Source organism: Achromobacter insolitus, assembly GCF_002209555.1.
Classification (GTDB): Bacteria; Pseudomonadota; Gammaproteobacteria; order Burkholderiales; family Burkholderiaceae_B; genus Achromobacter; species Achromobacter insolitus.
The window spans coordinates 113,759-169,699 of sequence record NZ_NJIF01000003.1 but is presented as its reverse complement, the minus strand read 5'-3'; the positions used below and the strand labels follow the sequence as shown (position 1 = coordinate 169,699).

Annotated in this window: 52 protein-coding genes (2 of these 52 only partly in view); 18 read left to right on the top strand and 34 right to left on the bottom strand. The window is 64.9% G+C overall.

From position 1 onward, the window contains the following. Positions 1–1,893: the 3' portion of a RelA/SpoT family protein gene (locus tag CEY08_RS11085; RefSeq protein WP_063959721.1), read on the top strand. It extends 402 nt beyond the left edge of the window; the window shows 1,893 of its 2,295 coding nt (coding positions 403–2,295); its start codon lies off the left edge, out of view; its stop codon occupies positions 1,891–1,893. A 47-nt stretch (positions 1,894–1,940) separates the two neighbouring features. Here CEY08_RS11085 and glnQ read toward each other — a convergent pair whose 3' ends face one another. From glnQ to glnH, 3 genes are all read right to left on the bottom strand, one after another. Further along, positions 1,941–2,669 carry a glutamine ABC transporter ATP-binding protein GlnQ gene (gene glnQ / locus CEY08_RS11080; protein WP_042793692.1) on the bottom strand — a complete coding sequence of 243 codons (729 nt, stop codon included), beginning with the start codon at positions 2,667–2,669 and terminating at the stop codon, positions 1,941–1,943. Next, on the bottom strand, positions 2,666–3,322 hold the full coding sequence (gene glnP, locus CEY08_RS11075; RefSeq protein ID WP_042793693.1) for a glutamine ABC transporter permease GlnP: 657 nt from the start codon (positions 3,320–3,322) through the stop codon (positions 2,666–2,668). Before glnP ends, glnQ begins: the two co-directional genes overlap by 4 nt. A 143-nt stretch (positions 3,323–3,465) precedes the next feature. Continuing rightward, complete coding sequence (glnH, locus tag CEY08_RS11070) at positions 3,466–4,218, bottom strand: glutamine ABC transporter substrate-binding protein GlnH (protein ID WP_042793694.1); 753 nt, start codon at positions 4,216–4,218, stop codon at positions 3,466–3,468. A gap of 167 nt (positions 4,219–4,385) precedes the next feature. On the opposite strand from glnH, the gene CEY08_RS11065 reads away from it, so the two are divergent. After that, on the top strand, positions 4,386–5,420 hold the full coding sequence (locus CEY08_RS11065) for a C45 family autoproteolytic acyltransferase/hydrolase (protein WP_063640521.1): 1,035 nt from the start codon (positions 4,386–4,388) through the stop codon (positions 5,418–5,420). Between the two features lie 78 nt (positions 5,421–5,498). Here the strand turns inward: CEY08_RS11065 and CEY08_RS11060 are convergent, their stop codons facing one another. The 3 genes from CEY08_RS11060 to nudC form a co-directional block, all read right to left on the bottom strand. Then, the gene (locus CEY08_RS11060) at positions 5,499–9,122 is read right to left on the bottom strand and encodes a hydantoinase B/oxoprolinase family protein (protein ID WP_063640520.1); all 3,624 of its coding nucleotides are present in this window, start codon (positions 9,120–9,122) and stop codon (positions 5,499–5,501) included. 60 nt (positions 9,123–9,182) lie between these two features. Continuing rightward, positions 9,183–9,692, bottom strand: a complete 510-nt coding sequence (locus tag CEY08_RS11055) for a winged helix DNA-binding protein (RefSeq protein WP_042793695.1) — start codon at positions 9,690–9,692, stop codon at positions 9,183–9,185. Positions 9,693–9,828: 136 nt separating this feature from the next. After that, entirely contained in the window at positions 9,829–10,599 is a 771-nt protein-coding gene (nudC, locus tag CEY08_RS11050; protein WP_042793696.1) for an NAD(+) diphosphatase, read from the bottom strand. 281 nt (positions 10,600–10,880) lie between these two features. Between nudC and CEY08_RS11045 the strand changes: the two genes are divergently transcribed. From CEY08_RS11045 to CEY08_RS11030, 4 genes are all read left to right on the top strand, one after another. Further along, a complete protein-coding gene (locus CEY08_RS11045; protein ID WP_042793697.1) occupies positions 10,881–11,855 on the top strand; it encodes a TRAP transporter substrate-binding protein in 975 nt (324 codons plus the stop codon). A 7-nt stretch (positions 11,856–11,862) separates the two neighbouring features. After that, a complete protein-coding gene (locus CEY08_RS11040) occupies positions 11,863–12,363 on the top strand; it encodes a TRAP transporter small permease (protein WP_042793698.1) in 501 nt (166 codons plus the stop codon). Next, complete coding sequence (locus CEY08_RS11035) at positions 12,356–13,657, top strand: TRAP transporter large permease (protein WP_063640519.1); 1,302 nt, start codon at positions 12,356–12,358, stop codon at positions 13,655–13,657. Before CEY08_RS11040 ends, CEY08_RS11035 begins: the two co-directional genes overlap by 8 nt. A 332-nt stretch (positions 13,658–13,989) precedes the next feature. Further along, the gene (locus CEY08_RS11030; protein ID WP_076813706.1) at positions 13,990–15,060 is read left to right on the top strand and encodes a porin; all 1,071 of its coding nucleotides are present in this window, start codon (positions 13,990–13,992) and stop codon (positions 15,058–15,060) included. 46 nt (positions 15,061–15,106) lie between these two features. On the opposite strand, the gene CEY08_RS11025 is transcribed toward CEY08_RS11030, so the two are convergent. The 13 genes from CEY08_RS11025 to CEY08_RS10965 all read right to left on the bottom strand — a co-directional run bounded on the left by CEY08_RS11025 (position 15,107) and on the right by CEY08_RS10965 (position 28,596). Further along, the gene (locus CEY08_RS11025; protein ID WP_063640518.1) at positions 15,107–15,814 is read right to left on the bottom strand and encodes an ABC transporter ATP-binding protein; all 708 of its coding nucleotides are present in this window, start codon (positions 15,812–15,814) and stop codon (positions 15,107–15,109) included. A gap of 4 nt (positions 15,815–15,818) precedes the next feature. Then, on the bottom strand, positions 15,819–16,541 hold the full coding sequence (locus CEY08_RS11020) for an ABC transporter ATP-binding protein (RefSeq protein ID WP_076813708.1): 723 nt from the start codon (positions 16,539–16,541) through the stop codon (positions 15,819–15,821). Next, the gene (locus tag CEY08_RS11015) at positions 16,522–17,511 is read right to left on the bottom strand and encodes a branched-chain amino acid ABC transporter permease (protein ID WP_076813711.1); all 990 of its coding nucleotides are present in this window, start codon (positions 17,509–17,511) and stop codon (positions 16,522–16,524) included. Before CEY08_RS11015 ends, CEY08_RS11020 begins: the two co-directional genes overlap by 20 nt. Position 17,512: 1 nt before the next feature. Next, entirely contained in the window at positions 17,513–18,364 is an 852-nt protein-coding gene (locus CEY08_RS11010) for a branched-chain amino acid ABC transporter permease (protein ID WP_042793703.1), read from the bottom strand. A 48-nt stretch (positions 18,365–18,412) separates the two neighbouring features. Continuing rightward, positions 18,413–19,660, bottom strand: coding sequence for an ABC transporter substrate-binding protein (locus CEY08_RS11005; RefSeq protein WP_063640517.1), 1,248 nt, complete (start codon positions 19,658–19,660; stop codon positions 18,413–18,415). Between the two features lie 206 nt (positions 19,661–19,866). After that, on the bottom strand, positions 19,867–20,673 hold the full coding sequence (locus CEY08_RS11000) for a putative hydro-lyase (RefSeq protein ID WP_063959725.1): 807 nt from the start codon (positions 20,671–20,673) through the stop codon (positions 19,867–19,869). A 106-nt stretch (positions 20,674–20,779) separates the two neighbouring features. Then, a complete protein-coding gene (locus CEY08_RS10995) occupies positions 20,780–21,685 on the bottom strand; it encodes a LysR family transcriptional regulator (RefSeq protein ID WP_042793706.1) in 906 nt (301 codons plus the stop codon). Between the two features lie 77 nt (positions 21,686–21,762). Beyond that, positions 21,763–23,112: an amidase gene (locus CEY08_RS10990; protein ID WP_042793707.1), complete on the bottom strand. Its 1,350-nt coding sequence runs from the start codon at positions 23,110–23,112 to the stop codon at positions 21,763–21,765. A gap of 84 nt (positions 23,113–23,196) precedes the next feature. Continuing rightward, positions 23,197–23,880 carry a DUF2848 domain-containing protein gene (locus CEY08_RS10985; protein WP_042793708.1) on the bottom strand — a complete coding sequence of 228 codons (684 nt, stop codon included), beginning with the start codon at positions 23,878–23,880 and terminating at the stop codon, positions 23,197–23,199. A 73-nt stretch (positions 23,881–23,953) separates the two neighbouring features. Further along, positions 23,954–25,237, bottom strand: coding sequence for a TRAP transporter large permease (locus tag CEY08_RS10980; protein ID WP_063640513.1), 1,284 nt, complete (start codon positions 25,235–25,237; stop codon positions 23,954–23,956). Continuing rightward, complete coding sequence (locus CEY08_RS10975; RefSeq protein WP_042793709.1) at positions 25,234–25,854, bottom strand: TRAP transporter small permease subunit; 621 nt, start codon at positions 25,852–25,854, stop codon at positions 25,234–25,236. The genes CEY08_RS10980 and CEY08_RS10975 overlap by 4 nt, the downstream gene beginning before the upstream one ends. Before the next feature lie 365 nt (positions 25,855–26,219). Continuing rightward, a complete protein-coding gene (locus tag CEY08_RS10970; protein ID WP_042793710.1) occupies positions 26,220–27,266 on the bottom strand; it encodes a TRAP transporter substrate-binding protein in 1,047 nt (348 codons plus the stop codon). A 424-nt stretch (positions 27,267–27,690) separates the two neighbouring features. Then, a complete protein-coding gene (locus CEY08_RS10965; RefSeq protein WP_063640510.1) occupies positions 27,691–28,596 on the bottom strand; it encodes a LysR family transcriptional regulator in 906 nt (301 codons plus the stop codon). A 90-nt stretch (positions 28,597–28,686) separates the two neighbouring features. Between CEY08_RS10965 and CEY08_RS10960 the strand changes: the two genes are divergently transcribed. Together CEY08_RS10960 and fabV are read left to right on the top strand one after the other, a co-directional pair. Next, positions 28,687–29,646 carry a DMT family transporter gene (locus CEY08_RS10960; protein ID WP_063640509.1) on the top strand — a complete coding sequence of 320 codons (960 nt, stop codon included), beginning with the start codon at positions 28,687–28,689 and terminating at the stop codon, positions 29,644–29,646. 97 nt (positions 29,647–29,743) lie between these two features. Further along, positions 29,744–30,934, top strand: coding sequence for an enoyl-ACP reductase FabV (gene fabV / locus CEY08_RS10955; RefSeq protein ID WP_042793712.1), 1,191 nt, complete (start codon positions 29,744–29,746; stop codon positions 30,932–30,934). Positions 30,935–30,943: 9 nt separating this feature from the next. Here fabV and serB read toward each other — a convergent pair whose 3' ends face one another. Further along, positions 30,944–31,657 carry a phosphoserine phosphatase SerB gene (gene serB / locus CEY08_RS10950; RefSeq protein ID WP_042793713.1) on the bottom strand — a complete coding sequence of 238 codons (714 nt, stop codon included), beginning with the start codon at positions 31,655–31,657 and terminating at the stop codon, positions 30,944–30,946. 13 nt (positions 31,658–31,670) lie between these two features. After that, positions 31,671–32,603: a LysR substrate-binding domain-containing protein gene (locus CEY08_RS10945; RefSeq protein WP_063959729.1), complete on the bottom strand. Its 933-nt coding sequence runs from the start codon at positions 32,601–32,603 to the stop codon at positions 31,671–31,673. 243 nt (positions 32,604–32,846) lie between these two features. Between CEY08_RS10945 and CEY08_RS10940 the strand changes: the two genes are divergently transcribed. The 3 genes from CEY08_RS10940 to CEY08_RS10930 are packed head-to-tail and all read left to right on the top strand — an operon-like array spanning position 32,847 to position 36,589. Next, entirely contained in the window at positions 32,847–33,923 is a 1,077-nt protein-coding gene (locus CEY08_RS10940; RefSeq protein ID WP_076813713.1) for an ABC transporter ATP-binding protein, read from the top strand. Between the two features lie 13 nt (positions 33,924–33,936). After that, positions 33,937–35,583 carry an ABC transporter permease gene (locus CEY08_RS10935; protein ID WP_042793716.1) on the top strand — a complete coding sequence of 549 codons (1,647 nt, stop codon included), beginning with the start codon at positions 33,937–33,939 and terminating at the stop codon, positions 35,581–35,583. A 22-nt stretch (positions 35,584–35,605) separates the two neighbouring features. Further along, positions 35,606–36,589 (top strand): ABC transporter substrate-binding protein, encoded by a 984-nt coding sequence (locus CEY08_RS10930; protein WP_076813715.1) that lies wholly within the window; start codon positions 35,606–35,608, stop codon positions 36,587–36,589. Positions 36,590–36,682: 93 nt separating this feature from the next. Here CEY08_RS10930 and CEY08_RS10925 read toward each other — a convergent pair whose 3' ends face one another. After that, positions 36,683–37,360 carry an ABC transporter ATP-binding protein gene (locus tag CEY08_RS10925; protein ID WP_063960905.1) on the bottom strand — a complete coding sequence of 226 codons (678 nt, stop codon included), beginning with the start codon at positions 37,358–37,360 and terminating at the stop codon, positions 36,683–36,685. On the opposite strand from CEY08_RS10925, the gene CEY08_RS10920 reads away from it, so the two are divergent. Continuing rightward, positions 37,359–38,006 carry an arylesterase gene (locus CEY08_RS10920; protein WP_042793718.1) on the top strand — a complete coding sequence of 216 codons (648 nt, stop codon included), beginning with the start codon at positions 37,359–37,361 and terminating at the stop codon, positions 38,004–38,006. The genes CEY08_RS10925 and CEY08_RS10920 overlap by 2 nt on opposite strands. A gap of 11 nt (positions 38,007–38,017) precedes the next feature. Here the strand turns inward: CEY08_RS10920 and CEY08_RS10915 are convergent, their stop codons facing one another. Further along, on the bottom strand, positions 38,018–39,979 hold the full coding sequence (locus CEY08_RS10915; RefSeq protein ID WP_042793719.1) for a SurA N-terminal domain-containing protein: 1,962 nt from the start codon (positions 39,977–39,979) through the stop codon (positions 38,018–38,020). A gap of 344 nt (positions 39,980–40,323) precedes the next feature. Between CEY08_RS10915 and CEY08_RS10910 the strand changes: the two genes are divergently transcribed. The 3 genes from CEY08_RS10910 to CEY08_RS10900 all read left to right on the top strand — a co-directional run bounded on the left by CEY08_RS10910 (position 40,324) and on the right by CEY08_RS10900 (position 43,378). After that, positions 40,324–41,616 (top strand): M20/M25/M40 family metallo-hydrolase, encoded by a 1,293-nt coding sequence (locus CEY08_RS10910; protein WP_076813718.1) that lies wholly within the window; start codon positions 40,324–40,326, stop codon positions 41,614–41,616. Between the two features lie 109 nt (positions 41,617–41,725). Beyond that, positions 41,726–42,475: a glycerophosphodiester phosphodiesterase gene (gene ugpQ, locus CEY08_RS10905; protein ID WP_042793721.1), complete on the top strand. Its 750-nt coding sequence runs from the start codon at positions 41,726–41,728 to the stop codon at positions 42,473–42,475. Between the two features lie 12 nt (positions 42,476–42,487). After that, the gene (locus CEY08_RS10900; protein ID WP_063640131.1) at positions 42,488–43,378 is read left to right on the top strand and encodes a 23S rRNA (adenine(2030)-N(6))-methyltransferase RlmJ; all 891 of its coding nucleotides are present in this window, start codon (positions 42,488–42,490) and stop codon (positions 43,376–43,378) included. A gap of 103 nt (positions 43,379–43,481) precedes the next feature. Here CEY08_RS10900 and CEY08_RS10895 read toward each other — a convergent pair whose 3' ends face one another. The 3 genes from CEY08_RS10895 to CEY08_RS10885 form a co-directional block, all read right to left on the bottom strand. Next, the gene (locus CEY08_RS10895) at positions 43,482–44,918 is read right to left on the bottom strand and encodes a dihydrolipoyl dehydrogenase (protein ID WP_076813721.1); all 1,437 of its coding nucleotides are present in this window, start codon (positions 44,916–44,918) and stop codon (positions 43,482–43,484) included. 218 nt (positions 44,919–45,136) lie between these two features. Then, positions 45,137–45,865 (bottom strand): glutathione peroxidase, encoded by a 729-nt coding sequence (locus CEY08_RS10890; protein WP_076813723.1) that lies wholly within the window; start codon positions 45,863–45,865, stop codon positions 45,137–45,139. Positions 45,866–46,040: 175 nt separating this feature from the next. Beyond that, on the bottom strand, positions 46,041–46,241 hold the full coding sequence (locus tag CEY08_RS10885) for a heavy-metal-associated domain-containing protein (RefSeq protein ID WP_042793725.1): 201 nt from the start codon (positions 46,239–46,241) through the stop codon (positions 46,041–46,043). Positions 46,242–46,365: 124 nt separating this feature from the next. On the opposite strand from CEY08_RS10885, the gene cueR reads away from it, so the two are divergent. Then, on the top strand, positions 46,366–46,758 hold the full coding sequence (gene cueR / locus CEY08_RS10880) for a Cu(I)-responsive transcriptional regulator (RefSeq protein WP_042793726.1): 393 nt from the start codon (positions 46,366–46,368) through the stop codon (positions 46,756–46,758). Between the two features lie 22 nt (positions 46,759–46,780). On the opposite strand, the gene rlmD is transcribed toward cueR, so the two are convergent. The 7 genes from rlmD to surE all read right to left on the bottom strand — a co-directional run bounded on the left by rlmD (position 46,781) and on the right by surE (position 53,558). Continuing rightward, positions 46,781–48,268: a 23S rRNA (uracil(1939)-C(5))-methyltransferase RlmD gene (gene rlmD, locus CEY08_RS10875; RefSeq protein WP_042793727.1), complete on the bottom strand. Its 1,488-nt coding sequence runs from the start codon at positions 48,266–48,268 to the stop codon at positions 46,781–46,783. A gap of 180 nt (positions 48,269–48,448) precedes the next feature. Continuing rightward, positions 48,449–49,201, bottom strand: a complete 753-nt coding sequence (locus CEY08_RS10870; protein ID WP_042793728.1) for a TorF family putative porin — start codon at positions 49,199–49,201, stop codon at positions 48,449–48,451. Between the two features lie 356 nt (positions 49,202–49,557). Beyond that, the gene (locus tag CEY08_RS10865) at positions 49,558–50,163 is read right to left on the bottom strand and encodes a hypothetical protein (RefSeq protein ID WP_042793729.1); all 606 of its coding nucleotides are present in this window, start codon (positions 50,161–50,163) and stop codon (positions 49,558–49,560) included. A 179-nt stretch (positions 50,164–50,342) separates the two neighbouring features. Further along, positions 50,343–51,122, bottom strand: coding sequence for a 3'-5' exonuclease (locus tag CEY08_RS10860; RefSeq protein WP_063640127.1), 780 nt, complete (start codon positions 51,120–51,122; stop codon positions 50,343–50,345). Further along, positions 51,119–51,973 carry a peptidoglycan DD-metalloendopeptidase family protein gene (locus CEY08_RS10855; protein WP_042793730.1) on the bottom strand — a complete coding sequence of 285 codons (855 nt, stop codon included), beginning with the start codon at positions 51,971–51,973 and terminating at the stop codon, positions 51,119–51,121. Before CEY08_RS10855 ends, CEY08_RS10860 begins: the two co-directional genes overlap by 4 nt. A 17-nt stretch (positions 51,974–51,990) precedes the next feature. Beyond that, positions 51,991–52,815 (bottom strand): protein-L-isoaspartate(D-aspartate) O-methyltransferase, encoded by an 825-nt coding sequence (locus tag CEY08_RS10850; RefSeq protein WP_063960907.1) that lies wholly within the window; start codon positions 52,813–52,815, stop codon positions 51,991–51,993. Continuing rightward, positions 52,800–53,558: a 5'/3'-nucleotidase SurE gene (gene surE / locus CEY08_RS10845; RefSeq protein ID WP_063640125.1), complete on the bottom strand. Its 759-nt coding sequence runs from the start codon at positions 53,556–53,558 to the stop codon at positions 52,800–52,802. The genes CEY08_RS10850 and surE overlap by 16 nt, the downstream gene beginning before the upstream one ends. A 188-nt stretch (positions 53,559–53,746) precedes the next feature. Here surE and plsY point away from each other — a divergent pair, with 188 nt between their 5' ends. Then, positions 53,747–54,388 carry a glycerol-3-phosphate 1-O-acyltransferase PlsY gene (gene plsY, locus CEY08_RS10840; protein ID WP_042793733.1) on the top strand — a complete coding sequence of 214 codons (642 nt, stop codon included), beginning with the start codon at positions 53,747–53,749 and terminating at the stop codon, positions 54,386–54,388. 50 nt (positions 54,389–54,438) lie between these two features. Here the strand turns inward: plsY and tsaD are convergent, their stop codons facing one another. Beyond that, on the bottom strand, positions 54,439–55,470 hold the full coding sequence (gene tsaD / locus CEY08_RS10835; RefSeq protein ID WP_042793734.1) for a tRNA (adenosine(37)-N6)-threonylcarbamoyltransferase complex transferase subunit TsaD: 1,032 nt from the start codon (positions 55,468–55,470) through the stop codon (positions 54,439–54,441). A 108-nt stretch (positions 55,471–55,578) separates the two neighbouring features. On the opposite strand from tsaD, the gene CEY08_RS10830 reads away from it, so the two are divergent. After that, positions 55,579–55,941, top strand: partial view of an NCS2 family permease gene (locus tag CEY08_RS10830; protein ID WP_042793735.1) — the start only. It continues 930 nt past the right edge of the window; 363 of the gene's 1,293 nt are visible here — the first part of the coding sequence; its start codon is at positions 55,579–55,581; the stop codon falls past the right edge of the window.

The following is a 55,941-nucleotide window of genomic DNA, read 5'->3' as shown; positions in this document are numbered from 1 at the left end:
CACGAGCTGGCCGAGAAATTCGGCCCTGAAGTCGCCGAACTGGTCGATGGCCTGTCCAAGCTGGATCGCCTGGACTTCGCCACCAAGGCCGAACAGCAGGCCGAGAGCTTCCGCAAGATGCTGCTGGCAATGGCGCGCGACGTGCGCGTCATCCTCATCAAGCTGGCCGACCGCCTGCACAACATGCGCACGCTGGACGCGGTCAATCCCGAAAAGCGCCGCCGCATCGCGCGCGAAACGCTGGACATCTACGCGCCCATCGCCCATCGCCTGGGCCTGAACCTGCTGTTCCGCGAACTACAGGACCTGTGCTTCGCGGCAATGTATCCCAACCGCTACCAGGTGCTGTACAAGGCGGTGCTGGCCGCGCGCGGCAACCGCCGCGAAGTGATCACCAAGATCGCCGATTCCGTGCGGGCTTCGTTGCCCGCCGCTGGCATCGAAGCCGAAGTCACCGGCCGCGAGAAGACGCTCTACGGCATCTACCGCAAGATGGTGGACCAGAAGAAGTCGTTTTCCGACGTACTGGACATCTACGGTTTTCGCGTCATCGTGCATACCTTGCCCGAGTGCTACCTGGCTTTGGGCACGCTGCATCAGCTCTACCGGCCCGTGCCCGGCAAGTTCAAGGACTACATCGCCATTCCCAAGGTGAACGGCTACCAGTCCCTGCACACGACCCTGGTCGGCCCCTATGGCACGCCCGTGGAATTCCAGTTCCGCACCCGCGACATGCACCACGTCGCGGAAGAAGGCGTGGCGTCGCACTGGCTCTACAAGGGCGCGGACCTGACGCTGAACGACCTGCAAAAGCGCACCCACCAGTGGCTGCAGTCGCTACTGGACATCCAGAGCCAGACCGGGGACTCCGGCGAGTTCCTGGAGCACGTCAAGGTCGACCTGTTCCCGGACGCGGTCTACGTTTTCACGCCCCGCGGCAAGATCATCTCCCTGCCTCGCGGCGCGACGCCCGTGGACTTCGCTTACGCGATCCACACCGATATCGGCAACCAGGCGGTGGCGGCCAAGGTCAATGGCGAGTTCGTGCCCCTGCGCACCGAACTGAACAGCGGCGACACAGTGGAAATCGTCACCTCCCCTGCCTCGCGTCCGAATGCGCAATGGCTCAACTACGTGCGCACCGGACGTGCGCGCTCCGAGATCCGCCATTACCTGCGCACGGTCAAGTACGAAGAATCGGTCGCGTTCGGTGAGCGCCTGCTGGGCCAGGCGCTGCAGGAACTGCACATGCCGCTACCCGCCACCGATGATCCGGCCTGGCAAAAGCTGGCGCGCAGCACGGGCGCCAGCTCGCGCGAGGAAATCCTGGCTGACATCGGGCTGGGCAAGCGCCTGGCCGCCGTCGTGGCGCGCCGCTTTGCGCCCGAACACCAACTGGTGGCGACCACGGCAGCCGCCGTGGACGAACTGACCTCCGCGCGCAGCGCCCCCATCCTGATCCAGGGCAACGAAGGCCAGGCCGTGCAGTTGGCGCCTTGCTGCGGCCCGCTGCCGGGCGACCCCATCATCGCCGGCATGCGCATGGGACACGGACTGGTGGTGCATACCGCCGACTGCCCGGTGGCCATGCGCCAGCGCCTGCGCGAGCCGGAACGCTGGATCAACGTCGCCTGGGACGCCCACACCGCCAAGCACCTGGCCACGCGCCTGGACATCGTCACGCGCAACGAGCGCGGCGTGCTGGGACGACTGGCCGCGGAAGTCACGGCGGCGGACGCCAACATCGTGCATGTCACCATGCACGATGACGCGGTCGCCACGGTGTCCTTGCATCTGACCATACAGGTCGATAGCCGCAAGCATCTGGCGCAGGTCATCCGCGCCATCCGCCATGTGCCGCAAGTGCAGAAGATCGTGCGCGTGAAGGGCTGAACGCAAGGTTGGCGTGCGGGGCTGTCCCCAGCCCCGCACGCCACTTTTCAGGTCACGTGTTGCAGAAAGTCCTTGAGCCGCTGGCTGGGGGGATTGCTGAGCAATTCGCCCGGCGGACCATCATGGGCGATCTTGCCCGCGTCGATGAAGATCAGACGGCTGCCCACCTTGCGCGCGAATTCCATTTCATGCGTGACCACCACCATGGTCATGCCCTCCTCGGCCAGGTCGCGCATGACCTTGAGGACTTCGTGGCGCAGTTCCGGATCCAGCGCTGAAGTAGGCTCGTCGAACAGCATCAGCTTGGGCTTGATTGCCAGCGCGCGGGCAATTGCCACGCGCTGCTGCTGCCCGCCTGACAGTTCGGATGGATAGTGGTTCATGCGCTCGGCCAGGCCGACCTTGGCCAGCAGGGTTTCGGCCAGTTCGCGCGCTTCGGCGCGGCTCTGTCCGCGAGTGTGCACGGGACCGAACATTACATTTTCCAGCGCCGTCATTTGCGGGAACAGATTGAACTGCTGGAACACCATGCCGGCTTCGCGCCTGATCTCGCGCACTTGCGCGGCCCCTCCCTTCACGCTCAGGCCATCGACCAGCAAGTCGCCGTCGTTGATGGTTTCCAGCACGTTGATGCAGCGCAGGAACGTGGATTTGCCGGAGCCCGACGGCCCGACCACCACCACGACCTCGCCCGCGTCGATGTTCAGCGAGATCCCGTTGAGCACCACGGACTCGCCGAAGGTCTTGGTGACATTGTGGAATTCAACCATGCTCATAATATGCGCATCCTTCTTTCAACCAGATGCAGGGCCAGCGCCATCAGGCCGGTCAGGATCAGGTAAACGATCGCGACTGCCGACCAGATCTCGACTGCACGAAAGTTGCTGGCCATGATTTCCTGGCCTTGCCGGGTCAGTTCGGCCACCCCGATCACGATGAAGAGCGACGAGTCCTTGAGACTGATGATGCACTGGTTGCCCAGCGGCGGAATCATGCGGCGAAACGCCACCGGTCCGATGATGTGAAAAAGGATCTTGTGAAACGGCAGCCCCATGGCCTGTCCGGCTTCCTTCAGGCCCTTGTGCACGGACAGCAGCGCGCCGCGCACGATCTCGGAAATGTAGGCCCCTGAATTGATGATGAGCGTGGCGATGGCCGCCCACTCCGCGTCCACCCTGATGTTCGCCAGCAAGGGCAAGGCGAAATAGATGAACATCACCTGCACCACGATGGGCGTGCCGCGGATGACCGCGACGTAGACCTGCGCGATGGCCGACAGGATGGGATGGCCATAGGCCCGCGTAACGCCGGACAGCGCACCCAGCAAGAAACCGCCGAACAACCCCCAGAACGTGATCTTGATGGTCATCAGCGTCCCCTCGAGCAGATTGGGTAGCGCGTCCCTGATTACAGTCCAGTCAAACTCCACGATATTCCCCCTAAGGCGCGGCGCCGCGTCATAGCGCGGCGGAAGCGGCGCGAGACCGCCGGCCGGACTGCGGCTTGGCAGCCGGCATCAGCCGGCGCAGGCCGATGCCGGACGGTCCCGGAATGCAACGCGAACCCGCAGGCTCAAGGCTTCTTGCCGAACCACTTGGTGTAGATGGCGTCGTACTGGCCGTTGGCCTTCAGCGTGGCCAGCGCCTTGTTTACCTGCGGCACCAGATCGCTGCCCTTGGGGAAGGCGATGCCATAGAAGTCGCCGCTCTTGACCGAGCCCACCACCTTCACGCGCCCCTTGCCGGCCGTGTTGGCGTAGTACTGGACGTTGGGCGTGTCGTGCACCGCCGCATCCACCCGGCCCGTGGCAAGCTCCAGATAGGCGTTGTCGATGTTCGGGAACAGCTTGAGCTTGGCGTCCGGCACCTGGGCTTTCAGGAAGTCCACGGTGGCGGTTCCAGTCTTGACCGCGACGGTCTTGCCGGCCAGGGACTTGGCGTCCTTGATGTCGGTGTTCTTTTCGCCGACCAGAATGGCCAGGCCGCTTTCGTAATAGGGATCGGAGAAATCGATGACCTTCTTGCGGTCATCGCGGATCGTGATGCCGGCAAGCGCCGCATCGATGTTCTTGGTCTGCAGGCCCGGGATGATGCCGGCGAAATCCATCGGCTGCAGTTTGTACTTGAGGTTGAGTTCCTTGGCGATGGCAGCCCAGAGATCCACGTCAAAGCCCACATAGGTATTACCCTGCTTGAACTCGAACGGCACGAAAGCGGTATCGGTGGCAACCACCAATTCCTTGCCTTGGGCATACGCGCCAGAAGCAGCGCCGAACATGGCCACGGACAGGCCGACCAGTGCGGCGGCGACTTTGCGTTTGATCATGAAACTCTCCTCTTGGGGACCAGTCGGCACCCCGGGGTTGTTGTAGGGGCATGATTCCTGGGCCATGCCGGGGTTTGCGGCGCGGCTTACCGACGATCTTAACGCATACGTCCCCACCCGGCAGCGGCTGGAAAATTTACAATCCGCATGACACCCGGAGGATTTCCATGGCCTACAAATATGTGCGCATTGCCGGAAACCGGCGTCAGACCGGCTTGGCGCTGGGCAAGCTGGCGCGCCCCCTGATGGCGACCTACCTGGACCAGAGCCGCACCTGGGAGGCGTTGCGCCCATGGCGCGGCCACGCCTTCCTGGATACGTTGGCGCAGCAAGCGAAAGCGGCGTTGCCGGCGATCTGGGAAGAACTGGAAGGCCTGGCCGAAGGCCTGCATATGCCGGTCGAAGACGTCCTGCTGTGGAACTGCCGCGGCGACTTGCTGCACAGCACCACCGACGGCTGCACGTCGGTCGCGCTGAAGGCGGCGGACGGCTCTCGCTGGATCGCGCACAACGAGGACGGCGATCCCTATCTGCACGGGCGTTGCCATCTGGTCGACGTGGCGCTGGAAGACGCGCCCGGCTATGTCAGCTTCTACTATCCCGGCTCCCTGCCCGGCCACACTTTCGGTGCCAACCGCGCCGGACTGGTACAGACGATCAACAACCTACGCCTGCGGCAACGGCATCCGGGCGTGCCGCGCATGCTGATGGCGCGCGCCATTCTGGATTGCGCCACGCTGGACGAGGCGCTGACGCTGCTGCGGGAAATGCCGCATTCCGGCGGCTTTCATCACACCCTGGGAGCTGCTGGCGACCCGCGCCTCGTCAGCGCAGAGGTCACGCCGGGCGCGGTCTCCGTCCTGGAGATCGGCACACGCTACGGCCACGCCAATCACATCGTGCATGCGGACATGGGCGGCGTGGCCCAGATCATCACGGATTCGTCGCGGGCGAGGCAGAATCGCATCGAGGGCATCGTGGACGGTTGGTCCGGCGATACCGGCCGCGACGACCTGCTTGCCGCCTTGCACGATACGCAGGGCGAATTGCCGATCCTGCGCACCGCGCCGGACGATCCCGACGACGAAAACACCTTGGCGACCGCGGTCTTCGAAATCCAGGAAAACGAAGTGACCTTGCGGGTCTACGACCGGAAGGCCAAAGCCGACATCGTGTTGGACGTAATGTCGGACACCGAGTAAAGCGCGCGCCTCACCCACCAGCACAAAGGCCGCGTCATTCCTGACGCGGCCTTCGCGCGGTACCGGCGCTGCCCTGCCCTAGGCGTGGCCGTAGCCGCCGCCTCCCGGGGTTTCAATGACAAAAATGTCACCCGGATGCAGTTGCGCGCTATCCTGCGGCCCCAGTTCCTGGATGGAACCGTCGGCGCGCTCGATCGAGTTGCGACCCATGGCGCCGGGCTGCCCGCCCGCCAGGCCGAACGGCGCGTACAGGCGGTTGTTCGACAGGATGGCCGCGGTCATGTCCTCCAGGAAGCGGATGCGGCGCACACCGCCGTCACCGCCCGGATAGCGGCCAGCCCCGCCCGAACCCTTGCGAATTTCGTAGGATTCCAGGCGCACAGGGAAACGGAACTCCAGCACTTCAGGGTCCGTCAGCCGCGAGTTGGTCATGTGGGCCTGCACCAGCGACGTGCCCGCGAATCCCTCGTCGTCAGGTCCAGCCGCATCGATGCGCACCGGACCGGCGCCCGTGCCGCCGGAGATCGTCTCGTAATACTGGTGGCGGGCATTGCCGAAGGTGAAGTTGTTCATCGTGCCCTGGCTCGCGGCCAGCACGCCCAGCGCGCCATACAGCGCGTTGACGATGCACATCGACGTCTCCACGTTGCCCGCCACCACCGAGGCCGGAGGATTGGGGCGCAGCATCGAGCCTTCGGGAAGGATGATGGACAGCGGCACGAGGCAGCCGTCGTTCAGCGGGATGTCGTCGTTGACCAGCGTGCGGAACACATACAGCACCGCAGCCACGGCGATGGCGCCCGGTGCGTTGAAGTTGTTGTCCAGCTGGTTGGACGTGCCGGTGAAGTCCACCACGGCGCTACGCGCCTCGGTATCGACCTTGACGGCCACACGGATCACCGCGCCGTTGTCCAGCGGGTACTCGTAGCTGCCGTCCTTCAGCACCGAAATCACGCGGCGCACCGCTTCCTCGGCATTGTCCTGCACGTGTCCCATGTAGGCACGAACCACGTCCAGGCCGAAGTGGTCGCACATGCGCAGCAACTCCTGCACGCCCTTTTCGTTGGCGGCGATCTGCGCGTGCATGTCGGCGATGTTCTGGTCAGGGTTGCGCGCCGGCCAGCGGCCCGAACTCAGGATGCCGCGGGCAGCGGCCTCGCGGAACTCGCCGTCCTTCACCAGCTGGAAGTTGGTGAACAGCACGCCCTCGTCTTCCACCGTCTTTGAATCCGGCGGCATCGACCCCGGCGTGGTGCCGCCGATATCGGCATGGTGGCCGCGAGATCCCACGTAGAACAGGATCTCCTTGCCCTCGCGATCGAACACCGGAGTGATGACGGTGACGTCGGGCAAGTGCGTGCCGCCATGGTAAGGATCGTTCACCACATAGGCGTCGCCTGGCCGCATGTTGCCGGCATTGGCGCGCATGACCGTGCGCACGGATTCGCCCATGGATCCCAGGTGCACCGGCATATGCGGCGCGTTGGCGATCAAGCGCGCCCGGGCATCGAAAATCGCGCAGGAGAAGTCCAGGCGCTCCTTGATGTTGACCGAATAAGCGGTGTTCTGCAGCCGGTAGCCCATCTGCTCGGCAATCGACATGAAGAGGTTGTTGAACACCTCCAGCATGACCGGATCGGCCTGCGTACCGATGGCGCGACGCTCTGGACGGGCTTCGACGCGGCGAATCACGAAGTGGTCCTGCGCCGTCAGTTCCGCCTGCCAACCGGCCTCGACAACCGTGGTCTGGTTGGGCTCGGAAATGATGGCGGGCCCGGCCACCACGTCCCCGCCCGCCATGTCCTCGCGCACATACAACGGGGTATCGCGCCACGCGCCGCCGCTGTACATGCTGACGACGCGGCTGGGGACCAGCGCGCCTGCGCGCGCGCGCGGGGTTGATGCCTCGCTGACACGCTCGCCGCCGCCCGTGGCCTCGACCGAAATGGTTTCCACCACCAGCTCGCGGTTGGGCATCAGGAAGGAATAGCGTTGACGGTAGGCCGCCTCGAAGTCTTTGCGCGCCTGCTCCAGGTCCGTGTAGGCCACTTCCAGCGCAGTGTCGGTGCCGCGGTACTTCAAGTGCAGGCGGCGCTGCACGCTGATGTCGCTTTCGGCCACGTGCTGGCGGCGCAGTTCACCCGCAGCCTGGCCGGCCAACTCGTCGAGTTCGCCTTTCAGCGCCTGCATCAGGTCTGCATCCAGAACCTTCTCGACCGTCTTCTGGCGCATGTCGGTCTGATCTGCCAGGCCCATGCCATAGGCGGACAGCACACCGCCCAGGGGATGCGCGAACACCGTCGTCATGCCCAGCGCGTCGGCGACCAGGCACGCATGCTGGCCGCCCGCGCCGCCGAAGACGGTCAACGCGTACTCGGTCACGTCATGGCCTCGCTGCACAGAGATGCGCTTGATCGCCTCGGCCATATTGCCGACCGCGATTTCGAGGAAACCCTCGGCCAGTTGCTCCGGGCTCATCTCGCGGCCGGTGGCGGCGCGCACTTCGTCCGACATGGCTTTGAAGCGCGCCACGACCGCATCGCGATCCAGGGGCTCATTGGCGTCGGGGCCGAAGACCTTGGGGAAGAAGTCGGGCTGGATCTTGCCCAACAGCACGTTGCAGTCCGTCACCGCCAGCGGGCCGCCGCGGCGATAGCAGGCGGGGCCAGGATTGGCGCCGGCCGAATCCGGCCCCACGCGCAGGCGCGCACCGTCGAAATGCAGGATCGAACCGCCGCCCGCCGCCACCGTATGAATGCTCATCATGGGCGCGCGCATGCGCACGCCCGCGACCTGGGTTTCGAACTCGCGCTCGAATTCACCCGCGTAATGGGACACATCGGTGGAAGTGCCCCCCATGTCGAAGCCGATGACCTTGGGAAAGCCCGCGATCTCGCTGGTGCGCACCATGCCGACGATGCCGCCGGCCGGCCCGGACAGAATGGCGTCCTTCCCGCGGAAGCGGTGCGCGTCCGTCAGGCCGCCGCTGGATTGCATGAACATGAGGCGGATGCCCGGCAGTTCGCCGGCCACCTGATCCACATAGCGCTTCAGGATCGGCGACAGATAAGCATCCACCACCGTGGTGTCGCCACGCGACACGAACTTGATCAGCGGGCTGACCTCGTGCGAGGCCGACACCTGCGGGAAGCCCACTTCACGCGCAATGCGCGCGGCGATGCGCTCGTGCTCGGGCGCGTGCCAGGCGTGCATGAAGACGATGGCCACGGCGCGGATACCGCTGTCGTAGGCCGCCTGCATGGCGGCGCGCAGGGCTTGCTGGTCCAGCTCGCGGATCACGGCGCCGTCGGCCGCCACGCGCTCATCAGCCTCCACCACCGATTCGTAGAGCATCTCCGGCAGCAGGACGTTGCGGTCGAAGAGGCGTGGACGGTTCTGGTAAGCAATGCGCAGGCCGTCTCGAAAACCCCGTGTCGTCACCAGCAAGGTGCGCTCGCCCTTGCGTTCCAGCAAGGCGTTGGTGGCCACCGTGGTGCCCATCTTCACGCATTCGACCTGATCGGCAGGCACGGGCTGGCCGGGCGCGATGCCCAGCAGTTTGCGGATGCCGGCCACCGCCGCGTCGCGATACTGCTCGGGATTTTCCGAAAGCATCTTGGCAGTGGTGGTGGTGCCGTCGGGGCGCCGGGCCACGATGTCGGTAAAGGTGCCCCCACGATCAATCCAGAATTGCCACTTCATAGGTGTCCTTGCAAACAAAGGGTCGCCGCGGCGCCTGCGGCCGCGCGCGGGTAAACGGAATCAGAGAGAGGTCGCCGCGCGAGCGGCCTGGTCGTACAGGCCGGACAGCGCGCGCAGTGTGTGGGCCAATTGGCGGCTGTAGTCCAGCCCGCCCCCACCCGGCGCGTCCAGGCCGGAGGTCAGGCATTGCTCACGGATCTCGGCATAGCGCTTCAGGATGGCCGCGCCTTCCGCCGTGACGCTGTAGAAGACTTCCTTGCTGCTGCGTTCGCCCTTGACCACCCCCAGGCGGTCCAGCTTCTTGAGCGCATAGCTGACGATGTGGGTGTCCTCGACGTTCAGGGTGAAGCAGATGTCCGCGAGCTTCTTTGGCCGCTCGCGGTGATAGACATGATGAAAGACCATCACATCCGTAGGCGTCAGGTCGGGCAGCCCTGCCGCGGCCATGCAGCGCACGGTCCAGCGGTCGAAGGCGTGGCTGGCGATCATCAGGCCGAATTCCACTTCGGAGAGGTCGGGCGCGCTGCCGCCAGCCAGATGGGCTGACGAGGCAATCAAAGCAGGTGTCATGGGAGACGCTAGCCGAGTTTATGTGAGCGAAATACTAATAATTTATCTATATTTCATCAATAAAAAATACGGTAGCGGCGGCCGGAATCCCCTCTTTCGAGGGAATACCCCTATAAGACTGCAAGAAAAAGGACGGCTACGGCGCCGACCAGCCCATGGGCAGATTGGCCCGGATCAATGAGCCGGCGATGGAAATCCGCGGCGCGATGTCTGGCATCGCGTCACCCGGACCGAACCAGCGCGCATCGGCGATCTCGTCCTCCTGGACACGGATGTCGCCGGACACGTAGTCCGCCGTGAACGCCACCATGAGTGAGTGCGGAAATGGCCAGGATTGGCTGCCGAAGTACTGGAGGTTGCCGACCTTCAGGCCAACTTCCTCGTGGACTTCGCGGTGGATGGTCTGCTCGATGCTTTCCCCGGGCTCGACGAACCCGGCAAGCGCGGTATAGCGCGACGTAGCGGTGGTGGTGTGGCGCGCCAGCAGGATGCTGTCGCCCTTGCGGATCAGCACCATCATGGCGGGCGATATGCGGGGATAGGCCGAGAAACCGCAAGACGGGCAGCGCAGGCAGAACTCGGTGGGCACGCGTTCCGACGGCGTGCCGCAGACGCCACAGAACCTGTGCGTGCGCGCCCATTCGGCGATCTGGTAGGCGCGGCCCGCCAGCGCCATGCGCTCGTCGTCGAGTACGCCGAACAACGAGCGCAGCTTACGGAATGCATAGCCTTGCGGGGGCTCCACGCCGGGCTCGACGTGCACGGTGCGGTACGGCGAACCGGGCAACGTCCAGATCGGCTGCAAAGCCGCGGCCGCCACTCCTATCCGCACGCATACGGCGGTGTCCGGCAATACGGCGGACGTCTCTTCAACCAGCAATTCATCACGACGGAAAACGAAGTTCACACACGCCTCGGCACCATGCTTTCGATATCGCAATGTTAGAAGAAAACAGCGGCGCGCAGGCGCCGCCCACGTCGCATTGCGCAAAGATTGAACCCTCAAGCATCCCGGCGGGCGCAGCGCTTAGGAATAACCCGTAAAGAGGCGATTTCACGCGCCTCGTCGCCGCAGAGCAACATAGAATGGCACGGTTTTTCAGCTGCGCGTCATTGCCGCAGCGCTCTCTTTTTCGCAATGCCTATCGGGCACAACCCGGCTTCACCATTCGCAAAGAAGGACCACCCATGCACAAGAAAATCTCCCTGCTCGCCGGCAGCATCGTCCTGGCGTTCAGCGCGGGCGCGCAAGCGCAAACGAAATGGGATCTGCCCACCGCCTACCCGGCCAGCAACTTCCACGTCGAAAACCTGACCACCTTCGTCAAGGACGTGGACACGCTGTCGGAAGGCAAGCTGAAGATCACGCTGCACAACAACGCGTCGCTCTACAAGGCGCCCGAGATCAAGCGCGCGGTGCAAGGCAACCAGGCGCAGATCGGTGAAATCCTGCTGACGAACTTCGCCAACGAAGATCCGATCTACGAACTGGACGGCCTGCCCTTCCTGGCCACCGGCTATGACGCGTCCTTCAAGCTCTATCAGGCGCAGAAGCCCTTCCTTGAGAAGAAGCTGAACGCGCACGGCATGACCCTGCTGTATGCCGTGGCCTGGCCGCCCCAGGGCATCTTCGCCAACAAGGAGATCAAGCAGATCACCGACATGAAGGGCCTGAAGTGGCGCGCCTACAGCCCGGTGACGGCCAAGATCGCCGAACTGGTCGGCGCGCAACCGGTCACGGTGCAGCAAGCCGAACTGGCGCAGGCCATGGCTACCGGGGTGATCGATTCTTATATGTCCTCGGCGTCCACGGGCTATGACACCAAGACCTACGAGTACATCAAGAAGTTCTACGACACGCAGGCCTGGCTGCCGAAGAACGCCATCATCGTCAACAAGAAGGCATTCGACGCGCTCGACCCCGCCACGCAGGCCGCCCTGAAGAAGGCCGGCGCGCAGGCCGAGGAACGCGGCTGGAAGCTGTCGCAGGAAAAGAACAAGTGGTACCAGGCCGAGCTGGCCAAGAACGGCATGGAAACCATTCAGCCCACGGTCGAGCTGAAGGAAGGCCTGTCCGTGATCGGCAAGCGCATGCTGGACGACTGGCTCAAGAAGGCCGGCGCCGACGGCCAAGCGATGATCGACGCCTACAAGAAGCAGTGATATCCCCATGCGCCGCTTTCTAGATGGTCTTTACGGCGCGGCCGGCCTCCTGGCCGGCCTGTGCACGATCGGCGTCCTAGTGTCGGTGCTGGCGGCGATCATCGCGCGCCAGCTCAGCATGAACATACCCGGCACGGACGCCTATGCCGGGTATTTCATGGCCGCCGCCGGTTTTCTCGCCCTTGCCAGCACCTTCAAGCACGGCGAACACATCCGCGTGACGCTGCTGCTCAATTCGCTCAAACCCGCCGCGGGTCGCAAGCTGGATATCTTCGCCCTGGCGGTCGGCTGCCTGCTGGCCTCCGCTTTTGCGTTCTTCAGCATCAAACTGACCTACGACTCCTGGCAATTCAACGACATCTCCACTTCCAACGACGCCACGCCGCTCTGGATTCCCCAGCTCAGCATGGCCGTGGGCACGGTGCTGTTCCTGGTTGCCCTGATCGACGAGCTCATCCGACGCTCACGCGGCCTGGCCGCCGCCACTTCGCAGCAAACCCATGAATGAACTTCTCGTCATTACCTTATTGGTCGTCTCGATCTTCGCGCTGCTGGGTTGCGGCGTCTGGGTTGGCCTGACCCTGGCGGGAACCGCCTGGATCGGCATGGAAATCTTCTCCAGCCGGCCCGCGGGCGACGCCATGGCAGTCACCATCTGGGGCGCGTCCTCCAGCTGGACGCTGACCGCCCTGCCGCTCTTCCTGTGGATGGGCGAAATCCTGTTCCGCACGCGTTTGTCGGAAGACCTGTTCAAAGGGCTCGCTCCCTGGCTCAATCGCCTTCCGGGACGGTTGCTGCACACCAACGTGATCGGTTGCGCCATCTTCGCGGCGGTCTCTGGCTCCTCCGCGGCGACCTGCGCCACGGTGGGCAAGATGACCATCCCCGAACTGACGCGCCGCGGCTATCCCGAGGACAAGATCCTGGGCACGCTATCGGGCGCCGGCACGCTGGGCCTGCTGATACCGCCGTCCATCATCATGATCGTGTATGGCGTGGCAGCGGATGTGTCCATCGCCAAGCTTTTCATCGCCGGCATCGTGCCGGGCATCCTGCTGGCCCTGCTGTTCATGGGCTATATCGCGTGGTGGGCAATCCGTAACCCCGGCCAGGTGCCGGCGGCCGACCCTGGCCTGTCGCTGATGGAAAAGCTGTCGCGCTCGCGCCATCTGATCCCGGTGATGCTGCTGATCGGCGCGGTGCTGGGCTCCATCTACACCGGTATCGCCACCGCGACGGAAGCCGCGGCGGTGGGCGTTGTGGGCGCCTTGATCCTGTCGGCGCTGCAAGGGTCGCTGAACCGCTCCACCTTCATGCAATCGCTGCTGGGCGCCACCCGGCTGTACTGCATGATCGCGCTGATCCTGGCGGGCGCGCAGTTCCTGACCCTGGCGATGGGTTATATCGGCCTGCCGCGGGCGCTGGCGGAATGGATTGGCGGCCTCGGCCTGTCGCAGTTCGGGCTGATCATGGCGCTGATGGTGTTCTTCATCGTCCTGGGCTGCTTCCTGGATGGCATTTCGATCGTCGTGCTGACCATGGGCGTGCTGCTGCCCACGGTGCAAGCTGCCGGCATCGACCTGATCTGGTTCGGCATCTTTATTGTGTTCGTTGTTGAAATGGCACAAATCACGCCCCCGGTCGGGTTCAACCTGTTCGTGCTGTCCGGCATGAGCGGACGGGAACTGCCCTACATCGCGCGCGCTTCGCTGCCGATGTTCTTTCTCATGATCCTGGCCGTGCTGCTGCTGTATGCCGTGCCTGGCATAGCGACGTGGCTACCGCTGCACATGACGCTGTAGCTCGGCGCCTGACCCAAAACCCCGTTCCTGTAACGGGGTTTTTTTCGCCCTGGCGCATGCTTCACACGGGCGCCTCCTGTTTTGCCGTCCTGTAAACCAGGGAAAACGCCACAAAACTGCGGGTGTCGCTCGGGTCCCATCTTTTCTAGAATTCCGAGGCGCCGATACGTTGCAACATTACGGCGTATATGTGCATATGCGGCCGTCGCCCGGACCCGCGCTTACCCAAAGCGTCGGAGCGATGGCCCAGCGCCTGACGATCCGCCAGGCGTATCCAGCCGGGCCAAAAGCCCGGCGCCACTAAAAATAGCTTTACCAGGAGGAGCCCCCGCATGAAACGCATCACCCTTACCCTGGCCCTGGCAGGCCTGGGCATGACCGCCGGCACGGCCCAGGCAGAAACCAGCGTCACCCTTTACGGCATCGCCGACGTCAGCATCCGCTACCTCAGCACCAGCGCGGGCAGCGTCGGAGAAGACGGCAGCCGCGTGTCCATGGAGAACGGCGCCATTTCCAACAGCCGCTGGGGCCTGCGCGGCTCGGAAGATCTCGGCAACGGCAACCGCGCCTTCTTCCGCCTTGAAAACGGCTTCAACATGCAGAACGGCCGGGGCTCGGATCCGGCCAAGACCTTCAGCCGCCTGGCCTACATCGGCCTGGACGGCGGCAACATCGGCGCGCTGACCCTCGGCCTGCAAAATACCCCGATGTTCGACCTGCTGGCCGATTACTTCGACCCCCTGACCGTGGGCAACTACGACCAGAACGCCTGGCTGCCCGCCGCCATGTCGCGCGTGCGCACCAACAACATGACCAAGTACTCCAACACCGTTGGGGACCTGGCTTTCGTGCTGTCGTGGGCCAATGGCGAAGACTGGAGCGACCATAAGGCCGGCCAGCAGTACGGAGCCAGCCTGCGCTACACCGTCGGCCAACTCGGCCTGGGCGCGGCCTATCAGCAGACCTACGAGGGCACGGATTCCGATCTGCGCCAGCGCGTCTGGAACCTGAACGCTTCCTATCAATTCGAAGGCGCAAAGGTGTTCGCCGGCTATTACAACGGCCGCGATGAAACCGGCTGGGTCAATGCCGTCATGGGCGGCACGCCCAACCCTGGCCTGGATCGCAAGGACAACGGCTACTTTGCCGGCGTTACCTGGCAAGCCACGCCGCGCTGGGCCATTACGGGCGCCGCCTACTACGACCAGAGCAAGAACGTGGTCGAAGACGGCGACAAGGGCAAGCGCTACGCGCTGGTCGCCGTGGCCGAGTACTCGCTGTCCAAGCGCTCGCAGGTTTACGGCACCGTGGACTGGAACAAAGTCAGCGACGCCGCCAGCGGCGAAATCGCCGGCAAGAGCAATCAGCTCGGCGCCGCAGTGGGCTTCCGCCACATCTTCTGATGACCCCGCCGTGCCGGACGTGCTTCGCGTCCGGCACGGCGTATCCTCACATACCCAGGTAGGCCTTGCGCACCTCGTCCGAGGCGGCCAGTTCCGCGGCTTCTCCCGACAGCGCCACCCTGCCGCTTTGCATCACATAAGCGCGCGCCGCGACCTCCAGCGCCTGCGCCATATTCTGCTCCACCAGCAAGACCGACAGGCCATCGTCGCGATTCAACGCCGCCAAGGCATCGAAAACCTGCTCCACCAGCAAAGGCGACAGGCCCAGGCTGGGCTCGTCGATCAGCAGCAGACGAGGTCCGCTCATCAGCGCCCGGCCGATGGCCAGCATCTGACGCTCGCCGCCGGACATCGTGCCTGCCAGTTGCGCACGACGCTCCTTCAGACGCGGGAACAAGGTATATACGCGCTCCAGGCGTTCGCCGTAGACACGCTCGTCGCGCACGGTGTAGGCGCCCAGCCGCAGGTTCTGCTCCACCGGTTGACGGGCGAACACCCGGGCGCCTTCCGGAATCATGGAGATGCCCTGGGTCACGAGCTTGTCCGGCGGCGTGCCAGTAATGTCCCGGCCTTCAAACACCACCCGCCCCCCCTTGGGCTTGACCGACCCCACGATGGCCATCAAGGTGCTGGACTTGCCAGCGCCATTGGCGCCCAGCAAGGCCGCGATTTCGCCCGGCCTGACTTCCAGCGATACGCCCCGCACCGCCTGCACGCCTCCATAGGCCACGCTCAGCTCTTCCACTTTCAGCATCGCATCAGGCACGGTGTTTTCTCCCCAGATAGGCTTCGATCACGGCGGGATCGCGCACAATCTCCTGCGGCGCGCCCTCCGCGATCATCTGGCCGAAATTCAGCACCAATACCCGCTGCGCCAACCGCATGACCACCTCCAGCACGTGCTCCACGATGATGAGCGTGACGCCAGACGCATGGATGCCCCGCAGGATTCCGGCCAGGGCAATGGCCTCGGCGGGGTTCAGCCCGCCCGCCACTTCGTCCAGCAGCAGCATGCGCGGTTCGGTCGCCAGCGCCCGGGCCAGCTCGACCCGCTTCTGTCCGGCCACATTGAGTTCGGCCGCCCTCACGTCCGCGCGTTCGGCGAGCCCCACGAGTTCCAACACCCGCGCAGACTCCCGGCGCGCGTCCTGAAGGCGCGGATGGCGCAGCAGCGCGCCGACCATGGCGTTCTCCAGCACCGTCATCTGGCCGAAGCTGCGCGGGATCTGATAGGTGCGCACCAAGCCCATGGCGGCAACTTGCTCGGGCCTGCGTCCTATCATGGACTGGCCGTCGAAGGTCACGGATCCGGAAGTGGGCTCATGATGGCCCACCAGGCCGTTGAACAAGGTGCTCTTGCCCGCGCCGTTGGGACCGATGATGGCGACGATTTCGCCCGCTTCGACCGACAGGGAGATATCCTTGTTTGCCACCAGGCCGCCAAATTGCTTGGTCAGGTTCTTAACGTCCAGCAGAGCCACGGCGCCTCCTCAATGTCACCAGCCCACCCGGCAGGAACAGCGTGACCAGCAGGATGGCCAGGCCGAAGACCAGCAGGTCCAGGCCCATGCCCGAACTGCCCCACAACACACGCGTGCCCTCGGACAGCGGCAGCAGCACCGCCGCGCCCAGCCACGGGCCGATCAGCGTGCCCACGCCGCCCAGGATGGTCACCAGCACGACTTGCACCGACATCGTCAGGTTGAACATGGACTCCGGATCGATGAAACCGACATACATGGCGAAGAAGCCGCCCCACACCCCCGTCATGCCCGCCGACATCACGAACGCCAGCATCTTGTAGCGGTCCGCGGGTACCCCCAGGCTGCGCGAAGCAGCCTCGTCGCCGTTGATCGCACGCCAGTAGAAGCCGGTCTTGGAATGCACCAGGAAGAACGTTGCGCAAAAGGTCAGGAAGGCCAGGCCCACGGCGATCCAGTAGTAAGGCACCTTGCTGCGGAACAGCAGCATCCAGGCGGCATCGCCAATCGGTGCCTCCAGCCCGACCGCGCCGCCCGCCCATTCCCAGTTGATCATCAGCAAGAGGCCGATCTGCAGCAGCGCAATGGTGGCCATCGCGAAATAATGGCCGGAGAGCCGCAGCGTGGGGCCGCCGACCAGCCATGCCAGCCCAGCGCTGATCAGCCCGCCCAGCGGAATACCCAGAAGCGGCGTGAGCTTCAGATGATGCAGCAACAGCAGGGTCGTATAGCCCCCTACCCCCACGAACACGCTGTGCCCGAAGGAGATCCGCCCCAGGAAGCCGCCGACAAGGTTCCAGCACGCGCCCAGCGCGCCGAACATGATCGCCAGCAACAGCACCTGCAAGGTGAATGCGTCCTTCACCACCAGCGGCACCCGGGCCATTAGGATGGCGGCCACCGCTGCCGCCGCGACCGGCCACTTAGGCACGCCGGCCGATGCGGCGTCGAGTTTGCGAGTCGTGTTCATCTCACCACCGCCCGAACAGGCCACGCGGCCGATACCAGAGAACCAGGATGAACAGGATGAAAACGCTCACCGTCTTCAATGCCGGCGCAACGAAGTAGCCCGTCATCGCCTCGATGATGCCAATCAGGATCCCCGCGATGAAGGCGCCTGGCAAGGAACCGAAGCCGCCCATGCATACCGCCACGAAAGCCAATAGGCCGAACACCGTTCCCACCGACGGGAACACATAGAAAAACGTGGTGAGCAAGGCTCCGGCCAATCCCACCGCCGCGCTGCCCAGCATCCAGACCTGCGCATTCACACGGTCGGGCGAAATACCTACCAGTGCCGCCACCTGGCGGTCTTCCGCCACGGCCTGCAGGGCGTGGCCCCAGCGGGTGCGATACACCAGCACGAATAGCGCCACCACGACCACCAGCGCGATCAGGCCGGTCACCACCTGGGGCCTGCCCAGCGAAATACCGGCCAAGGTAACGCTGCCTGACACCAGGGTGTCGGGCAGGCTGCGGTAGTCGGGGCTGAAGGCGATGAAGGCGATCTGGCGCAGCACCAGGCCCAGGCCGAAGGTGGCCAGGATGACCGCCATGGCCGGCCCTTTCTGCAAGCGGCGGATAATGAGCGCGTAGGTAAGAAAGCCGACGAAGGCGAGCGCGACGGCCACCAGCGGCGCCGACAACGTGGGGTCGATATGACCCAGCGTGTAGAGCCAGTACGCGGCATACATGCCCAGCATCAGGAATTCGCCATGGGCGAAATTGATGACGTCCGTAATGCCCCAGATCAGCGCCAGCCCCACCGCTACCGCGGCATAGATCAGGCCGTTGAACAGGCCTGCCGAGAGTGCTTCAAACATGGAATGCTCCTCGCGGCGGACCCCGCGGCCCGCCGCGTCAGACTGGGGTTACTTCCAGGTGAATGGCAGCGTGGGCAGGCTCTTGTCAGCGCGGTACTTCTCTGGCCACACCGTCTGGTAGGCTGAACCTTTCAGTTCCAGGATCAGCCCGGAACCCTTGGTGTTCTGACCTTTGGCGTCGAACTGCACGCCGGCCCAGGGCATGGCGACCTGCGCTTCGCCCAGGTCCGTTGCGACCAGCGCCTTGCGGATGGCCTCGGGGTCGGTCGATCCGGCGCGATTGATCGCGTCGGCCAGTACGAGCACCCCTTGCATGGAGCGGGCGTTGTTGCCGTTCAGGTCCTTGCCGGTCTTGGCTTTGTACATGTCGTTGATTTTCTTCAGCCCGGCCTTGGACGCCGCGACGTCATTGCCCCAGACGTCGCGCGTCAGCACGCCCTGGACCTGCGGCCCCACCTCCTGCACAAAGCGTGAATCGATGAAGCCGGCATCGTTGGCCAGCAGTACCGGCGGAGCGTACTTGCTTTCCCGCATGGTACGCACGAACAGCATGGCGTCCGAGGTATAGCTGGCGAAGATCGCCACGTCGGGCTTGGCGGCGGCCAGCTTCTGCACTTCCGCGGTGACCGAGGCCGAGCCGGCGCTGTAGGCGATGTTCGCGACCAGCTGGCGCTTGTACTGCTTGGCGAACTTCTCGACGGCCTTGTACGTGTTCACGCCGAAGTCCGTGTTCTCGTACACAACGGCAATCTTGGCGGTCGGCACGGCCTTCACGCCGTCCAGGAACTGCATCATGTTCTCGACAAAGGTATCGTCGTTGGGCGAAGTGCGGAAGAACCACTTGTAGCCGCGTTCGGTCAGGTCCGGGCTGCTGGATTCGCCGTTCACGTAGGGAATTCCGCGTTGCTCGGCAATGCGGCTGGCGGTCTTGGTCACGGCCGACTGATAGGCGCCGGTCAGGGCGACCACCTTTTCCTGGTCGATCAGGCGCTGGGCGTCCGCCAGGCCCACCTCGGGCTTGCCCTGCGAATCGCCGAACACCACTTCGATCTTGGCGCCACCCAGCGCCGGCAAGCCGCTGCCCGCGGCCAGCGGTATGCCTTCGAGTTCGGGATGCGGATTGTTGATGATGTCGACCGCCAGCTCGACGGCCGCCTTGATTTCCGACCCGGTGGACGCCAAGGCGCCCGACAAGGGATAGATCGCGCCTATGCGCACGGCCTGTTGGGCTTGCGCAGGCACGGCGCTCATGAGCGCCAGACTCGCGGCGACACCCGCGATGAGCTTCATCTTCATAACTGGACTCCTGGGTTGAACAGGCTAGGTGTGAAAACAATGCAGCACGAAACCCTCCGGCAAGCCGGACGGCCCCAGATTCAAAGCGGTTGTCGCCATTTCCCCTTGTCCTTTGATGGATCGTTTTGGTGGCACAACTGTTACAGCAGCGCAAATACGATTCGGGTCCGCTTCCGCCGTGCGCTACGGGGAAAGCGTGAGGATGGTCAGAACACGGCCATCCGGCTATTGATGAGATCCGTGACCAGCATGTGCCCCGGTGCATGCGTAATGCAGAATTCCGGCCTGACCGCTGCGACCACCGACTGCGGCGTCACCCCACAAGCCCAGAACACCGGCATTTCGCCTTCGCGTATTTCCACCGGATCACCATAGTCCGGGCGGTTGATGTCGGCAATACCGATCAACGCGGGGTCGCCGAGGTGCACCGGCGCGCCATGGACCGAGGGAAAACGCGAAGTCACCTGGATGGCGCGGATGGCGTCCGCCGCCTTCAAGGGACGCATGGACACGACGAGCGGACCGCCGAATACGCCTGCGGCATGGGTCGGAATGCTGGTGCGGTACATAGGCACATTGCAGCCCTGTTCGATGTGACGCACAGGCAAACCGTTGTCCAGCATCGCTTCCTCGAAAGAAAACGAACAGCCGATCAGGAACGACACCAGATCATCGCGCCAGATGTCGCGCACGTCGGCAGGCTCGGCGACCAGCTCACCGTTCTGCCATACGCGATAGCGCGGAATGTCGGTACGTATGTCGATGTCGTATCCCAGTTCCGGCAAGGCCGGGTCACCCGGCTCGGACATGGCCAGCAAGGGACAAGGCTTGGGATTGCGCTGGCAGAAATGCAGGAAATCCGCTGCCAGCGCGCGCGGCAGGATAGCGAGGTTGGCCTGAACGTGGCCCGGCGCGAGGTTCGCCGTGGGGCCGGTCAGCTTGCCGCTGCGCGCGTCCATACGCGCCTGCCGGGCCAATTCGACGCTGGCGCGCGCCGCGGGTTTCGTTTGCATGCTATCCCCTTGATGATGATGCAGGTATGGGGACATTGCACAGGAACCTCAGGCCAGCGTCCAATCACAAGTTGCGATAGACCCCGATCAAAATTCCTTATCAGGGTTATGCCGGATGGCGCAATGCCTCTTCACGCGCAATTTGCTGGGCGGCCTCGGCCACCGCGCGCGGGATCTGGCTGTCCGGCCCCTGCATCCAGCAGGCGGTGTAATGCAGTGGCGGCAAGGCCGGGGCCTTGACGTCCAGGATGCGCAGCTCGCCCTGCGCGAGTTCCTTGTGCAGGATTACCGGCGCGATGACTGCGGTGCCGATGCCGTCGCGCGCCATCCGCACGATGACGCTTAACGCGGAACTGCCGTACATGCGCGGCGCTTCCACGCCAGCCTGTTGCAACAGCTGGCGCACCGCGCGATGCGGATCGGTCGTGGACGGATAGGTGATGACGGGCCATTCGGCCAGGCGCTTCAGCGGGATCGGCTGCCGCCCGACCTTGAGCTTGGGGCTTGCCACCCAGGACAAAGGGTAGTTGCAAAGATAGAGGTTCTCGATGCGGGGCTCTTCCATCGGCCCAAGCAGAAAGGCCAGATCGATCTGGCGCGAGGCAAGCTGCGTCTTCAGCACCGTGGTCGTATCCACCTGGATCTCCACCATCAGCGCCGGATAGGCATCGTGCAGGTATTCCATCAACGTCGGCAGCCAGGTATGGACGATGGTTTCCGATACCCCCAGCCTGAGCATGCCGCTCATGACGCTTTTGGCCCGCGCGGCCTCTTGCATGTCTCGCCGCATCTGCAGCATGCGCTCGGCGTGCGACAGCAGTTCGCGCCCCTTGCCGGTCAGTTTGATGCCGCGCGTGTCGCGGTCGAACAGGCGCACGCCCAAGTCGGATTCCAGCGAGGCGATGCGCTGCGAAATGGCGGGCTGGGTCGCGTTAAGCTTTTCGGCGGCCGCCCGGAACCCGCCCAGGGTGGCGACCCAGAAGAACGTCTCGATGTTGCGCAGATCGATCATGGCGGCGGCATCCGGCTATGCAGCCGCCATCTTAGCGCCCGGGACGGTCCGGCGGCTGCGGACCGCCCCGCCTCGGATCACTGGCCAGCGTACAACGCTTCCACCGCCAGCCCGATGCCCAGGATGCGGCGGTCCGTGCCATTGCTGCCCGCGATCATCAGGCCCACCGGCGCCGTGCCCGGCGCGTGGCAAGGCAGCGACAGCGCGCAGCCATCCAGGAAATTGATCAGCGTGGGATTGCGCAGGATGAGCCCGTTGGCTGCGTAATAGGCGTCGTCCGAAGCCTGCAGGTCAGCGACCGCCGGCGCCACGATCGGCGTGGTGGGCATGATCAGGGCATCGTAGCCTGCGATGCGGCGGTCCACCGCCGCGACCCAGGCTTCGCGCGCGTCCAGCAGATCCAGGTAGTCGGCCGCGCTCATGTCCTTGCCGCGCATGATCCGCGACACCACGCGCGGGTCGTAGCGCTTGCCCGCGCGGGCGATCAGGTCGCGATGCCAGGCCCAGGCCTCGGCAGCGGTGAAACCGCCCTTGGCGTTGATTGCCGCGAGTTCCGCGAACTCCGGAATCGGAATCTCGTCGATCTGCGCGCCGGCAGTCTTCAGGCGCGCCACCGCAGCCGCGAAGCTGTCCGCGACGTGCTTGTCCATGGCGTCCAGCGCCAGCGTGGTCGGGATGGCCAGGCGCAGCCCACGCAGGACGGCAGCTTCCGGAACCGGGCCGCCATCCCCCGAGAGGATCGCGTCCAGTTCGGCGCAACAACGCACACTGGCGGCAATGGGGCCGATGGAATCCAGATTGGCCGACAGCGGCAGCACCCCTTCCATGGAGACGCGCCAGGCGCTGGGCTTGAAGCCGGTCAGGCCGCACAGCGCGGCCGGAATGCGCACCGAGCCGCCGGTATCCGAGCCGATGGCCGCGACGGCCATGCCGTCGGAAACCGACACGGCGGCGCCCGAGGATGAACCGCCAGGAATGCGGCCAGTGGCGCGGTCGTAGGGGTTCAGAGGCGTGCCGTAGTGCGGATTGATGCCCAGGCCGGAATACGCGAATTCGGTCATATTGGTGCGGCCGATGATGACCGCGCCCGCCGCCACCAGACGACGCACAACTTCGGCGTCGGCATCCGCCGCCGGCTCGCCTTCTCGCGCCACCGAGCCCGCCATCGTGGTCTCGCCTTCGACGTCGAACAGGTCCTTGATGCTGATGGGCAATCCGTCGATGGCCGAGCGGACGATGCCCGCCGCCCGCAGCGTGTCCGAGGCCTGTGCCTGCGCCAGCGCCGATTCGGCATACAGCCGCGTGAACGCGCGGGCGCCCTCGCCCGCATCGTCCTGGGCGCGGGCCAGCGCCGCCTGCGTCAGTTCCACGGAGCTGCTGCGGCCCTCTTGCAGGGCCAGGGTCAGATCATTCAGAGTCGAAACCATAGTCATCCTAGTGCCGCCTTGCGGCATGAGTGCAAACGGGCGCGCCCGCGGGCGCGCCTGGCGATCGGCGCCGGGGAGCCGGAATCAGGCCACCACGGGCAGCGTCTCGACATGATAGCGGTGCCGCAGGGTGCGCTGACGCCGCGGGTCGTGCAGTTCCATCGTGAAGTCGACGGAAGGACGGATACCGCCAATCGCCCCCACGGTGCCGCAGGTCATGCCGGCGCCCGCCGGCAGCACCGCCGCGCCGCCGGTATAGCCGGCAACCAGATCCTGCGGGGTGCGCAACGACGCCAGCGGGCCCTCTTGGTACAGCACTTCCACGCCATTCTCGACAATATAGGAACGGATGATGAGCTCGTCCCAGTAATCGGCCACGTCGGCCAGGCGCCAGGCGCTGCCCGCCAGCGGCTTGACGCAGACTTGCTTGGACATCGCGACGCTGTAGGTCTCCAGCTTGCGATCGGTATGGTCGGAGGCGATGCTGACGTACATCTCGCCATCCACCGAGAACACAAAGGTTTCGACTTCGCCCGACGATTCCTCGCCCAGGGCCTGCACGGTTTCTTTCTGGGTCAGTTGGTTATCGGCGATGCGGTAGTACAGCGGCACGCTGCTGGGGCGCGGCACGCCGATGGCGGCCAGTTCTTCAATGTGATGTTCGATCGCGGCGATGTCGCGTCCGGCCCAGCCGGCAACGATAAGGGTGTCGAACTCGACTTCCACCTGGCGCGGTTGCGAGTCTTCGATCTGGAATACGGCTTTCATATCTGTCCTGCGGAAACAAGGAAAGGAAAGGCGCGGCGGATTTCCGCGCCCCGGAATCTCTGGAAAATGAAAATCAACCGAACACGCGTGGCAGCCACAGCGCCACGTCCGGCCAGAACGCCAGCAACGCCAGCATCACGAACATGGCCGCCACGAACGGCAGGCTGCCGACAATGACCGCGCTCATGGAGCCGCTCTTGCGCAGGCTCTGGACGACGAACAGGTTCAGTCCGACGGGAGGAGTGATCAGCGCGGCCTCGACCAGGATGATGATGACGATACCCAGCCAGATGGGGTCGAAACCCAGGCCGATCATGATGGGCGCCACGATGGGGATGGTCGTGATCATCATGGACAGCGTTTCCATGAAGCACCCCAGCACCAGGTAGAAAATCACCACGATCAGCAGCATCCATCCGGGCGACAGGCCCAGGCCGGTGATCGACTTCGTCAGCGCGTCGGTCAGGCCGGTCGCGGACATGACAAAGTTCAGGAAGCTCGCCGCCACCACGATCAGCATGATCATGGCCGTGGACCGCATGGTGCCTTCCATCACCTCGCGCAACATGGACCACGACAGGCGCCGGAACCAGGCCGCCAGGATGAAGGCCCCCAGCACGCCCAACGCGGCCGCCTCGGTGGGCGTGGCCAGGCCCGCATAGATGGAGCCCACCACCAGGAAGAAGATCCCCATGGGCGGCGCCAGGTGGACCAGGCTGGCCATCCGCTGGCCCCAGGTCGCCTGGATTTTCTTGCCGCCCCAGGATGGCTTGGCGACACAGGCGATGACCACCGTCAACATGAACAGCGCCGCCATCGCGAAACCCGGAATGATGCCGGCCAGATACAGCTTGGGCACCGACGAGTTCGTCAGCACGCCGTAGATGACCAGGTTGATCGAAGGCGGGATCAGGATGCCCAGCGTGCCACCCGCGGCCAGGCTGCCCAGGAAGAGCGGTTCGTTGTAGCCGTACTTGCGGATCTGCGGAATGGCCACGGTGCCCACGGTCGCGGCCGTCGCGACGCTGGAGCCGGAAGTGGCCGAAAACAGCGTCGACGCACCGATATTCGCATGCATCAGCCCGCCCGGCAGCCAGGACAGCCACAGGCTCATTGCGCCATACATGCGTTCGGCGAAACCTGCGCGCAACAGCACCTCGCCCAGCATGATGAACAGCGGAATCGCGACCAGCAGGAATTCATTGTTGGTGCTCCAGGAGACCTCCCCGATCGCGCGCGTCAACGGCAACATGGAGAACAGCGGGTCCAGGATCAGGCCCAGCACGCCCAGCGCCGCGCCCACCGGGATGGACAGGCCGATCAGCACCAGGAGCAGAATCAATGCGGTGGAAATCATGCGGTCTCTCCCTTCACCATGCGCTCGCCGGCGGCGGCTTCCTCGTCGGCCTCTTCCTGCGCCGAACGCACGCCGCAGATGCTCTTGACCAATTCGACGTCGCCTGTCACCAGCGCGGCCGAGGCGCGCGCCAGCATGAGGGCGACCGTGACGCACATCCAGGCCAAGCCCAGTGCCCACAGGCCCTGCGGGATCCACAAAGGCGTCGCCAACGGCGTGTTGGCGGCGGATTTCTGCGCCCAGGACGTCTGCACGACTTCGAACGCGTAATAAGTGAGGTAGACCATGAAGACCGACAAGGCCACCATGGAAATCCAGTCAAGCACCGCGGCAATGCGCACCGGCATGTATTGATAGACCACGTCCACGCGCACGTTGGCGCGTTGCAGCGTGGCAAAGGCCAGCGCCCAGGAGGTGCTGATGGCAAATGCGTAGCTGGACAGCTCATCCGCGCCGCCAGTCGTGAAGCCCAGGAACTTGCGGGCCAGCACGTCAAACGAAATCAGCAGCACGCTGGCCACCGTCAGGCCACCGCCAGCCCACACGGCCAGCCGCGAAAAGCTCTCCGCGCGCCGCAATAGCCCGCCCAGCAGGCGAAAGTGTTCAGATTGAGTCATGAGTCAAACCTTTGCAGGGCCAGGCACAGATCGCCCTCCCCGCCATGTAACGAACGATCCCACAGGAATGCCACGAAACCAGCTCCGCCAATCAACAGCAACTCCCCCTTCGGGTAGCCACGAAGCCAGCTCCTCCGCTCTACAGCGCCTCCCTTCGGGTAGCCACGAAAGCCAGCTCTGCCATCTGCAGCAACTCTCCCCCGAATCGGGATGCCGCGGATCCGGCTCCGCCGGTCCGCAGGCATGCCCCCCTGGGGGGAAGCGCGGTAGCGCTTCGGGGGGAGCCCACCTTGCGGATCCGGCTCCGCCGGTCCGCAGGCATGCCCCCCTGGGGGGGAAGCGCGCTAGCGCTTCGGGGGGGGGGTCTACTTATTAGCGACCACGCCCAGCGTCTTGCCAACCGTGGCGTTGAAGTCCTTCACGCACTGGGCAGAGCAGCGCGCAGCCCACTTGGGCAACACGGACTCCTCAGTGACCTTCTTCAGCAGCGCGCGGTCCGCGTCCGTGGGTTGGACCAGGACCATCTTGCCCTTGACCGGGAACGGGCAAGCGGCAGCGCCCGTGTTGCAGTCATAGCCTTCCTGCGTCTGGCGGGCAGCAGCGTCCCAGATGTTGTCGACGAGAGTCTTCACATTGGTCTGCAGGAACGTGCGCACCTTGGGATCAAGCTTGTCCCAGGCCTTCTGGTTCACGGCATGGATCTGCTGGTTCCAGTTGATCGGCAGCGCCACCAGGTGCGTAGACACTTCGTACCACTTGGCGGAATAGCCAGACAGCGAACCCGTGATGGCGCAATCCACTACCTTGTTCTGCAGCGCGGGCACGACTTCACCGAAGGCCATGGTCACGCTGGAGCCGCCCAGCGCCTCGACGAACTCGGCGGTGGTGCGGCTGCTGGTGCGGACCTTCTTGCCCTTGATGTCCGCCAGGCCCTTGATTTCTGCATTGCAGAACAGCACCTGCGCGGGGTAGGTGGAGATCCCCAGGAGCTTGACGTTATTGCCCTCGCCATACAGCTTGGCGTAGACCGGTTCAAACGCGTCGGTCACCGCGCGCGCGGTCTTGACGTCCGGCGCCAGGCCGGCCAGGTCGATCGCTTCGTTGATGGGGTTGTCGCTGGCGAAGTACGCCAGGGTGGCGGTGCCGAATTCGACCACGCCCTGCGACATCAGGCGCAGCAGTTCGGGACCCTTGAGGCCCATTTCGTTGAAGCCCTTGATGTCGGCCGTGACCTGTCCCTTGGACAACTCGGGAATCGTCTTCGTCCAGAACGGCTTTTCGTAGTCGTTGTAGGCAGTCAGATTGCTCAGGCCTCCCACGATCTTCAAGTGGGTCTTGGGCAGATCCTGGGCCTGTACCGCGCCAGCGAGCAGGCTGGCGGCGACGGCGGCGAAAACTAGCGACTTTTTCATGGACAAAACTCCTAGCTGGCGGGATGGTATGCCGCGCGCCGGATCCCGTTATCCTGGCGGCGCGCGGTGGCAATCGGAGAGTCTGGAGAAGATCAGCCGCGCAACGGCTTGCGTCGCGCCTGCGCGGCATGGCTCGCCGCCCGGGTCTGGGAATGGGACATATGCTGGTTCATGCTTTCCCCCGCTTTATGCATCCAGGCGATCGTTATTGATGTGGCGCCATTGCAGCGTCAGGGGCGCGGAGCGTCCAATCGTATGTTGCGATACGGGGGTATAAATATTTCTTTGGTCTCGGCTCGCGCAGACCGGGCATTTCGCGCAAACCACACGGCGGCGCGGCTTTGCGGCCAGCCGAACAGGGCGCGCGGCGGCGATCGCGGGCGGCGGATCAACCCGGCCGCGCCGTCCGTGCTGGGGTAAACACCTAGAGCGGAATGCCGTCTGCGGCCTGTTCCGCCACCTTCTGCGCCATCTGCGCAATGACGCGCACCGCGTGGCTGTCCGGCCCTTGCACCCAGGTCGCGGTGAAACTCAGCTCCGGCAGCGGATCCGCTTCGACGCGCAGGATGCGCAACTCGCCGCGCGCCAGTTCCTTGCCCAGGAACACCGGCGCGATAACGCTGGTGCCGATGGCATCCTGCGTCATTCGCACCATCATCGACATCGACGCGCTGCCGTACATGCGCGGCGAATTCACTCCGGCTCGGGTCAGCATGTCTCGCACCACGCGGTATGGCGCGCTATTGGAGGGATACGTGATGATGGGCAGCTTGCCTATCCGCTCCAGGGTGAGCGGTTCAGGCCCCAGGTCCAGCACCGGGCTTGCCACCCAGGCCAGGGGATAGGTGCATAGCGGCAGGTTTTCGACGCGCGCCTCCAGCACGGGGCCCATCAGGAAGGCCAGGTCGATCTGGCGCGACATCAGGTGAGAGCGCAACACGTGGGTCGTGTCGACCTCGATCTCCAGCACCAAGGCCGGATAGTTGGAGTGGATCAGTTCGATCAGCGTGGGCAGCCAGGTTTGCACGATGGTCTCGGCCACGCCGATGCGCACGGTGCCGCTCATGACGTTCTGCTCGCGCGCGGCCTCGAACATGTCGCGCCGCACCTGCAGCATGCGTTCGGCATGGGACAGCAGCTCATGTCCTTTGGCGGTGAGCTTCACCCCGCGCGCTTCGCGCTCGAAGAGGCGCACGCCCAGATCGGCTTCCAGCGACGCAATGCGTTGCGATACCGCCGGCTGCGTGGTGTTGAGCTTTTCCGACGCGGCGCGAAAGCTGCCCAGCGTGGCTACCCAAAAAAAAGTTTCGATGTTGCGTAGTTCTATCATGAGCCTGTTCCCCCGGCGCGATGAGCGTATCATGTCAGCCGCCTGATGCCTCCACCTGAACCCACGCCCCGAATAACAAGGAGCCTGTCGATGACCCCGGCCGATAACGGTCGCGCGCGCCCCGCGCTGCCTGCCACCAGCGGCCCGATGATGGGAGTGCTGTTGCTGGTGCTGTCGATGTGGACGCTATCGTGCCTGGATGCCAGCGGCAAATGGGTGATGAATGCAGGCGTGCCGCTGCTGGTGCTGTCGTGGTTCCGCTATGCCGTGCACCTGGCGCTGGTGCTGGCCCTTGTGCTGCCCGCGCGCGGCCTGGGGGTTTTTCGCAGCAGGAAGCCGCGCGAACAGATCCTGCGCGGCGGCTCGATGTTCCTGGCCACGCTGATGTTCTTCACCACGCTGAGCTATATCCCCCAGGCCGAGGCCACTGCTATCAATTTCCTTGCGCCGCTCCTGGTGCTTTCAGCCGCGCCCTGGGTCCTGAAGGAACCCGCCCGCCTGTCGCGCTTCGTGGCCGCGGGCATCGCCTTCATCGGCGTGATCATCGTGATCCGCCCCGGCGGCGGCCTGGATCCGGTGGGCACGGTATTCGGCCTGCTCACGGCCTGTTGCTTCGCGGTGCAGTTCATCGCCACGCGACGCGTCGCGGGCGACGATCCGTTCACATCCTTGATCTGGAGCGGCGCGGTCGGCACGATCTGCCTGACCTTGGCCCTGCCCTTCATCCTGCCGCCCGCCCTGCCCGTGCTCAAGGCGTTGGCGCCGCTGGACTGGGTCGTGCTGATCTCCACCGGCATTACCGGCGGCCTGGGCCATCTGTTCCAGATCGGCGCCTACCGACGCGCGCCCGCTTCCACCCTGGCCCCCTTTGTCTACCTGCAGATCATCAGCGCCACCTCGGTCGGCTGGCTGGTCTGGGGCCACTTCCCCGACCCGCTGACCTGGCTGGGCATCGCCATCATCTGCGCCAGCGGGATCGGCATCGGCTTGATCGAATGGCGCCGCAGCCGCGCCCAGGCCGCGCCGCTGGCCGGGGCCGACGCGCGCTGAGACGGCAGCACGCCACGGCCGCCTCCCGTACAATGCGGGTCGCTTTTTGCGCTTTCGCGCATGGGCGACCCAGGCATTTCCCCGAATCGAGGCTCCCATGATCATCAAGCCCCGCGTACGCGGCTTCATCTGCGTCACCACCCATCCCGCCGGCTGCGCCGCCAACGTCCGCAATCAGATCGACTACGTCAAGGCCCAAGGTCCTGTCGCTGACGGGCCGAAACGCGTGCTGGTGCTGGGCGCGTCGACCGGCTACGGCCTGGCGGCGCGGATCACTGCCGCTTTCGGCTGTGGCGCGCAAACGGTGGGGGTGTTCTTCGAGCGGCCGGGCGACAAAGCCAAGGCCGGCACACCCGGCTGGTACAACACGGCGGAGTTCCACGAACAGGCCCATGCCGCCGGGCTGTATGCCAAGAGCATCAACGGCGACGCGTTTTCCGACGAGATCAAGCGCAAGACCATCGCGCTCATCAAACAGGACCTCGGCCAGGTCGACCAGGTGATCTACAGCCTGGCGGCGCCGCGTCGCACGCACCCGAAAACCGGGGAAGTCTTCAATTCGACGCTCAAGCCCATCGGCCAGGCAGTGAACCTGCGGGGCCTGGACACCGATCGCGAGGTGGTCAAGGAATCCGTGCTGGAGCCCGCGACCCAGGCCGAAATCGACGCCACCGTGGCCGTCATGGGCGGCGAGGACTGGCAGATGTGGATCGACGCGCTGCTGGAGGCCGGCGTGCTGGCCGAAGGCGCCACCACCACGGCGTTCACCTACCTGGGCGAGAAAATCACCCACGACATCTACTGGAACGGCTCGATCGGCGCCGCCAAGAAGGATCTGGACCAGAAGGTGCTCGAGATCCGCGCCAAGCTGGCCGCGCGCGGCGGCGATGCCCGCGTGTCGGTGCTGAAGGCGGTTGTGACGCAGGCCAGTTCGGCGATCCCGATGATGCCGCTGTACCTGTCGCTGCTCTTCAAGACCATGAAGGAAGCGGGCACGCACGAAGGCTGCATCGAACAGGTCTATGGACTGTACCGCGACAGTCTGTGCGGCAAGACGCCTATCCTGGATCAGGACGGGCGCCTGCGCGCCGATTACAAGGAGCTGGCGCCCGAGGTGCAGGCCCGCGTGATGGCGCTGTGGGACCAGGTCACCAACGACAATATTTACCAGCTTACGGACTTCGCGGGCTACAAACAGGACTTCCTGCGCCTGTTCGGCTTCGAGATCGACGGTGTCGACTACGAAGCCGACACCGACCCCGCCGTGGAAATTCGCGGCCTGGCGTAAGCCCCGGCGCTACCGCGCCATCAGCTCCAGCAGGCGGTCCAGGCCCCCTTCATCGATGGCCACCTTGACCTCCTCGCGAACAGCCGGCTTGGCGCGGTAACCGACGGACAGGCCCGCCGCGCGCATCATCGGCAGGTCGTTGGCGCCGTCGCCCACGGCGATGGCGCGTTCCGGCCCCACGCCCAGCGATGCGCACACCTCCAGCAGCTTGCGGCGCTTTTCCTCGCCGTCGCAGATATCGCCCCAGGGCTGCGGCAGCAGCCGCCCCGTCAGGCGGCCGTTTTCCACTTCGAGTACATTGGCGCGCACGTCGTCCAGTCCGAGGCGTACCCGCAGCCGGTCGGTGAAACAAGTGAAGCCGCCCGTCACAAGCAGGCAGGTCAGGCCGGCAGCCTTGCACGCGGCGATCAAGGTCTCCACGCCGGGATTCAGGCGCACCCGTTGCTCATAGACCTCGTCCAGCGCGGCCTGCGGCATACCCGCAAGCAGCGCCACGCGTTCCCGCAAGCTTTGCTTGTAGTCCTTGATCTCGCCGCGCATGGCGGCCTCGGTCAGCGCCGCCACTTCGGCCTTCTTGCCCATCAGGTCCGCCATTTCGTCCAGCGTCTCGATCGAGATCAGCGTGGAGTCCATGTCGAAGGCTATGAGTTTGTAGTCCGTCAGCGCCAGCGGCGGCGCAATGCCCCGCCACTGCAGGCCGGGAATCGTGGAAGCGGAATGCATGGGAAATCCTTGTCTAGCCGGGTTGGGAGAATTCGCTCGCGGGATCGCGTGAAGGACCGCGTCCTTGCTCGCGCAGCCACTCGATGAACAACTGCGCGGAAGGCGCGGCGGGGCTGTCCTGACGATACAGCGCGTGTATGCCGGCGTTCGGCAGCTGTGGGCCGTCGAACAGCGGGCGCAGCCGGTCCGCGCGGATGTCGTCGTCCAGAAGACACCAGGGCGCCAACGCGATGCCCAGGTCGTTCATGGCGGCCTGCATGCACAGGAATTGGTGGTCGAACACCGGCCCGGGCAGTTGCGCCGGCACGTCCACCTTTGCCAGGGCGAACCAGCGCGGCCAGTGATCCATGCCGCCCGCGATCTTCAGCAGCGGATGCCCCAGGCAATCCGCCGGCGCCGCAAGGCGGTTGCGTTCGATGAAGCGCGGTGAAGCCACGGGCACGTGAAAATCATCCAGGCAGTGCACGCAAGCCAGATCGGAATGCGCCATGTAGCCATGCCGGATCAATACGTCGCTGCCGGTGTCGCCGCCGCGATCCAGGAACGAACGCCCTTGCGTGGTGAGTTGCACATCCACGCCCGGGTGCCGCTCCTGGAACGCGGACAGGCGCGGTATCAGCCATTTCATGGTCAGCGACGGCGTAGCGCAAACCCGCAGCACCCCGCCGTAGGCAGGCGATTTCAACTTGGCGGTGGCCGCCGCGATGCGTTCCAGGCTGGCCTGGATTTCCGGGAAATAGGCCTGGGCGCAAGGTAGCAGTGCGACGCCGCGCGCCTCGCGCGCGAACAGGGGTTGCCCCACATACTCTTCGAGAATGCGGATCTGCTGGCTGACCGCGCTGTGCGTGATGCTCAGCTCATCGGCGGCCGCGGTGAAACTGCGCAAACGCGCCGCAGCCTCGAACACGCGCAACGCCTTGAGCGGCGGCAGACTCTGCCCCGCCATGTCAGTTGCGGCCCGCCCGCGCGCCAGCCTGCCGCGGCGTTGTGCTGCTCTTTCCCACGTTTTCCCTTGTCGTCTGTTTTTTTTGCGGCGTCGCCTGCGCGCGCCTGTCCTATCCAGCCGCATTCTAGGTGATAGCCCGCGCGCCGACCTCTTAGAAAAACTAACGACTACCCTTAAAAAACAGCGCTGGTCTGGCGCGGAACCGCTTCCTATGATGCCGACAACCTCAGGCAGGAAGCAAAAATGGCATCAATTACCATAGACGGCATCGTCAAGACTTTCGGCGGGCAGCAAGTGCTGCGCAATCTGTCCCTGCACATACCCGATGGCGCGTTCTACACGCTTTTGGGACCCAGTGGATGCGGCAAGACCACATTGCTGCGCTGCATTGCCGGCTTCTACGCGCCCGATGGTGGACGCCTGCTGTTCGACCAGGACGACGTGACCCACGTATCCGCGCACCGCCGCGACATCGGCATGGTGTTCCAGGACTATGCGCTGTTCCCTGACAAGACTGCCTTCGACAACGTGGCCTACGGCCTGCGCGCCCGCGGCGTCGCGCGCGCGGAGATCACGCGGCGCGTCAATGAAGCGCTGGACAAGGTCGGGCTGCTATCGCTGGCGGAGCGCTATCCCGCGCAGATGAGCGGCGGGCAACGCCAGCGCGTGGCGCTCGCGCGCGCGCTGGTAATCCGCCCCCGCGTGCTGCTGATGGACGAGCCGCTGTCCAACCTGGACGCCAAAATGCGCCTGCAAATGCGCGACGTCATCCTGGATCTGGTGCGCGAGGCCGGCATCACCACAGTGTTCGTGACGCACGACCAGGAAGAAGCGCTGGCCATGTCCGACCGCATCGCCATCATGGACCGCGGCGACATCGCCCAACTGGGCACGCCGGAAGAGCTGTATGGCACGCCGGTGAATGCCTATGTGGCGGACTTCATCGGTTCCGCGAACGTGATTCCCGTGCCGGCCCGCAATGGACAGGCCGGCGCGCCGGCCGGCCACGTGCGCTACGAGATCTGCGGCCTGGGTTTCGACGGCGTACAAGGCAGCGACACGCTGGATGGCAAGGGCGTGCTGATCGCGCGTCCGGAGGAGCTGGCCCTGATGGCCCCTGCCCCTTATGTACCCAACACCTTGCCCGGCAAGGTGCTGCGCCGGCAGTACCTGGGCTTCAAGACGGCTTATCGCATCGCGTTGGAGAACGGATCCGAAATCCGTGTCGAGCTGCATGCCGGCAACATGGTGGCGCAGTTCCAGCCCGGCGAAGCCGTGCAGGTGCTGATTCCCGCCGACAGCCGCGTCGTCAACGCCTGAGGACGCGCCAGCCATGAAAATCAAATGGTGGCCTTGGGGCATTCTGACGGCAATCAGCCTGGCCTTACTGCTGTTCTTCGTGCTTTATCCGCTGGGCGTGCTCTTTGGCAATAGCGTTACCGGCCAGGACGGCGGCTTTTCGCTGGAGGGCTTCAAGGCCCTGCTGGCCGACTCCCAATATCTGGAGGCCTTCGGCAACACACTGATCCTGGGGCTGGCGGTCACGACCTGCACGGTGCTGGTAGGCGTGCCCTTCGCCTACATGGTGGCGCGCTTCGACTTTCCGCTGAAGAACCTGGTGGCGATCCTGCCCGTGCTGACCATCGTGATCCCGGAGATCATCGTCGGCCAATCCTGGCTGCTGATCCTGGGCAACAACGGCATCCTGACCAACCTGCTGGGCGACGCCGGCATCTCGCTGCCATCGTTCTACGGCTGGACCGGCATGGTGTTCTCGATGACGCTGGTCTATTACACCTACATCTACCTGGGCGTGCTGGCGGCACTGCGCGGCTTCGACGGCCAGCTTGAAGAAGCGGGCCTGAGCCTGGGCACGCCGCCGCTGCTGACCAAGCTGCGCGTGCTGGTGCCGGTGCTGCTGCCCGCCGTGCTGGTGAACGCGCTGGTCGTGTTCACGCTGGTGGTCGGCAATTTCGCGCTGGCCATGCTGCTCGGCAGCCGCGTGCCGCTGCTGTCCGTCATGACCTACAACACGTTCGTGAGCGAAATGGGCGGCAGCCCGACGCTGCAAAGCGCGATGTCGGTCGTGTCCATCGCCATCGTCGCCATCGTGCTGTTCTTCCAGAAACGGGTGGTCGAGCGCAAGGTCTACACCATGACGCAAGGACGCGCGCCGGCCGCCACGCGCGTGCGCTCCTGGACCGCCCTCCTCTACACCAGCGGCGTGGGCCTCATCATCTTCATTTCGCTGCTGCCGCTGATCGTGGTCTTCATCGCCGCGTTCACTAAGACCAGCGGACCTGTCATGCAATGGGGCCAATGGTCCCTGGCCAGCATGCAGCGCGCGCTGCATGGCGCGCCCGAACCCATCCTCAACTCGCTCAAGTTCGCTTCCCTGGCCACGGTGCTGGGCGTTTCCTTCGCCGTCCTGGTCAGCTACCTGACCATCAAGAAGCGCACCGCGTCGACGCAAGTGCTGGACTACATCGTAGTGCTTCCGCTGACCATCTCCGGGACGGTGCTGGGCATCGCGCTGGTGCAGACCTTCAATACCGGCTGGCTGGTGCTGGCGGGCACGTCCGGGATCATGGTGCTGTGCTACACCGTGCGGCGCCTGCCCTTCGCGGTGCGCAACGCCTCGTCGGTGCTGTTCAACATCCCGGAGTCGATCGAGGAGGCTTCGATCAGCCTGGGCGTCTCGCCGCTCATGACCTTCTTCAAGGTGATCCTGCCCGCCATGAAGGCATCCATCATTTCGGCAGCCATCCTGATGTGGCTTACCACCATCTCCGAGCTGTCGGCCTCCATCGTCGCCTACAGCGGCGGCCTGGAGACCATGCCTATCGCCATCTTCCGCCAGGTGGACGGCGGCAGGCTGGGCATGGCGTCGGCCTATGGCGCGGCGCTGGTCACGGTCATCGTGCTGCCCATCATCGTGTCGGTCAAAGCGTTCCGCATCAAGCTGTTCTCCGGCAAATAACCCACTCGCACAGAGGCTATCCATGCAACTCAAGCACCTACTTCAGTACAGCGTCCTGTCCGCCGCCCTGGCAACCGGCGCCGCCCAGGCCCAGAACGTCGTGCTCTATTCGTCCAACAACACGGAGACGATCGAAACCGCCCTGGACGCGGTGAAGCAGAAGTCGCCCAAGCTGAACGTGCAGCCTGTCACCGGCGGCACCGGCACGATGATGAAGCGCATCGAAGCCGAAGCGCAGAACCCGCGCGGCGACCTGTTCTGGAGCGGCGGCTTCGGCACGCTGGGCGCGTACCGCCAGCATCTGCAGCCCTACCGACCGGTCGACCTGGACAAGATCCCCGCCGAATTCCGCGGTCCGGACGACCTGTGGGTCGGGACCAATGTGCACGTGATGGTGATGATGGTCAACGAACGCCAGCTCAAGGGCCTGGCGGCCCCGGCCACCTGGTCGGACCTGATGCAACCTCAGTGGAAAAACAAATTCGCCATCACGGACCCGTCCAAGAGCGGCACGGCCTACATGCTGGTGTATGGACTGTATAAGCAGTTCGGCCAGGAAGGCCTGGACAAGATCGCGGCCAACGCCGTGGTCACGGCGTCCTCGGGCACGACTTACAAGGGCGTGGCCGCAGGCGAATACGCCGTGGGCATGACGCTGGAATACGCCGCGCAGGAATACGTGGCAGGCGGCCAGAAGGAGATCAAGCTGGTCTATCCGACCGAGGGCAGCTACCTGGCGCCTGAAGGCATGTTCATCATCAAGGGCGCGAAGAACATGGATGCCGCCAAGGCCCTGTACGACGGCCTGCTGAGCAAGGAATCGCAAGAAGCGCAACTGGTGAAGAACTTCCGCCGCCCCACGCGCACGGACGTGGCCGTGGCAAACCTGACCACCCTTCCCGACCTGAAGAGCATCAAGATCTTCCCGGTCAGCCAGGATGCGGCGGCAAAGGAGTATGAAGCGGTGGTTTCTGCCTGGAACCAGGCGGTGGCTAAGGGTAAGTAGAAGCCCCCCCACGCCGCGCCCCTTTCGGGGCTTGCTGCCCCCCGAGGGGGGGGGCCCACCTTGGGGCGGCCCGGCGGTGGGCCGGGGTCGGTGTCAGGCGCCGTTGGTCAGGCGCCCCGCAGCCAGCACCAATTGCCGTCCGCAACGGGCGGCGAGCTGCGGGTCGTGGGTCACCAGCACCAGCGTGGTGCCGTGTTCCCGATGCAGGTCGAACATCAGGTCGATAACCGTTACGCCCGTGGCGGCATCCAGGCTGCCGGTGGGCTCGTCGGCGAATAGCAGGTCTGGCTGCACTACGAATGCGCGGGCGAGCGACACGCGCTGTTGCTCTCCGCCCGACAGGGTGCGGGGGTAGTGATGCAGGCGCTTGCCCAGCCCCACTCGCTCCAGCATGGCCTGCGCCGCGTCGCGGGCTGATTGCCCGGCCAGCTCCAGGGGCAGCATGACGTTTTCCAGCGCCGTCAGGTTCGGCAGCAACTGGAACGACTGGAATACGAATCCCACGTGGTTGGCGCGCAGACGCGCGCGGCCATCCTCATCCAGTGCAAACAAGTCCTGTCCGGCCAGGCGCACACTGCCCGCGCTGGGAACATCCAGGCCCGCCAGCAGTCCCAACAGCGTGGACTTGCCGGACCCCGAGCTGCCCGTGATGGCGACCGCGCTACCCGCCTCGACCGTAAAATCGATACCTTCCAGGATGGAGAGCGTCCCGCCGGCATCGGCTACCTGCTTGCCCAGCCCTTTCACCTCGATCGAATTCTTGCTATCCATGCGCCTATTTTCCCGTCTGCTACTCATGACCGCCGCGGCGGCCGCCATCGTGGCGCCCGCCCACGCTCAGACCGCTTCCGCGGCCCAGGGTTCCGCTCCGCGCACCGTACTGGTCCTGGGCGACAGCCTGTCCGCCGAATACGGCATCAAGCGCGGCACGGGTTGGGTGCCGCTGCTCTCCGCGCGCGTAGCGGAACAATACCCCAAGTACCAGGTCGTCAACGCCAGCATCAGCGGTGATACGACCAGCGGCGGCGTGGCCCGCCTGCCCGCATTACTGCGCCAGCATGCGCCGGCCGTGGTGGTGCTGGAGCTGGGCTCCAACGACGCGTTACGCGGCCTGCCCTTGTCCATGACCGAGCAGAATCTGCGCACCATGGCCCAGGCGGCGCGCAAGGCCGATGCGCAGGTCCTGATCGTCGGCATGCAGATACCGCCCAATTACGGCCGCGACTACACCCAGCGGTTCGCCCAGGTATTCCCTTCGGTCGCCAAAGACGAAAACGCCCGGCTCGTGCCCTTCCTGATGGAAGGTATTGCAACGAACCGGGCGATGTTCCAGGCCGACGGCATCCATCCGAACGAGGATGCCCAGCCTCTGCTACTGGACAACGTGTGGCCGACGCTGCGGCCACTGTTGAACTGATTTCGGCTTGATCAGCCGGCTGCCGGCTGATCGCCGCGGATGACCGCGGCGGCCGCGGGCAGCACTTGCACCTTGTACTCTTCACGCAGCATGCGCAGCATGGCTTCGTTTTCGGCCTGGCCCCAGGCGCCCGACAACTGCTGCGCCAGACGTTCCTTGTCGGCCGGGTCGACCGTGCCGGCCTCAACCTTCTCCAGGCGCGCCAGCGTGTAATCCGAACCCGATTGCACGCCAGCGTAGGCCGGCAGCGTGGCAGCCGGCAGGCGCATGACGGCATCCAGGACCGGACGCGGCAGATCCTTGGGATCCTGGCGCGAGACGATCACGGGCGCGCCAAAGCCCTCGGGCGTGGCGGCGGGATTGGCCTTATCGGCAGCCAGCGCGGCCTCGCCGGCCTTCTTGGCGGCTTCGGCGGAGCGTTCGTCCAGCAGTTTGGCGCGGATCGTGTCGGAAACCTTGTCCAGCGGCGGCACGTGGGCCGGTTCGACAGCGGCAACGCGCAAGGCCAGCATGGTGTCGGGCGACAGTTCGATCACGCCGGAATTCTGCTTTTCACGCAACACGTCGGGCGAGAACAGCACCTGGCGCACGCGGGGGTTGTCCAGCAGCGCGGCATCCGGGCTGGCGGCAGCCGAACCCGGACCAGCCTTGTCGGCGGGCAGCAGGCCTTCGCGGGTCACGCCGGATGCGGTGCGCAGCTTCAGGCCGACGGTGTCGGCGGCGGGCTGCAGGCTGTCGCGCTGGTCGTAAACCTGCTTGTTCAACTGGCTGGCCATTTCCGAGAAGCGCACGGCGGCAAGCTGCTTGCGGACTTCGGCGGTGATCTGGTCCTTGACCTCGGCCAGCGGCTTGATGGCGGCGGGCTGGATTTCGGTGACCTTGACCACGTGCAGGCCGGACGGGGTTTCGATCACGCCAGAGACCTGGTCCTTGGCCTGGCCGAAAATGGCCTTTTCCAAGGGACCGGTCAGCATGCCCGGAGCCAGCCAGCCCAGATCGCCGCCATTGGCGGCCGAACCGGCGTCCTGCGAATTCTTGCGGGCCAGCTCGGCAAACTGCGCGGGATCGGCGGCAGCCTGCCTGGCGAGGTCCTCGGCCTTGGCGCGGGCAGCCTTGCGGGCGTCTTCCGAGGCGCCGGGCGCCAGGTTGATCATGATGTGGCTGGCGCGGCGGCGTTCAGGCTGGCCGAAGCGGTTCTTGTTCTGCTCGTAATAGGAAGCCAGATCCTCGTCCTTGACCTGCACGCCCTGCGTGGCGGCAGCCTCGTCCAGCACCAGGTACTGGACCTGGACCTGTTCGGGAATCTGCAGCTGCTGCTTGTTGGCGTCGTACCAGGCCTGGATGTCGGCCGGGCTGACGCTGACCTGCGAGCGGTAGTCGGCAGCGGCGAAGCGGCGCAATTGCACCGTGCGTTGTTGCGTCAGCGCCGTTTCCAGCGCAGCCACGACTTCGCCCGGCGCACGGGCCGACTGACCGACGGGCTCCAGCACGCGGGCGACCGCCAGGTCTCGGCGCAGGCCGGCTTCGAACGAGGTCGGCGACATGCCTTGCGCAGCCAGCACCTGGCGATAGCGCTCGGGCGAGAAACGACCATTGTCCTGAACTTCAGGAATCGCGGCGATGGTATTGCGCAGCGTTTCGTCGGAAACCGAGAAACGGTTGTCGACCGCGACGTTGGCCAGCAGGCGCTGATTGATCAGTTGATTGAGCAGGCCTTCGCGCAGCGCCGGCGTGTCAATGACGGCCGGATCGAACTGGGCGCCCAGACGCTGGCGCAACTGCTCCAGCTGGTTGCGGTGCGCCTGATCGAACTCGGCCCGCGACACGGGCTGGCCATTGACCGTAGCCAGTTCAGGCTCGGCGCGCATAAAGCTGTCATAGCCTTGTATACCGACCAGAAAGAAGGACGGCACGATCAGAAGCAGCAGGATGAACTGCATCCAGCGCCGATGGCTGCGAATAAATTCGAACATGGAATCCCTGTTGCCGCGCCCCAGGCAAACACCCGAAGCCGCAAGAAAACGCATAAAAAAAGGCGAAATCGATTCGCCCTATTCCCATACCGGTCAATACCGGATCAGCGGGCGGATTTTAGCATTTCTCATTCGGCTGGGAGACAGGGATCCTCGCAACCTCCGGCCGGGGTCGCCACCCGGCCCCGGCGGCACGGAACCCGTCCCCGCGTCAACCCGGGGAACCACCATTTCCAGGCCTTTACGCCCCCCGTATCGTGGCCTGTCAGGGTAAGCCCGTACTGCCCTGACGCCGCGCCCGCCGGGGCGCGGTCCCTTCCACGCACGCACAGAGGTAAACATTGATGCCGTTCCCATCTCCCCGCCTGCATATACTCAGCACCTGCCTGACCCTGGCCTTCATGGGTGGCGCCCCCGCCGCGCTGGCCGCGCCGGTCGCCACCGTCCACGAGGCCGCCCAGGCCCAGCAGCAGGCCATGCTCGACACCATGCGCGACCTGGTCGGCATCGAGTCTGGCAGCAAGGACGTCGAAGGGGTGGAACGCATCGCCGCCATGATCCGGGACCGGCTCAAGGCCTTGGGTGCAACGGTGGAGATCATCCAGCCCACCGACATCTTCCGCCTCGATGACACGCCGGAGAAGGTCGGCCCCATGGTCCATGCCGAGTTCAAGGGCAAGGGCCAGAAGAAAATCATGCTGATCGCTCACATGGACACGGTCTACCGCAACGGCATGTTGAAAGACCAACCCTTTCGTATTGACGGCGACAAGGCCTATGGGCTGGGCATCGCCGACGACAAGCACGGCGTGGCGACCATCATCCATACCGTGACGCTGCTGCAGAAGTTGGGCTTTGAGGATTACGGGACGCTTACCGTGCTGATCAATGGCGACGAGGAAATCAGCTCGCCCGGCGCGCGCAGCACGATTACCCGCCTGGGCGCCGACCAGGACGCGGTGTTCTCGTTTGAGGGCGGCGGCGCTGAAGCTCGCCTGACGCTGGCCACCAGCGGCATCGGCGCGGCGTACCTGACCGTACAGGGCAAGACGTCGCACGCGGGCGCGCGACCGGAAGGCGGTGTCAATGCCTTGTATGAACTGGCGCATCAGTTGTTGCAGCTGGACAAGCTTTCCAAACCTGAGGAAGGGCTGAAGCTGAACTGGACCGTCGCCCAGGCCGGCACCAACCGCAATGTCATCCCGGGCCAGGCCACCGCCCAGGCCGATGCCCGCGCGCTGCGCGTCTCCGACTTCGACGCGCTATCGCGCACCCTGGAAGAACGCATTCAGAAGAAGCTGCTGCCCGACTCCAAGGTCAGCGTGAAGTTCGAAGTCCGACGCCCGCCGCTGGAAGCCACGCCGGCCTCGCGCGCGCTCGCGCAGCACGGCGTGCAGATCTACAAGGAACTGGACCTGCCGATGAAAGTCGTGGACCGCGCCAGTGGCGGCGGCACCGACGCCGCCTTCGCCGCCCTGAAGGCGCGCGGCCCGGTGATCGAAGGCATGGGCCTGAGCGGCTTTGGCGCGCACTCCAACGACGCCGAGTACATCCAGATCAATAGCATCGTGCCGCGCCTGTACCTCGCGGCGCGGATGATCATGGACGTGTCCCAAGACAAGGCGCCCATGAAGTAGGCCCTGGGCCAGGCCTGGGCGCGCTCGCCTCCCCCAGGCCTGCCCGGATTCCGCGCGCAGAAGGAGTATCCTTGCAACCCTGACCAAAAGAACCCGAAGCAACACCCAAATGAGCGCAAAACTCCCCTCCTGGCCCTACTCCCGTTACATCGCGCACCGCGGCGGCGGCCGTCTGGCACCGGAGAACACCCTCGCCGCCATGCGCGTGGGCGCCGAGCACGGCTTCACGATGTTTGAATACGACGTCAAGCTGAGCAGCGACAACGTGCTGGTGCTGATGCACGACGACGACGTGGACCGGACCTCCAACGGTCGGGGCCCCGCTGCAACCAAGACCTTTGCCGAGCTGGCGCAGCTGGATTTCGGCAGCTGGCACTCCGCCGCCTATGCTGGCGAACCGCTGCCCACCTTCGCCGCCGTGGCCCGCTACACGGTCGCCAACGGCATCGCGAGCAACGTCGAGATCAAGCCCTGCCCCGGGCGCGAGGCCGAGACCGGCCGCGCCGTGGCGCTGGCCGCGCGCCAGTTGTGGCAAGGCGCGGCCCAGGCTCCATTGCTGTCCTCGTTTGCCGAGGACGCGCTACAGGCCGCGCTGGAGTCCGCCCCCGAACTGCCGCGCGCGCTGTTGGTGGAAAAGGTCCCCGCCGACTGGCGTGAACGCCTGGCCAAATACGAGTGCGTGGCCCTCAACATCAACCAGAAAGACGCTACCCGCGAACTGATCGACGCGGTGCATGCCGCCGGTTACCGCATCGCGGCCTGGACCGTCAATGACCCGGAGCGCGCCCGCCTGCTGCTCGACTGGGGCATCGACGGCATATTCACCGACGAGCTGGCCGCCATCCGGCCGGCCGCCTGAGGCAGGACGCCCGTGTTCAGTTATCGCCACGCCTTTCACGCCGGCAACCACGCCGACGTGCTCAAGCACGCCATCCTGATCCACACGCTGGATTACTTCAATAAAAAGGACGCACCCTACTGGGTTGTGGACACGCACGCCGGCGCCGGGCTCTACAGCCTGGACAGCGACTGGGCCGCCAAGACGTCGGAGTTCGCCGACGGCATCGGCCGCCTGTGGGAAGCCGAAGACCTGCCCCCCATCCTGGCAGAGTACGTCGCCCGGATCCGCAGCTACAACGCGAATGGCCGCTTGCGGCGCTATCCGGGTTCGCCCTGGCTGGCGCTGGACGCGCTGCGCCCCTCGGACCGGCTGCGCCTGTTTGAAATGCACCCGACCGAAATCGACACGCTGGTCGGCAACCTGGAACACCAGGGCCGCGCCGCGCAACGCCAGACCACCATCTACGGCGACGACGGGTTCGAAGGCGTCAAGGCGCTGCTGCCGCCGCCCACCCGACGCGGCATGGTGTTGATCGACCCCTCGTACGAAGACAAGAACGACTACCGACGCACGCTCACCGCGGTCAAGGAATGCGTCAAGCGCTTCGCCACCGGTACCTATGCCGTCTGGTATCCGCTGGTGCAACGGCGCGAAGCCAACGAAATGGCGCGCCACCTCGAAAATCTGAAGGTCAAGAGCTGGCTGCATGCCACCCTGACCGTCAAAAAGGCGGCCATCGACGGCTACGGCCTGCACGGCAGCGGCATGTTCCTGATCAATCCGCCCTGGACGTTGCACGACGCCCTGAAGCAAGCCATGCCTTATCTGGCGCGCACGCTGGGTCAGGACGAGCGAGCGGGCTTTACGCTGCAGTTCCGCGAAAATCCGTTCCCCGTGCCCAAGAAGCAATCGGACGATTGATACCGACCCGAAAGCCAAAAGGCCACGCAACAGCGTGGCCTTTTTCGTTCCGGGCGCAGCACGGGGCAAAGCGTGGCAAAGCCGCGCCCAAGCCCGTCCGCCATCAAGCCGGCTCACTCTCCGGTTCTTCCCGCCGCAGCGCCTCCTGCGCCCGGGCCAGCTTCGCCGCCGCGTCGCGCAGCGCCGTGCGCAGGCCTTCCTCTATCACGGGGTGATAGAACGGCATCTCAAGCATGCGCGCCACGGTCAGCTCTTGCTGCACGGCCCAGGCCAGCAAGTGACCGATATGCTCGGCACTCGGGCCAACCATTTCGGCGCCGAGGAAGCGGCCGGTCTCGATGTCGGCGTAGACGTGCAACATGCCGCGGTTCTTGAGCATGACGCGCGATCGGCCCTGGTCGCCAAAATCCACCTCGCCGGTCACGAACGTACCGGGCACCAGCCGCGCATATCCCTGGCCTGCCAAGGCGATCTGCGGGTCCGAGAACACCACCGCCAACGGCGCGCGGCGCAAGCCTTTGCGCACCTCCGGATAGCGGGCCGCGTTCTCGCCGGCGATGCGGCCTTCATCGGCGGCCTCGTGCAGCAGGGGCGCATCGGCATTGGCGTCACCCGCGATAAATATGGGCGAGCTGCCCGCCTGCATGGTCTCGCGGTCAAACTGCGGTACGCCGTGCTTGTCCAATTCCAGCGTCGTGTTTTCAAGTCCCAGGCCGTCCACATTGGCACGGCGGCCCGTGGCCACCAAGGCATAGTCGAAACGCTCGGTGCGCTCGGTGTTGTCGAGCGTGACGTAGCGGACTTCCACTTCGTCGCCCACACGGACCGTCTCCAGCACGCGGGCATCCGGATCCAGGTAGAACTCACGCTGGAAAATCTTTCGCGCTGTACTGCGCACTTGGGGATCGCTGATGCCACCCAGGCTGCCGCTGACGCCGAAAACACGCACCTCGACGCCCAGGCGCGCCAGCGCCTGGCCCAGTTCCAGCCCGATCACGCCCGGACCGAACACGGCCACGCGGCGTGGCAAATCGTCCCACGCGAACACGTCGTCGTTCACCACGAGGCGGTCACCCAAAGCCCGGAATGGCGGCGGCACGGATGGGCGCGAGCCCGTGGCGATCACGACGCGGGAGGCGCGGACCTCGGTATGGTCATCCACCCGCAACACCGTGTCGGACACGAAACGCGCATAGCCACGCAGCTTGTCTTCGGCGGGGATGCTCTCCACGCCCTCCAGCACGAAGCCCACGAAACGATCGCGCTCGCGTTTGACGCGGTCCATCACCTCCGCTCCATCCACCGTGATCTCACCGCCCACGTGCACGCCGAACGGCTCGGTATGGGCCGCGCCATGGGCCGCTTCGGCGGCGGCAATCAGCAACTTGGAAGGCATGCAGCCGACGCGCGCGCAGGTGGTGCCGTAGGGACCGCCTTCAATCAGCAGCGCGCGCTGGCCCGCGGCACGGGCGGCGCGGTAGGCGGCCAGGCCGGCGGTGCCGGCGCCAATGACAGCGATGTCGGTATGCAGAATTTTCATGACTGGGTATCCCCCGATGTGGCGTGGAGCAAGGATTCAGGAAGGCGGATTCACCTTGTTGCGCACCCTCAGGACGTAGACGGTCCCGCAGCGCCCGCACAGGGCCGCGTACAAAGGTGCATAAAAAGGGAAACTCGCAGGGAAGGCGGTGGGGCGGCGAGGCGCCCCGCCGCCTGCCCCGGCTCCAGGGCCAGCCCGGAGCCGAGGATTGCAGACGCTTAGGCGAAGTGCGCCTTCAGGTCTTCCAGGCCGCCGATCAGCGAACCATTGATGAACACCTGGGGAGCGGTGCCCTTGCCCGACACGGCGCCGATCACACGACCGCGGACCTTGTTTTCCAGCGGAATCTCGATCGGGGCGTAACCCTTGGCATCCAGCAGTGCCTTGGCTTCGACGCAGAACGGGCAGCCCGGCTTGGAGAACACGACCACCTGGTCGGGCTTCTTGGCCGACGGGGCAAAGTAAGCCAGCATGGTGTCGGCGTCCGACACTTCAAACGGGTCGCCTTCCTTTTCCGGCTCGATGAACATCTTCTGGACCACGCCGTCCTTGACGAGCATGGAGTAGCGCCAGCTGCGCTTGCCGAAGCCCAGGTCGCTCTTGTCGACCAGCATACCCATGCCCTCGGTGAACTCGCCATTACCGTCGGGCAACAGCGTGATGTTGGCCGATTCCTGGTCCTTGGCCCATTCGTTCATGACGAAGGTGTCGTTCACCGACACGCAGACAATGCTGTCCACGCCGGCGGCGAAAAACGCGGGAGCCAGTTCGTTGTAGCGCGGCAGATGGGTCGACGAGCAGGTCGGCGTGAAGGCGCCGGCCAGCGAAAAGACCACGACGGTCTTGTTCTTGAACAGGTCGTCGGACGTGACCTTTTTCCAGGTGTTGTCCTGACGGACCGGGAACGTTACGTTCGGAACACGTTGGCCTTCGCGGTTTTGCAGCATTCAATCTCTCCTTGGGGTAGCGGGGTTGTTTGATTAACCACCATGGAAAGAATGATAAATCCTTACTATCAATTATTCAAATTTAATAAATTCAATGAATAGATAGCTTTTAGCAATGAAGAAATAATCATAGCGAGGCCGGACCTATCATAGCCCAGCCCCGCGCCTGGAGGAGTTACACCGGCAGGGGCTGATAGCCCGCGTCGCGGATCGCGTCTTCGATCTTGTCCGCGTCGTCGGCGCCCGTCACCGTGACACGGTGCGTCGGCAAGTCCACCGTGACGGTCGCACCCGGCGCCGCCTGGTTCACCGCGCCGGTGATGGTCTTGACGCAATGGCCGCAGGTCATGTCAGGCACTTGGAACTCGATGCTCATAGTTATCTCCAGAGGATTCAAGGGTGATGAACGTCATTTCGTTCACCATGTAAGGCAGCTTAAACCTTCCAATTATGGCAAGGTCAAGCGTAGAATCGAACTCGGGCCATACAGGAGCAACGCAATGAATATTGGAGAGGCATCCAAGAGTTCCGGCATTTCCGCCAAGATGATCCGCTACTACGAAAGCATCGGCCTTATCAACCCTGCCGGGCGCACCGATTCCGGCTACCGCGTGTATAGCGAGCACGATCTGCACACTTTGCGCTTCGTGCGCCGCGCGCGGGACCTGGGTTTTTCGGTGGAACAGATGAATGAACTGCTGGCCCTGTGGAAGGACCGCAGCCGCGCGAGCGCCGACGTCAAGCGCATCGCGCTGGAACACGTGCAGGAACTGGAACGCAAGGCCGAGGCCCTGCGCGACATGGCTGCCACGCTTAAGCACCTGGCCGCGCATTGCCACGGCGACGACCGGCCGGACTGCCCGATACTCGAAGGCCTGAGCTGCAAGCACTGAGCCGCCCAGGCCTGGCTAGCAATCAGTCCTGCGCCTCGGCAGCCACCTTGGCGTGATAGGCGTCCGTAGCGGCCTGCTTGGCGGCCGCCTTCTCGGCGGCGGCAGCCTCCTTCGCTTCTTCGGCGGCTGCGGCGTCCGCCGCGGCCTGGATGGCACGTTGGCGGGCACGTTCCCGCACGTTCTGGATGCCTTCGGCGTCCAGCGATTCAAACACGGCGATGGACTCGACATGGCCCGTATGGGGGAACATGTTGATCACGCCCGCGCTCTTGAGCACATAGCCGCCTTCATGCGCCATGATGGCCGCATCGCGCGCCAGCGTGGCCGGATTACAGGAGACATACACGATGCGCACGGGGCGCTCGTGCGCCTCCAATTGTGACAGCGCCTGCGCCACCGCCTGCGCGCCTTCGCGCGGCGGATCGATCAACATGCGGTCGAAATAGCCCAGGCCACGCAGCCAATCCACGTCTACCTCGAACAGGTTCAAGGTGGCAAAGCTGGTGCGGTCGGCCAGGCCGTGGCGCGACGCCGCATCGAAAGCGCGGTCGGTCAGCGCCTTGCTGCCTTCCACGCCGACCGCCTCCCTGCCCTGCGTTGCGAGCGGCAGCGTGAAGTTGCCGAGTCCACAGAACAGATCCGCCACGCGGTCGGTCGGCTGGACTTCGAGGAGCTTCAACGCGCGCGACACCATCGCACGGTTGATGGCGTGGTTGACCTGGGTAAAGTCGGTCGGCCGGTACGGCATGCGCAGGCCGAATTCCGGCATGGTGTAGGCCAGCGTGTCGCCATGTTCGCGTTCAAGCGGATGCACGGTGTCCGGGCCCTTGGCCTGCAGCCACCACTGCACGTTATGCTTGGCGGCAAAGGCGCGCAGGATGGCGATGTCGCCGTCGGTCAGCGGCAGCAAGTGGCGCAGGACCAACGCGGTCACGCCCTCGCCCAGCGACACTTCAATCTGCGGCATGCGGTCCGGCGCCGACATGGAACCGATCATTTCGCGCAGCGGGATCAGCAAATCGCTGACGTGGCGTGGCAGCACGTGGCATTCGCGCATGTCGGCTACATAGCTGCTTTTGCGCTCGTGGAACCCGACCAGCACGCCGCCTTTCTTCGGCACCACGCGCACCGACAGGCGGGCGCGGTAGCGATAGCCCCAGGTCGGACCTTGCAGCGGCGCCAGGATGCGCGCGGGACGCAGCTTGCCGACGTGCCAGAACGTGTCTTCCAGCGAACGCTGCTTGATAGCCACCTGCGTGCTGGGCTCCAGATGCTGCATGGCACAGCCGCCACAGACGCCGAAATGCGGGCACCGCGGCGTCACGCGCTGCGACGAGGGCCGCAGCACTTCATCCAGCCGCGCAATCTCGTAGGACGGCTTGCGGCGCACCGTGACGGCCGTGACCCGTTCGCCGGGCAAGGCGCCTTCCACGAAGACGACTTTCCCGTCGCGGCGGGCGATACCCCTGGCTTCCAGGTCCAGGGATTCAATACTCAAAACGTCAGACATCTCACGCAGTCCAGAATTACACGCAACCCATTATTGTAAAAGGACTGCGGCCGATCCTGGAAATGGCTGCATCGGGGCCGGAACGCCCCCGCCATGAAAAAAGGGCTGCCCGAAGCGGTTCATGTCGCCGCCTGGGGCAAGCCCAATGCCGGCGCTGTCAGGCGCCGCCACGGATACCCGTCAGAAAGAACGCGCCACGGAGAAGACTGCGCCCAGGCGGCCCGAAGGATGGCCATATTTGGTCGGCAGCCAGTTGTCCTTGGTCGCGCCCACGGCGGCCAGACCCAGGATCCAGCCCTTGAGGTCCTTGGTCACGCCGACCTTGTAGTCGACGTAATGGCCAATGGAGTCGCCGTCCATGTTGGTCTGGTTCTTCAGCTTCTGATAGCCCAGGTGGCCGACCAGGCCCCAGCCATCGCCGAGATCGAAGTTGGCGGTACCGTCGAGGTACCAGGTGCCCTTGCTATCCGGCGTGCTGAAGAAATCGCTGGGCGTATAGGAGTACTTCAGGCTGTAGTTGCCATACGACGCGCCCAGATAGAGGTCGGTATTGTTGTAGTTGCCGCCCTTCGGCGAGCTGGACCCCGGGTAGTAGTAATGCAGCACACCCGCGTCCAGCGTAAAGCCGCCGCCCACGTCGCCCTTCCAGCCACCGTAGAAGTCCATCTCCAGGTTGCCGTCCGTGAAGACAAAATCGGACACGTTGGAGTTCCAGTTGCCCAGATAGAAGCCGGAACTATGCGTCAGATCGAAACCCAGTTGCACGGCAGGCCGGAAGTCGGTCTGCGAATAGCCGCGGAAGCGGTAGTCGCTGACGATGGCGGCGTTGCCGCTGAGGGAGAATCCGCCGCCCAGGTCGGTGGGTTCGGCCTGCGCCGTCGCGGCGAAACAAGCTGCGAACGCAAAAGGCACGGCTAGCAACGTCTTCTTCATGGTGCGGAGTCCTGATCGGATTTGTCGAGAAGGAGGATGCCCAAGCGCATCCCTGGGGACCGGCTGTGCTGCATAGGGATACCGGTTTCCTTCCATGAAGCAATGTCCGTGCCAGGTATGCCACGACCGGATATGGCCGCGCGTGCGCCCCCAGACACGCCCGCCCCGCACCAGGACAGTGCGAAAGCGGGCGGGCACGCACGCACTCATGCCTCAAAACAGGGAATCCGCGCCAAACCGGGGCCCGGCGGCAACCGGCGGCCCCGCAATCCGGGATCGCCAATAAAAAACCCCGGCACGCGTGCGTGTCGGGGTCCGGCCCGGCGCCTTGCCGGGGATCTTGGCCTGCTGCGGGCTTAGTTGGCTGCGGGAGCCGCCGGCGCCGCGGCCGCGGGCGCTTCGGCCCTGCCCTTGCCGTGGCGGCCTTCCATGCGGGCGTGGCGTTCCTGCATCTTGGCTTGGCGATCCTTGACGAACTTGGTCACCTGGCCGCGCTGGGTTTCATTCAGGCTATCCCAAACGGCCAGCCACTGATCGCGCACCTGCTTGGCCTGTGCACCGAAGGCCTCACGCGATTTTTCGGATTGCTCCACCAAGGCGCGAGGATCCAGCTTGCCGCTGTCCAGCTGCGCCTTGAGCAAGTCGTGGCGCTTATCGCCCGATGCGCGCATGGCTTCGTGCAAGCTGCGCTGTCCGTCCTGAGCGGTCTTGAACAGGGCCTGCTGCTTGTCGTCCAGCTTGAGCTCGGCGACTTGGGCCTTGGTCACGGGACCGAGGCCAGGAATGAACAGGCCGTCGCGCATGCCTTTGTGAAAGCCGCCGCGCTGGCCGTCGTGCATGGCGGCGGGACCGCCGTCACCGGCGGGAGGAGGAGCAGCCATGACGGAACCGGCCACCAGGCCGCCCGTCGCGGCGACAAGTGCAAGAGCGGCCAAATTGGAGCGGATAGCGAATCGGGACATGTAGGTCTCCTGAAAGTGAAGAAAGCGAGGCCATTGTGCGATCGCCCCGGTTTCATCCAGGTTTCGCTGGCGCAAGCAATGTTTCAGTCGATTGCGCATGTTCCAGACGCGCAAACGGGGCCGCGCGGGCCCCGTTCCATGCTGTATGACGAAAGACGAATCTTCCGCGGCCAGCGCGATCAGTTGGCGTCCCAGGCCGCCATGTATTCCTTCCAGTGCGGCGCATCGCTGGCGCTGAGGGTGTCTCGCACCAACGCGATTTCGGCCTCGTAGGCGGTGCGGTCGAGTTCGCCACGCAGGAAACGGAAACGGCAATACACCAGCCAGGTGTTGACCACGTCCGTCTCACAATAAGCGCGCACCTCGTCGGCGCGGCCCTGGCTCCAGGCCTCCCACACTTTGCTGCCGTCCATGCCGAGCTTGCCGGGGAAACCACAAAGCTTGGCCAGTTCATCCAGCGGCGCATTGGCGCGGCCGTTGTACTTGGCCAGGAGGTCCATCAGGTCCAGGTGGCGGGAATGGTAGCGCGAGATGTAGTTGTTGAACTTGAAGTCGCGATCTTCCTCGCCCATGTCCCAGTAGCGCGGCGCCGGCACGCCCTGGATCAGGCTGCGGTAGTGCAGCACCGGCAGGTCGAAACCCGAACCGTTCCAGCTCACGAGCTTGGGCGTATAGCGTTCGATCGTCTTGAAAAAGCCGGCCAGCAAGGCCGCTTCGGGATCGTCCGGCTGGCCCAGGGTCTTGACGCGAAAGCCCTGGTCATCGCGGAACACGCAACCCACCACTGCGACCTTGTGCAGATGCAGCGGCAGGAAATCGTGGCCGACGGCCTCGCGGCGCGCGGTCAATGCCCGTTCGACGACTTCCTGGTCGGAGACCTCTGCCCCCCAGCCGTTGAGCTTGCGCAGCCCGTCGGCGTCGGGGATGGTTTCCAGGTCGAATACCAGGGTGGGCGTCATTTGGCGGGCAGGTACTGCATGGGATCCACCGGCTGGCCTTGGCGGCGGATCTCGAAGTGCAGGCGCGGCGAGGTCGTGTCGCTTTGGCCGAGTTCGGCGATTTTGGCGCCACGCTTGACCGTCTGGCCGGTCTTCACCAGCACGGCGCGGTTGTGCGCGTAGGCCGTGATGAAGCCGTTCTGGTGTTCGACAATGATGAGGTTGCCCAGGCCGCGCACGCCGTTGCCGCTGTACTTGACCAGGCCATCGGCCGCCGCGGTGACCGGGTCACCCAGCGCGCCGGCGATATCGATGCCCTTGGTGCTGGAATTGAAGCCCTGCACGATCTGCCCGCTTGCCGGCCACGCCCAGTTGATGACGGCCGCGTCGGCCGCGCGCGTGGCGGGCTTGGTTTCAACAGGCGGCGCCGGCGGCGGCGTGGTGGTTTCGGTGGTCGGTGGCGGCAGCGTTTCCGGTTGGTCCAGCGGACGCGGCTGCGTCTTAGTGCCCGTGACGGGCGCGGTCTGTGCTGAGCCGCTGGCGCTGCCGGACATCTTCAAGACCTGGCCGACAGAGATCTGGTTCGGGTCGCTGAGGTTGTTCCAGCGCTTGACGTTCTCGATGTCCACGTTGTTGGCGCGAGCGATCTTGTAGAGCGTGTCGCCCGGCTTCACGACATAGGAACCGCCGGGCTGAGCAGCCGGCGCGGGTTGCCCGCCGGTCATGTCGACCACCGGGGCGCGAGTACCTTTGGAAGCGCAGCCGGCCAGGATGGACAGGCTGAGGGCCCCCGCGATGAAAAGCGGGCGGCGCAGGCGCGTCATGGACGCGCCCAGGGTGATATCGGTCAGTTGCAACTGCCCGTTGAGCATACGTTTCTCCTGTTTGCTCAAGATTGTATTCCGGCCCGTAGCGGCACAAAGCGCACGGCCTCTAATTCAGTGCGTTTCCAGCTGGCCGCGCCTGTGCGTTCGATCAGAACCAGGCGCTGGTTGGCGCCCCCTTCTGGAGCGATCAGGCGGCCACCCGGTGCGAGCTGCGACAGCAGCGCCTGCGGGATGGCAAGGCCAGCGGCAGCCACAACGATAGCATCGAACGGCGCCACGCCGGGCAGGCCCAGCATGCCGTCGCCGTAGATCAAACGAATCCTCGTAGTCAGCCGCAAGGCGCGCAGATGCTCGCGCGCGAGCTCGTACAGGCCGCGGATGCGTTCGATGGTATGGACCTCGCGCACGAACTGCGCAAGCACCGCGGCCTGGTATCCGCAACCCGCGCCGACTTCCAGCACGCGGGTGGGCGTGCGGTCGTCGCAGGCCGCGGCGATCATGCGCGCCACAACCCAGGGCTGCGAGATGGTCTGCGAATGGCCGATGGGCAGCGCCGCGTCTTCGTAGGCACGACTGGCGAGCGCCTCGTCGACGAACAGGTGACGCGGCACGGCGCCCATGGCGTTGAGCACGCGTTCATCGGTAATGCCCTGCGCCCGCAGGCGTTCCACCATGGCCTGGCGCAAGCGGTCGGAGTTCAAACCCAGATTGCTGCCGGACGCGGGCGCGGGGGCCTGTGTCTGGCGTTGCAGCGTGGCCGCGGAAATGCGGGTATTGCTGTTGGCCGGCGTGACGCCAGGGCTGAGCCTGCCCGAGTCGTAGCGCACCGGTCCGGTGCGCCCGGGCACGGGTTGGCTCACATCTGGTTGGCTTACGCGTTTGCGCATAGCGGCTCCGCCCAGGTACGGATCTCGTCGAGCTGGCTGTGCTGGGTCAGGTCCAGGCGCAGCGGCGTGACCGACACCGTGCCTTGCTCGACAGCGTGAAAGTCCGTGCCTGGCGCCGCATCGGCAGCCATGCCCACGGGTCCGATCCAATAGACGGTATCGCCATAGGGCGTGGTCGTGCGCACAACGGGCTGCGACGGATGGCGCTTGCCCAGGCGCGTCACCGCAAAGCCGTGCATGTCTTCGAAGCGGCGGCTGGGAATATTGACGTTCAGCAGCACCGGCGCAGCCAGCGGCTGGGCAAGGTGACGCTCGACCACGAGGCGCGCGGCGCGCGCAGCGGAATCGATGTGCGCCCAACCCTTTTCAGCCAGCGAAAAAGCAATGGCGGGGATGCCGAACAGATATCCTTCGCTGGCGGCGGCCACGGTGCCCGAATACAGCGTGTCGTCGCCCATGTTGGCTCCGTTATTGATGCCGGACACCACCAGGTCCGGCCGCGTATCCATGAGGCCCGTAAGCGCCACGTGCACGCAATCGGAGGGCGTGCCGTTGACGGCGATGAAGCCGTTGGAGGCGGTGCGCACCGACAGTGGCCGGTTCAGCGTCAGCGAATTGGAGGCGCCGCTATGGTTGGTCTCCGGCGCGACGACGGTGAGATCGCCCAGGCCTTGCAGCGCCTCGACCAGCGCCTCGAGGCCAGGGGCCGAATAACCATCATCGTTCGAAACCAGAATTCGCATTGTGCATCCGAAAGAAAATAAAACGCGGGTGAACGCGTCGGATTGTACCGTCCGCCGCCTCCTTCCGTACGATCGGCTGGCAACCGGGAGCCGGCGCCCCGCTCGATAACCCGTAGCCGGACCCGACCCCGGGCGCGGTAGAATCCGCACCCATTACGGCAACAACACAACAACAACGGACCCACTCCATGGCGATAAACGACCCCTCCCTGGCGTTCAGCGCTGCCCTGGTCCTGCTGGCCTACCTGATCGGCTCCGTGCCGTTCGCGGTGGTGGTCAGCAAGCTCATGGGCCTGCAGGACCCCCGCAGCTACGGTTCCAAGAACCCGGGCGCCACGAACGTACTGCGGACCGGCAACAAAACCGCCGCCGCGCTGACGCTGCTGGGCGACGCTGCCAAGGGCTGGTTCGCGGTCTGGCTGGCAGAGCAGCTAGCTCCCGGAATTTCTCCAGTGGCGCTCGCATTGGTGGCCCTGGCTGCCTTCCTGGGCCATCTGTACCCGATATTCCTGGGTTTCAAGGGCGGCAAGGGCGTGGCCACCGCCTTGGGCGTGCTGGTAGCAATCCAGCCCTGGCTGGCGGTCGCCACGGCGGCGACCTGGCTCATCGTGGCGGTGTTTTTCCGCTATTCGTCCCTGGCTTCGCTCGTCGCGGCTTTTTTCGCCCCCGTGTACTACGTCTTTGGCTCCGGCCTGGCCTGGTACGCTCAGGCTCCCTTGGGCATTGCCCTGGCGGTCATCAGCGCCCTGCTGTTCTATCGCCACCGCGCCAATATCACCCGCCTTGTGCAGGGCACCGAGAGCCGCATCGGCAGCGGCAAGAAGAAATAAGCGCCACGCGCGCGCAAGATGGGGCGGCCTTGGGGGCCGCCCTTTTCATTTCAGGCGATGTCCGCCAGGTCCCAGCGCGGCTTCACGGTAAAGCTGTGTGCGTCGGGATCCAGCGTCGCCAGGCCCGCCTTGACGCGCTCCGCGGCTGCAAAGGCGATCATGGCGCCGTTGTCGGTGCACAGCGCCAGCGGCGGGAAGTAGGCACGCGCCTTGAGCGGCTTAAGGGCGGCGTCCAGCTTGGCGCGCAGCAACAGGTTCGCGCCCACTCCGCCAGCGACCACCAGGCGCTTCAGCCCCGTCTGTTTCAAGGCGCGGATGGCCTTAGCCGCCAACACTTCCACGATGGCGGCCTGCGTGGCGGCGGCCAGATCGGCGCGCGTCTGGTCGTCCAGCCCGCCCGCCGCTTCGGCAGCCTTGACCCGGGTCAGCACCGCCGTTTTCAGGCCGCTGAAGCTGAAATCCAGGTCCCCGCTATGCAACATCGGCCGGGGCAGATCGAAACGCGAAGGATCGCCGCTGGCAGCCAGCCGGGACAGCGCCGGCCCGCCCGGGTAGCCCAGGCCCATCAGCTTGGCGGACTTGTCGAATGCCTCGCCGGCTGCGTCGTCCAGCGTTTCGCCGAGCAGCTCGTAGCGACCGACCCCGTCCACACGCATCAGCTGCGTGTGCCCGCCGGACACCAGCAGCGCCACAAATGGGAAGTCCGGCCGAGGATCCGCCAGCATCGGTGACAGCAAGTGGCCTTCCAGGTGATGGATGCCAATGGCAGGCAGATGGCGCGACCAGGCGAACGACTGCGCGACGCTGGCGCCGACCAGCAAGGCGCCAGCCAGACCCGGGCCGGCCGTATAGGCCACCGCCCCGATATCGGACATTTGCAGACCCGCCTCGTCGAGCACCTGGCGTGTCAATGGCACGACCCGGCGAATATGGTCGCGCGAGGCGAGTTCCGGCACCACGCCCCCGTATTCCTGGTGCATGGCGATCTGGGAGTGCAACGCATGCGCGAGCAGGCCCCGTTCGGTACAGACGGCTGCGACACCGGTTTCGTCGCAGGAGCTTTCAAAGCCGAGAATAATCATGGCGGCAGAGTTTACAACTGATGCGAAAATACGCCCTTTGATAAAACTGGCGGGCAACCCGGCCCGCCCACAACAACCCGCAATCCTGCAAACACATTGGGGACTCGAATGCTCGAGAAGCTATTCAAGCTGCGTGAACACGGCACGACGGCGCGCACGGAACTGGTCGCCGGCCTGACGACATTCCTGACGATGTCGTACATCATCTTCGTCAATCCGGACATCCTGTCATCGACGGGCATGGACCGCGATGCCGTGTTCGTCGCCACCTGCCTGGCCGCCGCGCTGGGTTCGCTGGTGATGGCGCTGATCGCCAATTGGCCGATCGGCATGGCGCCGGGCATGGGCCTGAACGCATTCTTCGCATTCACCGTGGTCAAGACCATGGGCTACACCTGGGAGCAGGCGCTGGGCGCCGTGTTCATCTCGGGCGTGATCTTCCTGTTCCTGACGTTCTCGGGTATCCGGGTG

Excerpts from the sequence above, each read along its gene's own strand:
- CEY08_RS10855 (WP_042793730.1), bottom strand. The coding sequence starts at position 51,973 with ATGCTCAACGGGCAGTTGCAACTGACCGATATCACCCTGGGCGCGTCC.
- CEY08_RS10890 (WP_076813723.1), bottom strand. The coding sequence starts at position 45,865 with ATGCTGCAAAACCGCGAAGGCCAACGTGTTCCGAACGTAACGTTCCCG.
- CEY08_RS10850 (WP_063960907.1), bottom strand. The coding sequence starts at position 52,815 with ATGCGCAAACGCGTAAGCCAACCAGATGTGAGCCAACCCGTGCCCGGG.
- CEY08_RS10995 (WP_042793706.1), bottom strand. The coding sequence starts at position 21,685 with ATGATCGATCTGCGCAACATCGAGACGTTCTTCTGGGTCGCCACCCTG.
- CEY08_RS10895 (WP_076813721.1), bottom strand. The coding sequence starts at position 44,918 with ATGAAAATTCTGCATACCGACATCGCTGTCATTGGCGCCGGCACCGCC.
- CEY08_RS11015 (WP_076813711.1), bottom strand. The coding sequence starts at position 17,511 with ATGAACACGACTCGCAAACTCGACGCCGCATCGGCCGGCGTGCCTAAG.
- CEY08_RS10970 (WP_042793710.1), bottom strand. The coding sequence starts at position 27,266 with ATGAAAAAGTCGCTAGTTTTCGCCGCCGTCGCCGCCAGCCTGCTCGCT.
- CEY08_RS10860 (WP_063640127.1), bottom strand. The coding sequence starts at position 51,122 with ATGACGCCCACCCTGGTATTCGACCTGGAAACCATCCCCGACGCCGAC.
- CEY08_RS11045 (WP_042793697.1), top strand. The coding sequence starts at position 10,881 with ATGCACAAGAAAATCTCCCTGCTCGCCGGCAGCATCGTCCTGGCGTTC.
- CEY08_RS10870 (WP_042793728.1), bottom strand. The coding sequence starts at position 49,201 with ATGAAGAAGACGTTGCTAGCCGTGCCTTTTGCGTTCGCAGCTTGTTTC.
- CEY08_RS10985 (WP_042793708.1), bottom strand. The coding sequence starts at position 23,880 with ATGAAAGCCGTATTCCAGATCGAAGACTCGCAACCGCGCCAGGTGGAA.
- CEY08_RS11010 (WP_042793703.1), bottom strand. The coding sequence starts at position 18,364 with ATGTTTGAAGCACTCTCGGCAGGCCTGTTCAACGGCCTGATCTATGCC.
- glnH (WP_042793694.1), bottom strand. The coding sequence starts at position 4,218 with ATGATCAAACGCAAAGTCGCCGCCGCACTGGTCGGCCTGTCCGTGGCC.
- CEY08_RS10915 (WP_042793719.1), bottom strand. The coding sequence starts at position 39,979 with ATGTTCGAATTTATTCGCAGCCATCGGCGCTGGATGCAGTTCATCCTG.
- serB (WP_042793713.1), bottom strand. The coding sequence starts at position 31,657 with ATGCATTCCGCTTCCACGATTCCCGGCCTGCAGTGGCGGGGCATTGCG.
- CEY08_RS10965 (WP_063640510.1), bottom strand. The coding sequence starts at position 28,596 with ATGATAGAACTACGCAACATCGAAACTTTTTTTTGGGTAGCCACGCTG.
- CEY08_RS11005 (WP_063640517.1), bottom strand. The coding sequence starts at position 19,660 with ATGAAGATGAAGCTCATCGCGGGTGTCGCCGCGAGTCTGGCGCTCATG.
- CEY08_RS10945 (WP_063959729.1), bottom strand. The coding sequence starts at position 32,603 with ATGGCGGGGCAGAGTCTGCCGCCGCTCAAGGCGTTGCGCGTGTTCGAG.
- CEY08_RS10930 (WP_076813715.1), top strand. The coding sequence starts at position 35,606 with ATGCAACTCAAGCACCTACTTCAGTACAGCGTCCTGTCCGCCGCCCTG.
- CEY08_RS10935 (WP_042793716.1), top strand. The coding sequence starts at position 33,937 with ATGAAAATCAAATGGTGGCCTTGGGGCATTCTGACGGCAATCAGCCTG.
- rlmD (WP_042793727.1), bottom strand. The coding sequence starts at position 48,268 with ATGTCTGACGTTTTGAGTATTGAATCCCTGGACCTGGAAGCCAGGGGT.
- CEY08_RS10980 (WP_063640513.1), bottom strand. The coding sequence starts at position 25,237 with ATGATTTCCACCGCATTGATTCTGCTCCTGGTGCTGATCGGCCTGTCC.
- CEY08_RS10960 (WP_063640509.1), top strand. The coding sequence starts at position 28,687 with ATGACCCCGGCCGATAACGGTCGCGCGCGCCCCGCGCTGCCTGCCACC.
- CEY08_RS11040 (WP_042793698.1), top strand. The coding sequence starts at position 11,863 with ATGCGCCGCTTTCTAGATGGTCTTTACGGCGCGGCCGGCCTCCTGGCC.
- CEY08_RS10885 (WP_042793725.1), bottom strand. The coding sequence starts at position 46,241 with ATGAGCATCGAGTTCCAAGTGCCTGACATGACCTGCGGCCATTGCGTC.
- surE (WP_063640125.1), bottom strand. The coding sequence starts at position 53,558 with ATGCGAATTCTGGTTTCGAACGATGATGGTTATTCGGCCCCTGGCCTC.
- CEY08_RS10975 (WP_042793709.1), bottom strand. The coding sequence starts at position 25,854 with ATGACTCAATCTGAACACTTTCGCCTGCTGGGCGGGCTATTGCGGCGC.
- cueR (WP_042793726.1), top strand. The coding sequence starts at position 46,366 with ATGAATATTGGAGAGGCATCCAAGAGTTCCGGCATTTCCGCCAAGATG.
- CEY08_RS10910 (WP_076813718.1), top strand. The coding sequence starts at position 40,324 with ATGCCGTTCCCATCTCCCCGCCTGCATATACTCAGCACCTGCCTGACC.
- CEY08_RS10865 (WP_042793729.1), bottom strand. The coding sequence starts at position 50,163 with ATGTCCCGATTCGCTATCCGCTCCAATTTGGCCGCTCTTGCACTTGTC.
- CEY08_RS10940 (WP_076813713.1), top strand. The coding sequence starts at position 32,847 with ATGGCATCAATTACCATAGACGGCATCGTCAAGACTTTCGGCGGGCAG.
- CEY08_RS10925 (WP_063960905.1), bottom strand. The coding sequence starts at position 37,360 with ATGGATAGCAAGAATTCGATCGAGGTGAAAGGGCTGGGCAAGCAGGTA.
- CEY08_RS11000 (WP_063959725.1), bottom strand. The coding sequence starts at position 20,673 with ATGCAAACGAAACCCGCGGCGCGCGCCAGCGTCGAATTGGCCCGGCAG.
- CEY08_RS10990 (WP_042793707.1), bottom strand. The coding sequence starts at position 23,112 with ATGGTTTCGACTCTGAATGATCTGACCCTGGCCCTGCAAGAGGGCCGC.
- CEY08_RS10920 (WP_042793718.1), top strand. The coding sequence starts at position 37,359 with ATGCGCCTATTTTCCCGTCTGCTACTCATGACCGCCGCGGCGGCCGCC.
- glnQ (WP_042793692.1), bottom strand. The coding sequence starts at position 2,669 with ATGAGCATGGTTGAATTCCACAATGTCACCAAGACCTTCGGCGAGTCC.
- CEY08_RS11035 (WP_063640519.1), top strand. The coding sequence starts at position 12,356 with ATGAATGAACTTCTCGTCATTACCTTATTGGTCGTCTCGATCTTCGCG.
- fabV (WP_042793712.1), top strand. The coding sequence starts at position 29,744 with ATGATCATCAAGCCCCGCGTACGCGGCTTCATCTGCGTCACCACCCAT.
- ugpQ (WP_042793721.1), top strand. The coding sequence starts at position 41,726 with ATGAGCGCAAAACTCCCCTCCTGGCCCTACTCCCGTTACATCGCGCAC.
- CEY08_RS11055 (WP_042793695.1), bottom strand. The coding sequence starts at position 9,692 with ATGACACCTGCTTTGATTGCCTCGTCAGCCCATCTGGCTGGCGGCAGC.
- CEY08_RS11060 (WP_063640520.1), bottom strand. The coding sequence starts at position 9,122 with ATGAAGTGGCAATTCTGGATTGATCGTGGGGGCACCTTTACCGACATC.
- plsY (WP_042793733.1), top strand. The coding sequence starts at position 53,747 with ATGGCGATAAACGACCCCTCCCTGGCGTTCAGCGCTGCCCTGGTCCTG.
- CEY08_RS11025 (WP_063640518.1), bottom strand. The coding sequence starts at position 15,814 with ATGCTGAAAGTGGAAGAGCTGAGCGTGGCCTATGGAGGCGTGCAGGCG.
- CEY08_RS11065 (WP_063640521.1), top strand. The coding sequence starts at position 4,386 with ATGGCCTACAAATATGTGCGCATTGCCGGAAACCGGCGTCAGACCGGC.
- CEY08_RS11030 (WP_076813706.1), top strand. The coding sequence starts at position 13,990 with ATGAAACGCATCACCCTTACCCTGGCCCTGGCAGGCCTGGGCATGACC.
- tsaD (WP_042793734.1), bottom strand. The coding sequence starts at position 55,470 with ATGATTATTCTCGGCTTTGAAAGCTCCTGCGACGAAACCGGTGTCGCA.